The sequence below is a fragment of the Comamonas jiangduensis genome, from assembly GCF_030162955.1.
Taxonomy (GTDB): Bacteria; Pseudomonadota; Gammaproteobacteria; order Burkholderiales; family Burkholderiaceae_C; genus Comamonas; species Comamonas jiangduensis.
In genome coordinates this window covers 1-55,771 of record NZ_JARXOV010000007.1, presented here as the reverse complement: position 1 = coordinate 55,771, position 55,771 = coordinate 1, and the positions used below count along the sequence as shown (strand labels likewise).

Genomic DNA, 55,771 nt, shown 5'->3' with positions numbered 1-55,771 from the left:
GCTTGCAGCTGCAGAGGCGGGCGTGGAGGGCGCTTGCGGGCGTGGTGCTGTGGATGCGGCGGGCCATTCAGGCAGCGGTGTGCTGGAGCACGCAGCCAGAGTCAGCGCAGAAGCCAGCAGCATCCAGCGCGAAGCGTGTGATGAAAGAGCGTGACCTGGGCGTTCCAGATACGGCGCGAAGACAGGGGCGAAGGGCTTTGTCATAGTGCTGTAAACCGTAGATACCAAGGGAGATGATGCCGAGCAACGCTAGAGGCATATCGCTGGAAGCGATCGAGCAAAGTGCGCGAATGGTAGGTCGCGCAGCGGCTCGATGCTGTCAGCGCAAGGCGCTAGCCTTCTGAAAGGTTGTGAAGGCTGCGACCTGTGCGCTGAGGAGGGCTTTAACGGTTGAAGCCGCCGCCGCCACGGCGGTTGCCACCGCCAAATCCGCCGCCGCTACCGCCAGTGTTGCCGCCGCGGAAGCCACCACCGCCGCTGCGGCGTGGACGCTCCACCATCAGGTCGATGCTGGTGCGTGTGGGGTCAGGTTGACCGCCGCTGGTGCTACGAGGTGGGCGCGAAGAGGGGCGATCCAGCTGGGTGCCCAAGTGCGCGTTGGCACGTGGTTGACTGTCGTCAAAGCGGTTGTAGTCATGGTCGAACGACTGGCGCGGTGTGCGGGGCTCACGCTGCTGACGGGGTTCGCGCAATTCGCGCGGCTCGCGAGGTTGGCGTGGCTCGCGCGGTGCTTGGTCACGCTCACCGTGGCTGCTGATTGGGGCGTTGGGGCCACGTGGGTTATCGCGCGAAGGGCGTTGGCGCGAACGGTTAAACCCTTGGCCGCTGCGGCGGGCTTGGCTGTCTGCGTCTGCGCGCTCTTGACGTTCAGGACGCTGGCCACCTTCGCCTTGGCCAAAGTCACGCGACTCCATGGCTTGGGCATTGTCCCGCGGGGCAATGCCTGGGCGTGGGCTGCGACGTGGGCCACGGCGAGGTGCCTGGCCTTGCGGTGCACCTTCTCCCAGTTCGCCAGCAGGTGCTGCTGCACGCGGCGAGCGTTGGCCGCGGCCGCCGCGTTCACCTTGTCCGGTCTTGGTGGTGCGAATGCGCTCCATCATCTCTTGGCGTGCAGCACGTGCAGCCGCTTGCATGACGTCACGGCTTGGTGGTTTGCCTGCACCGCCCCAGATGGTTTGGCGCCCCATGGCAATTGGCTCTGCCTTTTCACCGGGTTCAGGGCCAAACTCAGGCATAGGCACGACGGGAATTTCTTGCTTGGTAAAGCGTTCAATTTCCATCATGAAGCCTTCTTCGTCCATGCAGACCAAGCTGACGGCGTGGCCTTCACGGCCCGCACGGCCTGTACGGCCGATGCGGTGCACGTAGTCTTCGGGGACGTTGGGAATTTCGTAGTTGACGACGTGGGGCAGCTCGTCAATGTCGATGCCACGGGCTGCAATATCGGTGGCCACCAGGGCTCGCAACTCGCCGGTCTTGAAGCCCGCCAAGGCTTGCGTACGTGCGCTTTGGCTCTTGTTGCCATGCAGCGCCATCGCGGTCACACCGTGCTTGGTCAGGTACTCGGCCACATGGTTGGCGCCAAATTTGGTGCGTGTGAACACCAGCACCTGGCTCCAGTTGTTCTCGTTAATGATGTGCAGCAGCACTTCTTTTTTCTTGGTGCGGCCCACAGGGTGGATCACCTGCTTGATGCGCTGCACCGTCGTGTTGCTGGGCGTGACCTGAATGCTCTCTGGGTTTTTGAGCAGGTTGTTGGCCAAGGAGCGGATGTCATCGCTGAAGGTGGCGGAGAACAGCAGGCTTTGCTTGTTGGCAGGCACCAGCGCCAGAATTTTTTTGACGTCGTGGATAAAGCCCATGTCCAGCATGCGGTCGGCTTCGTCCAGTACCAGCACTTCAACGTTGGACAGATCCATGAAACCTTGCTGTTGCAAGTCGAGCAGGCGGCCAGGGGTGGCCACCAGCACGTCCACACCCTTGCGGATGCGGTCAATCTGGGGCTTCATGCCGACGCCACCGAAGATGACCGCAGTGGTCACATCCAGGTATTTCGCATAGGAGCGAATGTTTTCTTCAATTTGCGCCGCCAGTTCACGGGTGGGCGTGAGGATTAGCGCACGGATGCCGCCCGCAGGGGCTTGCGTGCCGCCTTGTGTCAGGCGGTGCAGCATGGGCAGCGAGAACGCGGCCGTCTTGCCGGTGCCGGTTTGGGCGCCTGCTAGCAGGTCTTTGCCTGTCAGCACAGCGGGGATCGCCTGTGCCTGAATGGGAGTAGGGGTTTCGTAGCCCTGCTCCAGCACCGCTTTCACGATGGCGGGTGCCAAGTTCAATTCTTGAAATGTCATTGTTGTCGATACGCCCATCCGGGCGCGGGGTATCAGCCTGTCGCAGCAACCAAAAGGCAGGTTGCAGTGCCAGTCGTAGGCAGATGAGATTCACAGGATTTGGGAGCTGGATTCGCTTGGGTTGGCGAGCCTTTGTCCCCAGCTGAATGCTGATGCCAAGGGGAAACTGGAGCCCCTGACGGTACGTATTGTCGCATGAGGAGATAATCAATGGTTGGGGCGCCCTTGATCTGTGCGCCAAATTTTTATTTTTCTACAAGAATTTGTTGACAAACACATGGCTCAATACGTCTTTTCGATGAACCACCTGACCAAGACGGTGCCTCCCAAGCGCCAGATCTTGAAGGACATTTCGCTGTCGTTTTTCCCCGGCGCCAAGATTGGTGTGCTGGGTCTGAACGGCTCGGGCAAGTCTTCGCTGCTGAAGATCATGGCCGGGGTCGATAAGGAATTTGAAGGCGAAGCGATCCCTATGCCGGGGCTCTCGATTGGCTACCTGCCCCAAGAACCCCAACTGAACCCTGAGCACACCGTGCGCGAAGCGGTGGAAGAGGCGATGGCCGATGTGAATCGTGCCAAGGCTCGTTTGGAAGAGGTGTACGCAGCCTATGCTGAAGAGGACGCCGACTTTGACGCGTTGGCTGCCGAGCAAGGTGAGTTGGAAGCCATCATCGCTGCAGCAGGCACTGACTCTGAGCACCAATTGGAAATTGCAGCTGATGCACTGCGTTTGCCCGCATGGGACGCCAAGGTGGGATTGCTCTCCGGTGGTGAAAAGCGCCGTGTGGCGCTGTGCAAGCTGCTGCTGAGCAAGCCCGACATGCTGCTGCTGGACGAGCCTACCAACCACTTGGACGCTGAGTCTGTGGACTGGCTGGAGCAGTTCCTGCACCGCTTCTCCGGCACTGTGGTGGCGATTACCCACGACCGTTACTTCTTGGACAACGCCGCTGAGTGGATTTTGGAACTGGACCGTGGCCACGGTATCCCCTACAAGGGCAATTACTCCGACTGGCTGATCCAGAAGGGCAACCGCCTGGAAGCCGAACAAAAGGGTGAAGAAGCCCGCGCCAAGGCCTTGAAGAAGGAATTGGAATGGGTGCGCCAAAACTCCAAGGGCCGCCAAGCCAAGTCCAAGGCGCGTATTGCACGCTTTGAGGAATTGAGCGATTACGAATACCAGCGCCGCAACGAAACACAGGAAATCTTCATTCCTGTGGCGGAACGTCTGGGCTCCAAGGTCATTGAGTTTAAGAATGTGTCCAAGGCGTTTGGCGATCGTTTGCTGATCGACAACCTGTCGATGAACATTCCCGCAGGTGCGATCGTCGGCATCATCGGCCCGAACGGCGCCGGTAAGTCGACCCTGTTCAAGCTGATCGCTGGCAAGGAGCAGCCTGACTCCGGTACCGTGGAAATCGGCCAAACCGTGAAGATGGCCTTCGTGGACCAGCACCGCGATGCGTTGGCCGACGACAAGACCGTGTGGGAAGACATCTCCGGTGGTCTGGACATGATCAACGTGGGCAAGTTCACCATGGCTTCGCGTGCTTACGCAGGTCGCTTTAACTTCAACGGCCAAGACCAGCAAAAGAAGGTGGGCATGCTCTCCGGTGGTGAGCGCGGTCGCCTGCACCTGGCCAAGACCTTGATCCAGGGCGGCAACGTGTTGCTGCTGGACGAGCCCTCGAACGACTTGGACGTGGAAACCTTGCGTGCCTTGGAAGACGCGCTGCTGGAATACGCCGGGACCGTGATGGTGATCTCGCACGATCGCTGGTTCCTGGACCGTATCGCCACGCACATCCTGGCCGCCGAAGGCGATTCGCAGTGGGTGTTCTTTGACGGCAACTACCAAGAGTACGAAGCCGACAAGAAGAAGCGCCTGGGCGAAGAGGGCGCAGCCCCCAAGCGCTTCCGCTACAAAGCCCTCAAGTAATTGGGCGCTTGATGCAGCAAAAGGCTCCTTCGGGGGCCTTTTTTGCGTCGGATGGGCAAGTTTTCTCGCAAATTCGCGTGCCTGCGAAGCAGGCCATCGCATTCTGTGTGCGTCAGAGCGGGTTAACCCCCTCGGGCAAACCGAGCTGGGGTTTGTATAAAAGTCTGCTTGATGCCAGTCAAGGCTGCAGCCTTGGCGGGCAACGTGATTCCACCAATCTTCAGGAGACTTTCCGTATGCGCTTTGCTTTTTCGCCTTCTCGTCGTTGGTTTGCCCAGTTGGGCGTTGGGGCGCTGGCCTGTATGACCTTGGGTACGGGCTGGGCGGCTAGTGACTACCCCAGCAAGCCGGTGCGCATTGTGGTGGGCTTTTCAGCAGGCGGCACCACGGACGTGGTGGCACGCATCATGGCCAAGGAGTTGACCGAGTCTCTGGGGCAGTCCTTCGTGGTGGAAAACCGTCCTGGTGGTGGCAGCAACATCGCCACCGAAGCCGTTAAGGCCGCGGCCCCCGATGGCTACACCCTGTTGTTCGTGGCGGTGACCAGTGCCATCAACCAGACCCTGTACCCCAACGTGAAGTTCGATTTGAACCGCGATTTTGAGGCGGTGGCGCTGGGCGCCAAGGTGCCCAATATTTTGGTGGTGCACCCCAGCGTGCCGGCCAACAACGTCAAAGAATTCATTGACTGGGCGCGCTCCAACAACGACAAAATTTCCTACGCCTCATCGGGCAGTGGCACCTCCATCCACATGGCGGGTGAAATGTTCAAGGTGCGCACGGGCCTGAAAACCCAGCACATTCCGTACAAAGGCAGCGCGCCTGCGGTGACGGATTTGATTGGCGGGCAGGTGCAGTTCATGTTCGACAACATGCCCGCCTCGTGGCCGCATGTGCAGTCCGGCAAGCTCAAGGCCCTGGCGGTGACCACCAAAACGCGTTCGCCCTCGGCCCCCGATGTACCCACGCTGGAAGAAAGCGGTGTGGCACCGTTTGATGTGACCTCGTGGTTTGGCCTGATCGCGCCCAAAGGCACTCCCAAAGAGGTGGTCGACAAGCTGAACAAGGCCATGAACGCGGCCTTTGACAAGCCCGAGGTGCAGCAGGCCTATGCCAAGCTGGGGGCCGTGTCGCAAAAGAACACGCAGCAGGACTTCAGCAACTTCATCCGCCAGGAGGTGCAAACCTGGGCGCCGGTGGTCAAGGCCTCGGGCGCGACGGTGGACTGAGACGTTTCTTGAAACTTAAAAAACATAGCTGCCAGCGCAGGTGTATCAAGGGTTTCTGATAGTTTCTTATTGGAAACCAATGATTATCGAGCGCAGGCAGCTATTTTTTATCTGTAGTGGGGGGCGGTGCGTGCAGGCGCTGGCTCAGGCGGAGGCGTGGCGCTGCCAGTCTTGCCAGCTGGGCAGGGGCGCTTGGCCCGGCACGCTGACCGACTGCGCCAGCAGCACCGCCCGCGCGGTGGCAATCGCCACGGCCTCGGCGGCCATGGTGCTCAGTGTCATCATGCCCAGCGTTTTGCCGGTGTGGCCGGTGCCCAGTGCAAACAGGGTGTCGCCATCACTCATGGTGTGCACGGGGTTGATGGTGCGTGCCAGCCCGTCGTGCGCGGTGACGGCTAAACGGTGGGCCTGGGCTTTGCTGAGGATGGCATCGGTAGCCACCACGCCGATGGTGGTGTTGCTGCCCGCCAAAATGGGCTGCGCTTCTTCACCACGCAGCAAGGCGTCGCGCGTATTCAGCAAGGCGGTGCCATCGGCCGTGCGTGCGCCCGCAATCAGTGCGCCGTTGAATGGGTTGTACACATCACCCAGCGCATTGCAGGCCACCAGCGCCCCCACGGTCACGCCATGCACGGTGACGCTGGCTGTGCCAATGCCGCCCTTCATGGCGCGCTGCCAGCCAAATACCTTGCCCACCACCGCGCCGGCACCGGCACCCACGCTGCCCTCGGCGGGGCGGTCACTGCTGGCGGCTTGGCAGGCCGCGTAGCCCGCTGCTGCGTCGGGGCGCACCGTCATATCCCCCAGCATCACATCGAACAGCACGGCGGCAGGCACCAGCGGAATGCGGCCTATGCCAATGGGCAGGCCAGCGCCCTGCGCTTCCAGCCAGCGTACGGCGCCGGTGGCGCTGTCCAGCCCCCAGGCGCTGCCGCCCGCCAGCACGATGCCGTGTACCTCTTGCACCAAATTGCTGGGGTGGAGCAAATCGGTCTCCCGGGTGCCCGGCGCTGCGCCGCGCACATCCACGCCGCCCACAGCCCCTGCGGGGCACAGCACCACGCTGCAGCCTGTGGGGCGGCGCGGGTCGGTGTGATGCCCCACTTGAATTCCTTGCACTTGGGCGATGTGGCCGCAGTGGGCGAGCAATGGTTGATGCATGGCTGACATTCTTTTTGAGGAGGTGCTTATTCGATTTTTAGATAAACAGATGGCGATTTTGTCTTTAGGGTTTGCCCTTGGTGCGGGCATACTGGCAGGCCGATAAACGGTCGCTGAAATCGGTGCCAGCCCTGTCAGCAGGGTATGTGCACAGCCATTTTTGCCCAAGGCCGCTTCACCACACATTGTTAGGGAGTCACCATGTCTGATCGCTTTTCCTCCAAGGCTGGCGCTGGCCGCCGCGCTGTACTGACTGCTGCTGTGCTGGCGCTGGCCGGTGCCTTCACCGTGCCTGCCATGGCCCAAGACGCGGCCAAAAAGCAGTTGCGCATTGGCGCCACTGCTGGCTCCAACTACGACCTGCTGCAAGAAGGTATCGTGCCCCAGCTCAAGGCCAAGGGCTACAGCGTCAAGCTGATCGAGTTCAACGACTACGTGCAGCCCAACCTGGCGCTGGACGATGGCTCGCTGGACGCCAACTTTTTCCAGCACCGCGCTTATTTTGACCAGTTCACCAAAGACCGCAAGCTGGCGCTGAGCGCCATCGTGCAAGGCCCTGTGGCGCCGATGGGCGTGTACTCCAAGAAGTTCAAGAGCATCAACGACCTCAAGAGCGGTGCCCGCGTGGCCCTGCCCAACGACCCCAGCAACCTGGCGCGCGCGCTGCTGGTGCTGCAAAACGCAGGCCTGATCAAAATCAAGGACGGTGTGAACCCCGCCCGCGTATCCGAGCTGGACCTGGCCGAGAACAAGCACAAACTCAAGTTCCTGCCCCTGGATGCGGCCCACCTGCCCCGCGCCCTGGAAGACGCGGACTTTGTGGTGGTCAACGGCAACTTCGCCATGTCTTCGGGCCTGAAGCTGAGCGAAGCCGTGGTGCTGGAGAAAACGCCAGACCAGTACCTGAACGTGGTGGCTGTGAAAGCCGGTAACGAGAACACCCAGTGGGCCAAGGATTTGGCGGAGGCCTACCGCTCACCCGCTTTCAAGCAGGTGGTGGACACCAAGTTTGTGGGCTATATGAAGCCTGCTTTCTTGCAGTAAGCAGCGCCGCTTCAGCGCTTGCCCCATCCCCCAAAGGCTGCCGTGAGGCAGCTTTTTTTGTGCGTGGTTGGCATCCAGCGGCCTTATGCCACTCCGCATCCCCAAGCGTTGTTACCCCGGCTATGCCGCCATGGCCTGCAGTGAAGCAGCCATCCAATGCCTCTCTATATATCAATTAGAAATATGTGATCTATTTTTTATTGGTTTGGGTTTGAAAGATGTTTGCCGATACTGCACTTCATCAGCGCGGCGTACAGCAGGTTTGCCCACATCGCGCGATGCACAACCGACCGGAGGCAAGACACCATGTTTATTTTTCAACCCCAGCGCCGCGTACTGTTGGCCACCACTTTGGCACTGGCCACCTGGGCCGCAGCCCCTGCCATGGCGCAATACGCCAGCAAAAAACAGCTGGTGATTGGCGGCACAGCGGGCTCCAACATTGACCAGCTGCAGGCCGGCATCGTGCCGCTGCTGACTGCCAAGGGCTACAAGGTCAAGCTGGTGGAGTTCAACGACTACGTGCAGCCCAATCTGGCGCTGGCCGATGGTTCGCTGGACGCCAACTTTTTTCAGCACGAGGTGTATTTCAACCAGTTCAAGGGCGACCGCAAGCTGGATCTGAAGGCGCTGGTGCAAGGGCCGATTGCGCCCATGGGTGTGTATTCCAAGCAGCGCAAAAGCTTGGCGGATTTGAAGGAGGGCGACAAGGTGGCGTTGCCCAACGACCCCAGCAATCTGGCACGTGGGCTGCTGTTGCTGCAGCAAGCGGGGCTGGTCAAGCTCAAGGAGGGCGTGAACCCGCTGCGGGTGTCGGAGCTGGATTTGGCCGCCAACCCCAAAAAGATCAAGCTGCTGCCGTTGGATGCAGCGCACCTGCCGCGCTCTCTGGATGACGCGCAGTACGCCATCATCAACGGCAACTTTGCGATTTCTTCGGGCTTGAAGCTCACGGATGCCGTGTTGCTGGAGAAAACCCCGGAGCACTACCTGAACGTGGTGGCCGTGAAAACCAAGGACCAGGGCGCCCAATGGGCCAAGGACTTGGAAGCGGCTTTCCGCTCTGCCGCGTTCAAGCAGGTAGTGGATACCAAGTTTGCGGGTTACGCCAAGCCTGATTTTTTGCAATAAACCAGTGGGTGTGTAGAGGGAACGCATTAGGGGCAGCCTGGGAGGCTGCCCTTTTTTTGTGAGGCAGATGCAGGGGGTCTGGCTAGTTTTGAAGGAAAACAGCTGCCAGCGCTTGCTGCATAAGCGATGGCAGCTATCAAAACCGTGAAAACTGCGGCCTCTCAGCGTGGCAGCGCGCCATCACTTCGGCGTGCAGGTGGGCAAAAGCGCGCCATTCCATGGCTTGTAGCTGTGCCACCTGCTGCGCGGGCAGCGCGTGCGTGAGGGCGGCGGCGCCCAGGTCGCTCAAGATGGCTTCGCCCGTGGTGGGCTGCCACAGAATATTGTGCGCATACAGATCGCCGTGCAGCACGCCCCGTGCGTGCAAATGCTCCACCGCGCTGCGTACACAGGCCAGCAGGCGCTGGGCGGTGGCGGGTGTGAAGCACGTGCCGGGCGCATACACATCGCGCGTGCAGCTGGACAGGCTGGGTGGCCCCGCCAGGTTCTGCCAGCCTGCGGCCAGCAGTGGCAAGGCCATGGCCAGTTGGCCGTGCGGATGGCCGTGTACCTGTGCCAGCGGCGTGAGCAGGTGAGGGTGCTGGCCTGCGGCCATGCCGGCAGCCAGCTCGGACTGCGGTGTGCCGTCACTGGTCCATGCCGCTTTGAACACTTTGAGCGCAATCGCCTGCCCTGTGTCGGTACGTAGGGCGCGGTAAATGTGGCCGCTGGCGCCTTCGCCCAGCAGTTCATGCACTTGCAGGTTTTGATAAGAAATGGTCTTTTGCGCAGATGCACAAAGCGCTTGCAGCTCACTTTTTTGGGTAGCCGGGTTGCCGGCGACTGCAGGCCAGGCCAAGGCGGGCAACTCCAAGAGCTGGCTTGGAATGCGGGTGAACTGGTTGCTGGCCAGGCGCAGCAATTCCAGCTGGGTGCAGTCACGCAGGTCTGGCAAGGCCGTGAGCTGGTTGCACGAGAGCATCAGCTTTTGCAGGCGGGGGCGCTGGCCCAGGCTGGCGGGCAGGGCGGTGAGCTGGTTGTCGGTCAGGATCAGCCAGCGCAGGCGTGCGGGCAGGCTGTTTTCGGGGATGTGGGCAAGCTGACAGGCTTTGAAGCCCACCATTTCCAGCTGCGGGCACTGGCCCAGCACAGCGGGCAGGGTGGTGAAGGGATTGTTGGAGGCAAACAGCACGCGCAACTGCGTAAAGCGCGAGAAGTCGTCCGGCAAGCTGGTGAGCAGGTTGCCGGACAGATCCAGCAGCTCTAGCGTGTCGGCCAGATGGAACAGTTGGCGGGGAAATTCGGTGAGGCCCAGGTGGGTGAGCCGCACGTGGCGCGCGCCAGCCAGTGCGCCGCTATGTAAATCGTCAAGGGTATGCATGCAGGCGCCAGTGTAGGCGCAGCTGCATGCACGGGGCCGCAGGGTGGTGCCGGCGGTTGCTGGCGGGGTTTACTGGGTTACGGCTTCAATGTGCGTAATCAGCAAGTTGCCGCCGCCCGTGTCTTCCACACGGAAAACCACCTTGGTGCCGGGCTGCAGTGTTTGGGCCTGGGCGGGGTCTTTCAGGCCGAACACCATGGTCATGGGTGGCATGCCCAGATTGGCAATTTCACCGTGGCGGATGGTGAGCTTGCCGCTGCGCGCATCCACGCGGGTGATGACACCTTCGGTCAGGGCGGCGCCCGCAGCAACGCTGGCAATTGGGGCCGCATGGCTGCTGTGGTCCGCAGGGTTTTGGGCGGCTGCGGGGTTGGTCGCCAGCAACAGCCCCAAAGCGCTGGTGGCAGCGCGCAAAGTGAACCCACTGGTCATGGTGTGCACTCCTGGTGTTTAGCGGTAGCTGGTGAAGACACGGGCGTTGACGTTGTTGCCCATCAGGTTTTTGCTCACCAGCAGCACGTCGTACGGGTCTTTGCGGCCGCCGTATTCGGGGCCATCCATGCCGGGGCTGCCAATCGGCATGCCGGGCACGGTAATGCCCAGCGCCTTGGGCTTGTCCTTGAGCAGCTTGTGCACGTCGGCGGCGGGCACATGGCCTTCGACCAGGTAGCCGCCGACCAGCGCGGTGTGGCAAGAGCCGTATTGCGCGGGCAAGCCCAGCTTGGCGCGCACGGCGGTGTTGCCCGTGTCATGTACTTTCACGCTGAAGCCGGCTTGCTCCATCAGCACGATCCAGTCCTTGCAGCAGCCGCAGTTGGGGTCTTTCCAGACTTCCATGGGGATTTTGGCGTGCGATGCTGCCAGCGCAGGCAGGGCGGCCATGCCTGCGGCAGCCGCCAGCAGGTGCAGGGCGTGGCGACGGGTGGTTTTCTGGGTGGTCATGGGGAGTTCCTTTCTCTCTGGAGGTGATTTCGTTATTCCGTAACGGTGAAGGTGCCGGTCATGCCAGCTTGGTAGTGGCCCGCGATCAGGCAGGCAAACTCAAAACTGCCGCTGCGGTTGAAGTTCCACACTAGGTCTTCGCTGGTGCCGGGGGCCACGTGGGCCATATAGGGCTCGGCATGCTGCATGCCGGGAAACTTCAGCATCATCTGTGCATGTTCATGCAGGCTGGCCTGCGTGCCCAGCACCACCTCATGCATGATTTGCCCTTGGTTGACCACATGCAAACGCACGGTTTCACCGCGCTTCACGCTGAAGTGGTTGGGGCTAAAGCGCATGTCGTCGGTCATGTTCAAGGTGATGGTGCGCACAGCGCTGCTGGCATCGCCGGCAATCCCCCAGGCTTTTTGTTCTTTGACCATGAGGCTCGCTGGCGCATGGCTTTCATTGCCATGAGAAAAAACAGTGTTAGCGAGTGTCAGTAAAGCGCTGATAGCTATAAATTTCAGAGTTTTCATGGGTGCATTCCTTTAATGCTGGGCGTGGCCGTTGCTGGACTCGGGTTTGCGCACGCTGGGTGCGCCCGGCGATTGGCCTGGTGGGGTTTGCCGGGGCGCGCCGGCCTCCAGCGGCTGGCCCTGCCAGGCGTAGGCCTGGGTGCCCGGGGGCTGCGTGTGCCAGCCGGGGTCGCCGTAGTCGTTGGCACCCAGGTGCTTGCGCACCTTGAAGGTGGTGAACATGCCGCCCATCTCGATGTTCCCGTAGGGGCCTTGGCCCGTCATCATCGGGAAGGTGTTGTCGGGCAGGGGCATTTCCATGGCGCCCATGTCGCCCATGCCCCGCTCGCCCATCAGCATGTAGTCGGGCACGATTTTCTGGATCTTGCCCACCAGGCCGCGGTGGTCCACGCCAATCATGGTGGGCACGTTGTGGCCCATGGCGCCCATGGTGTGGTGGCTCTTGTGGCAGTGCAGGGCCCAGTCGCCGGGCTCGTCGGCGATCAGCTCGATCTGCCGCATCTGGCCCACGGCCACGTCGGTGGTCACCTCGGGCCAGCGGGCGGACTTGGGCACGGGGCCGCCGTCGGTGCCGGTGACCTCGAACTCGTGGCCGTGCAGGTGGATGGGGTGGTTGGTCATGGTCAGGTTGCCCACGCGGATGCGCACCCTGTCGCCTTGCTTGGCCACCAGCGGCGTGATGGACGGAAAGGCCCGGCTGTTGAAGGTCCAGATGTTGAAATCCGTCATCTCGTTGATGCGCGGCGTCATCGCCCCAGGCTCCACGGCATAGGCGGCCAGCAGGAAGGCGTAGTCGCGCTGCACGTCGGCAATCAGCGGGTGGCGGCCCTTGGCCTGCACGTTCGGGTGGGTGATCCACAGGCCCATCATGCCCATGGCCATCTGCACCATCTCGTCCGAGTGCGGGTGGTACATGAAGGTGCCGGGGCGGCGCGCCGTGAACTCGTAGACAAAGGTCTTGCCCGGCGGGATGTGTGGCTGGTTCAGCCCGCCCACACCGTCCATGCCATTGGGCAGGCGCTGGCCGTGCCAGTGGATGGTGGTGGCCTCGGGCAGGCGGTTGGTGACGAAGATGCGCACCTGGTCGCCCTCGACCACCTCGATGGTCGGTCCGGGCGACTGGCCGTTGTAGCCCCACATGTTGACGAAAAAGCCCGGTGCGACCTCGCGCACCACGGGTTCGGCCACCAGGTGGAACTCCTTGACGCCGGCGTTCATGCGCCAGGGCGTGGTCCAGCCGTTCAAGGTGACCACCGGGTGGTAGGGCCGGCCATTGGGCGGCGTCAGCGGCGCGGCCGTGTCGGCGTTGCTTTGCAGGACAGGTTCGGGCAGGGCCGCCATGGCGACCCGGCTGACGGAGGCAGCAGCCACTGCGGTGGCGGCGCCGGTGAAGAAATTGCGGCGGTTCATGCTCAGTGGCCTTGTGCAGGGGATTCGGACGGTGTGGCCGGGCTCGAGAGGCGGGCAGCCCCTGCGCCTGGCGAGGTGCTGTACAGCGCCAGTTGCAGGTCCACATCGGCCAGCCAGAAGTCGCGCTGGGCCTCGGTGGCGGTGGCCACGGCCTGGGTGGTGGCGCGGGCCTGGGCCAGCAGCTGCCAGGTGCTGATGAACATGCCGTTGTAGCGGTAGACGGCCTCCTCCTGCATCTGCTGGGCCAGAGGCAATACCTCGGTGCGCTGCTGCTGGGCCAGGTCCCAGGCCGTGCGGTAGCGCAGCCAGCTGGTGCGCGCCTCGCTGCGCGCCTGCAGGGCCGCGTTGCGCAGCTGGGCACTGCGGTGCTGCAACTGCGCGCGTGCGCCGGCCGCGGCCACGCCACCCCAGTCGAACAGGGGCAGGGGAAGCTCCAGCTCCCAGCCGCGCGTGACCTCGTCGTTGCGTGTGGCGCGGTCGGTGGTGGTGTTGCGGCTGTAGCTGGCGCCGATGTCGCCAAACAGCGCGCCCACGCGGGCGAAGCCGTGGCGATCGGCCGTGGTGTCCAGCTCACGGCGCAGGGCGCGCACGTCCAGGCGCTCGCGCAGAGCGGTGGCCTCGGCATCGGCCCCGGTGTGCAGGGCCTCGCCCTTGGGCAGGGGTGGCAGGCTGTCCGGCAGGGCAAAGTCGGCCTGCTGCCCCCACAGGCCCATCAGGCGGGCCAGTTGCTCGCGCTCCAGGGCCGCGTTCAGGCGGGCGCGGGCCAGTTGGGCGGCGGCGTCGTGCTGCACGCGCAGCTCCTGGGCCTGCTCCCGCTTGCTGAAGTTGCCGACCAGGGCCATGCGCCGGGCCAGCTCGCCACCAGCTGCGGCGGCCTCGTGCATGCGTTCGGCCGCCAGCAGGCTTTGCTGCGCGGCCACGGCCCGCAGCCAGGCGCGGCGGGTGTCGGCGGCGTGCAGCAGCACCTGCTGGGCGGCGGTGAGCGTGGCCTGCTCCAGCTGCCAGCCTTGCCAGCGGCTGCGCCACGGCAGGGTGATGAGCTGGACCAGGTTGAGGCTGAGCTGGCGCTCGATCTCGCGCTCATGGCCGTTGACGAAGCGCCCCAGCGTCAGCGTGGGGTTGAACAGGGTCAGGGCCTGGGCGCGCTGCGCATCCTGGCGGGCCAGCTGTGCCAGCTGGGCTTGCAGGCTGGGGCTGCGCAGCAGGGCGATGCGCACGGCCGTGTCGGCATCGACCGGTTGGCTCAGCCACTGGGCGATCTGTGCCTCGGTGGCTTGCTGTTGCACCGCAGTGGCGCTGGCTTCGGGCGTGGGCAGGCTGCTGCCCGCCGGAAGGCGCGCGGCAGTGTGAGCGTTGACTGCGCTGCGCAGCCCATCGGGGGCCACGCTGGCACAGCCGGCTAACACCAGCGCGCCAATCAGGGTGGAGAGACGGAGCATGCGGCGCTTCATGGCTGGCCTCCGTGCCCATGCTGTGCCGCTGCTGCATCTGGCTGGGCAGCTGGGGCTACGGCTTGCTGCGCGGCTTCCCAGCGCAGCACATCGGCGTGACCCCGTGGAAATTCACCGACTGCTGCATTGGCAGGGCGCCAGTCTTGAGGGGCCGCAATTACCGCGCTGCTGGTAGGCAGCGGCGGGTGAACCAGCGCGCGCTGCGGTGCTATCGCTTCAGCGGCTGCAAGGGTAGAGGTGGGCGGTGTTTGGGCCATGGCCCAAGGGGTGGTGCTGCTGAAAGCGAGCAGCCACAGACAAGCAAGGTGCGCGGTGCGCATGCAGCAATCTCCTGCGACAAGATGAACCAAGCATCGGCAGCGGTGTTTGCATGCAGCAAACGGCAAACTGCGGACGCACTTTGGGTATCAGGTCTCAGGCGATGGGTGGTTTGATGGCTTGCACCAGCGTGGCGCTGAGAAAGCGTGACTGCCCGCTGGCCGGTTGTGCGTGGGCCTGCAAGCTTGAAGGCGGTGCTAATACGGTCGGTGTGGAAAGCACGGAATGGCAGATGCCGCACGCCGCACAGGGGGTGCTGTGGTGGTTGCCACCGCAGGCCGGTGCGCTGTCCGTGGTGGTGGCGCAGTGTGTGCTGCCGTGGTCGGTGCTGGTGTCGTGCAATGAACCGCCGGTATCGGCTGCTTGCGCTGCATGGTGCGCTGCGTGCGCGGGCATATCCAGCGCTACCGTGGTGGCCGCAGGCTGGTGGGGGGGCACATTGGGCATGCTGCCCATGGCCATGGCGTCGCCCAGCAGACCGCGCAAGGTCAGCAGCAACATCATGAACAGGGGCAAGAAGCGGCGCATAGGTAGGAATGATGCCAGAGTGGTGCCAAAGTTCCATGCAGATGGTTTTAGGGCATCAACACGGTTTATCCACCATAGCGACCGGGGCGGTGGTTCATGGACAGCACTTGGTTGAGCGTGAGGGCCGCCAGGATGGACCACAGGGCGCGCTCGGTATCCACAATGAAAAAAGCGCTGAGCAAAATCAGGCAGTCCAACGCCATTTGCACATAGCCCGCGCGCCAGCCGTAGCGCTGCTGCAGGTACAGCGCCGCAATGCCCAGGCCACCCATGGAGCAGCGGTGGCGAAACAGCACCAGCATGCCCACGCCCATGAGCATGCCGCCCACCACTGCTGCATAGGGAGCTTGGATGCTGTCGATATGAAAAAAGCGGGGCTGCAATTCCGTCACCAGCGACAGCAGGCCCACGGTGCAGAACGTTTTGAAGGTGAAGGCCCTGCCCATTTTGCGCAGGGCCAGCCAGTAAAAAGGCAGGTTGAGCAAGAAGAACCACAGGCCAAAGCCGATGTCGGTGGCGTAGTGCAGTGCAAAGCCCAAGCCCGCCATGCCGCCGGTAACCAGCCCCGCCTGCTTGAAAAAAGCCACTCCCACGGACACCAGCAGCACGCCGGTGATGATGGCGGCCACGTCTTCAAGCGTGGTGTGCGGTGGCGGGGCGCTGGGCGCTGAAGCAGGGCGGGACGATGGAGAGGGCTTGCTCATGGTGCGAAGGATCTGTGCGCGGCGTGGTTTTGCGGCGCACAGATTATGCAGTCTGCCTGCTTAAACGGCGGGTTTTTTGTGTGCCGTGCGGCGCAGGCGCAAACCGTTGGCCACCACCAGCAGGCTCACGCCCATATCGGCCAGCACGGCCAGCCACATGCTGGCGTGGCCGCTGACAGCCAGCGCAAAGAACCCGGCTTTGATACCCAGCGCCAGCCCAATGTTTTGCCACAGCACGCGATGGGCGCGCTGCGACAGCGCAATGGTGTCGGGGATGCGACGCAGGTCGTCATGCATGAGCACCACATCGGCTGTCTCCATGGCCATGCCGGTGCTGTGCGCACCGCCCATGGCAAAGCCGATGTTGGCTTGGGCCAGGGCGGGGGCGTCGTTGATGCCATCGCCCACCATGCCCACGGCACCATGGGCTTGCAGTGCATGCAGGCGCTGCAGTTTGTCTTCGGGCAGCAGGCCACCTTCGGCCTGGGTGATGCCCGCCTGGGCGGCCATGGCCCGCACCGCATCGGGGTGGTCGCCGCTGAGCACCACGGGTGCAATGCCCATGGCTTGCAGTTGCTGGACGGCCTGCCGGGCTTGCGGGCGCAGCGTGTCGGCCACGGCAAACAGGGCCAGTACGTGGCTGCTGGTGGCCAGCAAGCTGATGCTGCGGCCCAGGCTGCTGTGGGCGTGCACGGCGGCTTGCAGGTCGGGGCTGGTCAGTCCGTTTTCCTGGGCCCAGCGCAGGTTGACCAGGTAGTAGGTAGCGCCGTGAATGCGCGCCTGCACGCCGCGCCCGGGCAGCGCTTGCAGGTCTTGGACGGGCGAGGCGCTCAGCCCTTCGGCATGCAGACCTTGGGCAATCGCGTGAGAGACGGGGTGGGTAGAACGCGAGGCCATCTGCCACGCCAGCAAGGCCGCATCGGCTTGGGAGGTAGTGGCGTTGTCGAGCACCTCCCAGGCCACCAGCGCAGGCTGGCCGGTGGTGAGGGTGCCGGTTTTGTCCAGCGCGATGGTGCGCAGATGGCGTGCAGACTCCAGCACGCTGCCACCTTTGAGCAGCACGCCATGACGCGCTGCTGCTGTCAAGGCGCTGACCACGGTGACGGGCGTGGACAGCACCAGCGCACATGGGCAGGCAATCACCAGCAGGGCCAAGGCTTGGTACAGCGCATCCAGCCACGCCCAGCCCAGCAGCAGCGGGGCCAGCACGGCCAGCGCCATCGCCAGCACCATCACGATGGGCGTGTAGATGGCGGCAAAGCGGTCAACAAAACGCTGGGTGGGCGCTTTGCGGGCTTGGGCCTGTTCCACGGCTTTGACGATGCGCGCCAGCATGGAGTCGGCGGTGGCGGCCGTGACTTGCACTTGCAACTCGGCCTGCTGGTTGATGCTGCCTGCCCACACGCTGTCGCCCAGGGTTTTGTCCACGGGCACGCTTTCGCCAGTGATGGGGGCCTGGTTGACGCTGCTGTGGCCAGCGGTGATGGTCCCATCCAGCGGAATGCGGGCGCCGGGGGGCACGCGCACGGTGGCACCAGTGGGCACCTTGGCGGTGGGCTGGGTGTGGCTGCTGCCGTCGGGCTGCAGCACTTCGGCGGTGTCGGGTGCCAGGCCCAGCAGGTTGCGAATGGCCAGGCGGGCACGGTCCATGGCCTGGTCTTCAATGCGCTCGGCAGCGGCGTACAGCGCCATCACCATGGCAGCTTCGGGCCACTGGCCAATCAGGAAGGCGCCAGTCACGGCCACGGCCATCAGTGCATGAATGCCCAGTTGCAGGTGAGCCAGGCTTTTGAGCCCCGCTTGGTACACGCCCAAGCCCGACAGGCCAATCGCCACCACGGCCAGCGCCATGCCTGCATATTCGAGCGCGGGGATCTGCGGGGCGAGCCAGTGCGAGGCTTCAGCCAGCAGTGCCATGACCAGTGCAGCGCCGATGCGGGGCCAGCCCGGCAGCACGCCGTGGTCATGGTCGTCTGCGTGGCTGTGCGCTGCATGATCGTGCTTGTGCCCATCATGGTCAGAGTGCGCATGCGCTTTGGAGGCTGCGGGTGAGCAGCAGGGCGAGTGCGTGTGTTTGGTGTCCATGCCATGATTGGAATGTTGAAAGTCACTTGAAGGTCAAGCCCATGACAGCACTGCGCATAGGGGAGGCAGCCAAACGCACGGGCGTGTCGGCGGTCAATATCCGTTACTACGAAAAAGAAGGGCTGCTGGCACCCGCTGCCCGCCACGACAACGACTACCGCTTTTACGGTGAGGCAGATTTGCACCGGCTGCGCTTTATCCGGATGTGCCGGGCGATGGATATGTCGCTGGATGAAGTGCGCACTTTGCTGGCGCTGGACGGTCGCAAGCCCGACGATTGCCACGCGGCGGCGGCCACGATTGAAGCGCACTTGCACCATGTGCGCCAGCGCTTGAAAGAGCTGCGCGCGCTGGAGAAAGAGTTGCAATCCCTCAAAGCGGTGTGCGATGGCCAGCAGCCGCGTTGCAATCTGATTGCCGCCTTGCATGCACAGGCCGATGCCAGCTTGCCGCCCGAGCCCGGCTCGCATGTCAAGCGTCATGTCTAACAGCGTGCTCTAAGGCCCGTGCGCATCGCTTGGGGGCGGGGAGGCTTCACCCATCCGCAGGCAAGGCGATGCAATAAAAAGAGAGCTATCAGCGCTTAGTCAATCAAGCTTTGAAGCATAAAAAAGCTTGAAGTGCTTGTTTTAAAAGCGCTAGCAGCTATATTTTTTTGCGGGTAAGCGTGCGGGTGACATCCTTGCGCTTTTGTGCGGCTTGTCACTGCAAAGTCACCGTTGCGGCAACAATGGCAGCATGCATAGCAAAGATGGAATCTCCAGTTTTGACTGGCGTGGTGTGCGTGCCATGGTGTTTGATATGGACGGCACCTTGCTCAACACCGAATATGTGATCGTGCAAGCGGCCAGCCATGCGCTGGTGCATCTGGGCCACGCGCCGCTGCCAGAGGGCTACCACATGCCCAATATGTTTGGTACGGCCGCAGACTTGATGCTGGATGTGCTGCACGAGCGCGGTGTGCCCGTGCCGCCGGGCGGCCGCGCCGAAGCGGGGGCGCTGTTCGAGCGCTTTTACGCGGCGCAGCCTTCTGGTGCTGCGCCTTTGTATGACGGCGTGCTGGACTGGCTGCAAACCGCCCAGGCGCGCGGCATTAAGCTGGCAGTGTGTACCAACAAACAGCATGCGCTGGCACTCAAGGGGCTGGAGGCCGCGGGCATTTTGCACCTGTTTGAGGTAGTCACCGGGCGCGACAGCTGCGGTGTGGCCAAACCTGCGCCAGAGCCTTTGTTCCACACCCTCTCCTACCTGAAAGTCAGCGCGCAAGATACGGTGTTTTTTGGCGATACGCACGCCGATGCAGGTTGCGCCGAAGCTGCAGGCGTGCGGTTTGTCTGGTTCAAATCGGGCTTTGGCACCGAGCGGGTGCGGGAGTTTGCGCAAGTGCTGTCGTTTACGCAGTACAGCGAACTGGCATTTGCGCCTGCATAAAGCGCAGGCCGCGCAAAGGCGCGTGCGGTGGTGGTGGTGGCAGCATGCCTTCACGCGCCATGCTGCGCCGCAATGTGTTTAAAACTGGAAGGTGGCGCCCACCAGCGGCCCGCCTTGGCTGAAGTCCAGCTGCTTGCCGTGATTGCGGTAATTGACCTGCAAGTGGCGATAGCCCAGCGAAAAGTGAATATTTTCTCGCCACTGGTAATTGATGGTGCCCAGCATCTGCCACGTGGCGTCGGAGCCCACTCCCCATCCCCCGGTATCCACGTAAACCAGCGAAGACCACTGGGGTGCAAAGTCGTAGCGCCAGCGCACCGCAACCACGGGGTCGACAAAAGAAGTGCTGGACTGCACAGCGGCGATGCCAGGTAGGGTGACTGAGGCGTCAATATCCCACAGGCGTGCGCCAGCCAAAAAATCCACACTGGATTGCTTGGCCCACTGCCAGTTGTAGCCCCCAGTCAATGTCACGGAGGTTTGGCGCACCTTGGCGCGGGCAGAAAGGCCCAGAGGCAAGGCCGCAGAGCGGGACGCAGACGCATGGCTGGCATCCCCATGCAACACCCAGCGCCCTTGGCGCGCTGTGCCGGACACAAAGAACGCAGCGTCCAGATTTTCCAGAATATCGGAAAACGATTGCTCCACATGCGCAGCAGGCGCTCCCCGCAAGGGCTTGATGTGCCCATCCAGTCCGGTCATCCAGACATAGGGGGTGAGCTGAAAACGCCATGCCTCAGGTGAAGCTGTTTGCGCAGTGGCTGGGCCATGCAAAGCAAGGACAGCGCCGCAAAGGATGGTGCTTTTGAGCGTCAAGCCAAAGGGATACGGCAGTTTTTTCATGGCAAAAGTCAATAATGTGTCATCGCTATATTACTGATGGCTTGTCATGCGGCGCATCTGGCATTCCCGCTCTATAGATCGGCGATCTGCGCTGTTTCCCTATTTCTCTGCAGGAGGTTGAATGACCCTGAAATTTCCGCATATTCGCCCACAATTGGCGGCACTTTTGCTTATTACAGGGGCCGCAGCAGCCTCCAGTGCTTGGGCCTGCACCAGGCTGGTGTTTCATGGCGCCGATGGGCAGGTTGTGACGGCGCGCTCGATGGACTGGAAGAGCGACATCGTCAGCAATCTGTGGGTGCTGCCGCGAGGCATGGCGCGCACCGGGCAGACCGGCCAGCACACCATCCGCTGGACCTCCAAATACGGCAGCGTCATCACCTCGGGTTACGACATTTCTACGACCGATGGTGTGAATGAGGCGGGCCTCAATGCCAATTTGCTGTGGTTGGTGGAGTCGGAATATCCGGTCTTTGATGCCAACAGCAAGCCGGGGCTGACGATTGCCGCATGGGCGCAGTACGTGCTGGACAACTTTGCCACGGTACAAGAGGCGGTGGATGTACTCAAAACGCAGCCCTTTACCATCGTTTCAGATAACGTGCCGGGCGAAAATCGACTGACTACGCTGCACCTGTCCATGTCGGATGCCAGCGGTGATAGCGCCATCCTGGAATACATTGGTGGCAAGCAGGTGATTCACCACAGCCGTGATTACCAAGTCATGACCAATTCTCCGATTTTTGAGGAGCAGCTTGCACTCAATACCTATTGGCAGCAGATCGGTGGCACCACCATGTTGCCGGGTACCAACCGTGCAGCCGACCGCTTTGCGCGCGCATCGTTTTATGTGAATGCCATTCCCAAAGACCAGAGTCCGAACAAAAATTTGGCCAGCGTATTCAGCGTGATTCGCAATGTCTCGGTGCCTTATGGCATCAGCACGCCCGGGCAGCCAAATATCTCATCGACCCGCTGGCGCACGGTGTTCGATCACCAGCGCAAGCTGTATTTCTTTGAGTCCGCTCTAACGCCCAATACCTTCTGGGTGGATCTGAATGCGCTGGATTTCAGTCCACAAAGTGGCAAGGTGCTGAAACTGGATCTGGGTGCAGATCAAAGCCATACCTACGCAGGCAACGCAACACCCGCCTTCAAGCCTGCTGTGCCCTTTCAATTTTTGGGCATTTAAGTGGTTGCAAGCTTGTGTCGGTGCACCGTGAACCAGCCTTGGTTTCTATAACCTAATGAAAAACATTCAGCCCGCACAAGGCGGGCTGTGGTGAGGAGGGAGCCGCTGGCTGGGCGTTAGCGTGTTACGGGCGGTGCACCGCGAAAACCCAGGGCTTGAGAGATTTCAAAAGCTGTGCTTTGCAGCTTGGGCAGCCAGCCTTCATCCAGACGGTCGGCGGGAGCGGAGATGGACAGGGCGGCTATCAGCTTGGCCTGGTCGTCATAAATACCTGCAGCCATGCAGCGCACGCCCAGTTCCAGCTCTTCGTTGTCGTAGGCAACGCCGGTTTCGCGGGCTTTGCTCAGTTCGCGCTCCAGCATGGGCAACTGGGTCAGGCTGTTGTGGGTGTTGCCTGCCAAACCCGTGCGCATGGCGTAGGCACGCACACGCTGGGGCTCGTCTGCCGCCAGAAACAGCTTGCCGTTCGAAGTGAGGTGCAGGGGCGCATGGCCGCCAATCGCACGTACTACCTGCATACCGGAGCGTTCGCTGTAGGCGCGCTCAACATAGACGATTTCATCGCCTTGGCGCACGCTCAAATTCACGGGTTGCTGGATTTGCTTGTGCAGCAGGCGCATGGCGGGCAAGGCGGTTTCGCGCACGCTCAGGCGGGCTTTGACCAAGTTGCCCAATTCCAGCAGGCGCATGCCAAGGCGGTAGCTGCCAGATTCGGGGCGGTCCACAAAACGGCCTGCGGCCAAGTCGTTCAAAATGCGGTGTGCTGTGGAAGGGTGCAGGCCGGTTTTTTCGCTGATGTCTTTCAAAGACACAGCCTCTTCGCGTGATGCCAGTACGTCGATCAGGACAAACATGCGCTCCAGCACTTGAACACTGGGTTTGGCGGGTACGTCTTGATCATTTTTCTTCATGTGGAATCCCAGTCTCTCAGATGGGCGGATTCTAGCCGCCACTGGTCGGCGTGACACACATCTTTGGTGTGGATAGCCCCCTTCAATCGATCTCTTCAGGTTTTGTCGACGCGATGCCACAAGTTGTCGCGTAAAACCTCATGGGGATGAAATTGCGCCTTGTAGCGCATATTGGGCGACTGCTCGATCCAGTAGCCAAGGTACACATAAGGCAGCCCCATGCTGCGTGCAAATGCAATTTGCCACAGCACATTGAAGGTGCCGTAGCTGGCGCTCGGGTCGGGTTCGTAGAAGGTGTAGACCGCAGACAGGCCGTCTTCCAGACAGTCAATGATGGACACCATGCGCAACGCGTTGTTGGCATGGGGATCGCGAAACTCGACCAAACGTGTCTCCACACGGCTTTGCAGCAGGAACTGGGTGTACTGCTCGACGTTGTCTTGGTCCATGCCGCCGCCGCTGTGGCGTGCGTGCTGGTAGCGCTGGTACAGGTCGTAATGCTCTTGCGAAAAGTGCAGGCGCTGCACGCTGATCTCAAGCTCTGCATGCTGCTTTCGTGCGCGGCGCTGGCTGCGCGTGGGCTGGTATGCCTGCGTGAGCACGCGCAGCGGCTGACAGGCACTGCAGTGGCTGCAATACGGGCGGTAGGTAAATAAACCGCTGCGGCGAAAGCCCTGGCTAACCAAGGCAGAGTACACCTCTGCCCGGATCAAATGACTGGGCGCTGCGACCTGTGAGCGAGCCTCTTGCTGGGGCAGGTAGCTACAGGGGTAGGGCGCAGTGGCATAGAACTGCAGGCTGTAGTGCGGCAGGTCGTTGAGCTGTGTCATGCGGTACGGAACTTCAGAGTCTTCAGCAAAGCGTGTCCCAGTATACGGGGCGGAAATTCCAGTCCATGGCGGGCTGCTGCTGCTGGCGAGCTGCTTCAGTCAGAAAGTCTGCGCGGGACTGTTCACGCGCACCCAGGGAGGCCAAATGGGCGGTGGCTTGCTGGCAGTCGATTTGTGTGGCTCCGTGGTGGCGGCACAGCCCCACCAGCGCCGCCAGCGCGACCTTGGATGCATCGGTTGCATGGGCAAACATGGATTCACCATACACAGCCTGCCCAAGGGCTATGCAATATAAGCCGCCCACCAATTCGTTGTTGACCCACGTCTCCACGCTGTGTGCCAGGCCCTGCGCGTGCAAGTCGCAGTATGCCTCCAGGATCTCAGGCACGATCCAGGTGCCGTTTTGCCCCGCACGGGGTGTGTTGGCGCAGTGGGTAATGACTTGTCGAAAGCTGGTGTCAATACGCACCTCATAGCCGGGCATGCGTATGAACTTGCGCACGGTTTTGCGCAGCGAGGGATGCAGGCGAAAATCGCTGGTCTTGAGCACCATGCGCGGATCGGGTGACCACCATAAATTAGGCTGCCCGGGGCTGAACCACGGAAAAATGCCGCGCTGGTAGGCTGCCTGCAAATGGGGAGCATCCAGCACCCCGCCTGCCGCCAGCAAACCGGGCATGGGGGAGTCTTCCCCCCAGGCAAGGTCTACAGGGGGGAAATCATCATCGGCATCCAGCCAAATCAGGGGTGGTGCTTGCATTGTTGGTATCAAAAAAATATGAATTTGGGTTTGCTCGCAGTGCCTCACCCATCGGCTTGGGCGGTGCGGCCAGTGCCACTCCTACATCCAACACTGTCCTATGGGGACAAATGGTGCGATGGATCATGGCTATGGTTGCATCAGTATCTTCGGCGGCATTATGTGATGCTGGCTCCGGCAGATGCGGATGAAGGAGGTGGAATCATGTTGTCTATGGGTTTTTTTGGTACGGAGCCACGCTACATCCGCCGTGCGCGTGCCTATCTGGAAGAAGCACGCATGGCAATGCTGGAGCATTCCATGGCGGCGGAGCACTACCAGGCTTCCGCAGACATGTACGCTGAGCGCGCGCGTCGCCTGGAGCAAGAGATCGCGACCTGGGAGGCGAAAAAAAATGGTGTGGAAGTCATGGAGCCTGTGCATGAGGCGCCTCCAGCCAAGCATGCGGCGCATGGTCGTCTAGAGCCCTCGCGCAAACAAGCACTGCCTAAAGATAAGACTTCGGTTGGCATTGTGCGCGCTGCATGAGGGCTGCTTGCTGGCAGCGCACAAGAAAAAAGCCAAGCATTTTGCAATGCTTGGCTTTTTATGTGGCTCCCCGACCTGGGCTCGAACCAGGGACCTGCGGATTAACAGTCCGTCGCTCTACCGACTGAGCTATCAGGGAATATTGCGGTATTGCCTTGTTTTTGAAATTGCAAGGCGACAATTTTGGCTCCCCGACCTGGGCTCGAACCAGGGACCTGCGGATTAACAGTCCGTCGCTCTACCGACTGAGCTATCAGGGAATATTGCGGTATTGCCTTGTTTTTTGAAATTGCAAGGCGACAATTTTGGCTCCCCGACCTGGGCTCGAACCAGGGACCTGCGGATTAACAGTCCGTCGCTCTACCGACTGAGCTATCAGGGAATACTCGGTAAGTTTTGCAGCGCAAAACTAAAAATCTTGTTGGCTCCCCGACCTGGGCTCGAACCAGGGACCTGCGGATTAACAGTCCGTCGCTCTACCGACTGAGCTATCAGGGAACAAGACCTAGATTATATACATGGATTTTTGGCGCTTTGGAAAGTTGCCTCAAAAAAGAGAAGCAGGTGGGGCTTATGCAGGTTCGGGCCGCAGCCACAGCCAGAGCAAAACCGCCGCCATGCAACCGCTGGCCATGATGCGTAACCACATGGGGGTGGGGGTGAACCAGAGCACAACCGCGCATACGCCCATCATGGCGGCAGCGCTGCGTTTGGCGCGGCGGCTGACACAGCCCCCTGCATGCCAGTTTTGCAGCATGGGGCCAAACAGGCGGTGGTTCCACAGCCAGGCATGCATGCGCGGTGAACTGCGCATGGCAGCCCAGCCTGCAATCAAGATAAAGACGGTGGTAGGCAAGCCTGGAATAAACACGCCCGCAACGCCCATCAGCAAAGAAAGCGCGGCCAGCCCCCGCAGCAGCCAGCGCGTGTACCAACGGCGCGCCACGGCAGGAATGGGCATGGCGGCATGCGGTGGTGGTACTTCAGGCTTGGCGGGCAAGGACATGGCGTGATTGTGCCCGTAGCGCCCAGGTGCAGACGATGGTTATGGGCAAGCACTTTGAAAAACAGAGCTTTCAGCGCCTGTGATTCATAGCTTTCCAATGGTTTTGGTAGTGAAAGCAATGACTGATGAGCGCTGGCTGCTATTGATATCTTCATAGCAAGATGGCGCTGTGCTTGGGAGGCGGGCAGAAAAAAGGCCTGCAAAGCAGGCCTTACGACAACAGCAGGCAGCACCAGCGTGGATTAATTTCTCGCAGGCGTAGCGCTGGGCTTTTTGTCTGCAGCGGGGCTGCTTTTGCTGATCTTGCCCATAAAGAGCACGGTGAAGTAAATCCACATGGCGATAACGATCAAGATCACAATCAGGCTCATCAGGCCGTAGTCTGTGGAGATCAAATCGGTGAGCATCTTCATAGCAAACATCCTCCGCAATCAGTCATGGGTGAGTAAAAGTACGTCCACTATCAGGGGTGGGGGGCATCTGGCGTTTGCGACACATCAAGGTGCGCGGCTGCGCGGTTTGCGTTAGAGCAAGGGTCTGGCGAGGCGGTTTTTTGCATACCATCGCTGCGTTGCCGATCAGCGGTAGCAAGCTTTTATTTTTGAATGGATAACGACAGATGATCGACCCCTCCAGCGTCACGCACAGTGTGCAATTGGCTGTAGCTCCCGTGTTCTTTTTGACGGCCGTGGCAGGCATGATCAGCGCCGTGGCTGGGCGGCTGGCGCGCATCATTGACCGGGCGCGTGTGATGGAAGACCGTGTACGCGCCAGCACCGATGAGGAGTTCATCCAGCGCGGATTGATGGAGCTGAACTATCTGCGCAAGCGTGGTCGTATTGCCAACTGGTCGATTGGTTTGCTCACGCTGTGCGGGTTCTTGATTGGGCTGACGATTGTGTTTCTGTTCATTGGACAGGCATGGGTGGCCGAGCAAGGGCACCATGTGGCGGTGTTTTCGTTTTTGGCTGGGGTGGTTTCTTTTATTGCCGCGCTGGCCTGCTTTATGTGGGAGACGGTGTTGGCCACGGATTTGCTGAATTTCAATGTGCTGGAGATGGACCGGAAAATGCGGCACTGAACCTGAAGCACACAAGTGCAGTGTGCGCATGGATCAGAAAAAAGGAGGCTGTAGAGCCTCCTTTTTGTATGCGATGCATGCCCCGCCATTCAGTTTTTGGGGTCGATGGGGTCCAGCCACGACTGGGCGGCACCAATCACGCATTGGGTCAGCCGCTCCAGCCCCGTCTGCGCGTTGCGCGCATGGGCCCAGTACAGCGGCACGGAAATGCCGGTGCCTGGCAGCAGCTCCACCAACCGGCCATCTTTGAGATGGTCCTGGATAAGCACGGTGGGGTGCATGCCCCAGGCGATATGGGCTTCGCAGGCGCGAATGAAGGCATGGGCCGAAGGCACCCAGTGGCGCGGTGGCATGTGCCGCGCAGTGACGCCTTGTTGCTGCAGCCACTTGTCTTGCATGGCGTCTTTGCGGCCATAGGTCAGCATCGGCGCTTGTGCGAGGGTATGGGCCGTGATGCCTGCATCGCCAAAGTAGCGCGCTATAAAGGCCGGGCTGGCGGCGGCCACGTAGTGCATATTGGCCAGGGGCCAGATGTTGCAGCCGGTGATGTGACTGGACGATGCGGTGACTGCCGCCATCACTTCGCCTTCTTTGATGCGCTTGGCCGTGTGGTCTTGGTCATCAATGCTGATGTCCAGCAACTCATTGCCGCCCTGGGTGAAGGCGGCCATGGCATCCACAAACCAGCTATTGAGTGAGTCTGCATTGACGGCCAGCTTGAGGGTGGGGCGTGCAACCTGCCCTTCAGGCACCAGCTCGGGGTTGGCGCGGCGCAATTCGTTTTCCAGCAGGGCGACCTGCTCCACATGCAGACACAGGCGCCGTCCCGCTTCGGTGCCGGTGCAGGGCGTGCCGCGCATGACCAGCACTTGCCCCACACGCTCTTCCAGCAGTTTGATGCGCTGTGAAATGGCGGAAGGCGTGACGTGCAGCTTGCGCGCGGCACGGTCAAAGCTGCCTTCGCGCAGCACGGCGGCCAAAGCTTCCAACCCAGCGTAGTCGAGCATGTAGTAAAACTTAATTTGATTGAGATTGTTTAATTTTACTTATGTTCTTCGCCCTTCGACAATTGCGGGCATGTGGACTGCAAACATTACTGCTTCGTGGCTGGCTGGGTTTACCGTGTGCCTGTCGCTCATTATTTCGATTGGTGCGCAAAACCTGTATGTGCTCAAACAGGCGGTGCGCGGCCAGCATGTGCGCGCTTGCGTGGCGTGGTGCGTGGTCTCTGACGCCTTATTGATTGGCCTGGGTGTGGCCGGTATGGCGCAATTGCTCAGCAGCCAGCCCGATGTGGCGCGGTGGCTGGGCTGGGGTGGGGTGCTGTTTTTGTTGGGCTACGGCAGCTTTGCGCTGTGGCGCATGTGGCTGGCACCCGATGCTTCGGTGGTTGCAGACAGCACGCAAGTTGCGCCCCGTGGCTTGCTGGGGGTGCTCAGCGCATTGGCGGTGATTACCTTGTTCAACCCCCATGTGTATCTGGATACGGTGGTTTTGGTCGGCTCAATTGGCGCGCGCCAAGAAGGTCATTTGAAGTGGATGTTTGTGCTGGGTGCTGCCTGCGCCAGCCTGGTGTGGTTTGGTTTGCTCAGTTTTGCAGCACAGCGCATGCGCGGTATTTTTGCCAAGCCTATGGCATGGCGCGTTCTGGATGGCCTGACGGGCGTGATGATGTTGGCTCTGGCCTACTGGGTATGGCAAGGCTTGCCGGAAGCAATTTGAATTTGAGTCTGAGCTTGGGGTGCCGCTATCAAAAAAGCCCGTAGCACATGGCGACGGGCTTTTTGCAAGGTGGAGCCAGCGAAAGCGCTTAGTTCAGGCGTGCCAGCACTTCCAGCAGCTTCCACTGGTTGGCCAGAATTTGGTAGTGCGCGGTTTCGCCCGTTTTTTGACTGACCGCCTCAATGAACACCACATTGCCTTGCGATTGGGCGGGCTTCATGGCGGGTTTGATCTTGTCGTAGTTATAGCGCTCGGCCAGGTCGCCACGGAAATTCAAAACACGGTCACTGCCACTGGACAGGTGTGCAGCAAACAGCTCCAAGGTGCGTGCCAAGGTAACTTCGCTGAGACCGACGGTGATGGCTTTTTCCATGGGGATGGACGCGTTATCGCTCATAAAGATGATCCGGTTAAATAAACAAGGTGCAATGCGTATCTGCTGTGGGCATGCATCATGCCGCAGCAAGGCCAAAATTTGTACATGTAGAAGCAAATTGCTCGGGCTAGGGCTTGCGAACTGTTGTAAACAGTGCTGATACGGGATAAAAAAAGCGCTACCGAAGTAGCGCTTTTTTGTGGAGTGCCGTGCGGGCACAGCACCCGTCATACAGCACGTTGGCAGTTACGTATTAGAAGGCAGGAACGACAGCGCCCTTGTACTTCTCGATGATGAACTTTTTGGTCTCTGGCGAATGCAGGGCCTTCATCAGTTTGGCAATGTCAGCACCATCAGCGCGGTCCTTGCGAGCGGCCACGATGTTGGTGTAGGGCGAATCTGCACCTTCGATGAACAGCGCATCCTTGGTGGGGTTGAGCTTGGCTTCAATCGCGTAGTTGGTGTTGATCAGCGCCAGGTCCACGTCGGCCAGGGCGCGGGGCAGCAAAGGTGCTTCCAGTTCCTTGAACTTCAGCTTCTTTGGGTTCTTGACCACGTCCAGCGCAGTAGCGGTCAGGTTGCTGGGGTCTTTGAGCTCAATCAGACCTTGCTTGGCCAGCAGCAGCAGAGCGCGCCCACCGTTGGAGGGATCGTTGGGGATGGCCACTGTGGCGCCGCTCTTGAGCTCAGCCACGTTTTTGACTTTGTTGGAGTAGGCACCAAAGGGCTCTACGTGCACCTTGCCGTTGGGCACTTGCACCAAGCTGGTCTTGCGGTCTTTGTTGTAGCTGTCTAGGTACGGCTGGTGCTGAAAGAAGTTGGCGTCCAGCTGCTTGTCTTCCACGGCAGCGTTGGGCTGCACGTAGTCGCTGAATTCCTTGACTTGCAAGTCAATGCCGTCCGCCTTGAGCTGGGGCTTGATGAAGTTCAGGATTTCTGCGTGGGGCACGGCAGTGGCAGCCACTTTCAGAACGTCAGCGGCTTGGGCAGACAAAGCCAAAGTGGCAATGGCTACGGCGGTCAGGGTCTTCTTCAACATATTGATTCCGTTCAAATAACAGTTCAGTGCTGTGTTGTCTCAGCCCTGTGCGCACCGATTGCGGCTTCAGGGTGTGGGGCAAGTGTAATCTTGGTGCTGCAGTCCGCTAAGTAATTTTTCATAATTTGGTTATAAAGAAAGTGGTTTTTATGCAATTTATTGCGTTTTGGAGTGTCTGTGCAGCCTGAAGACTTGGAAAAGCTGGTGCGCACCCGCATGCCGTTTGGCAAACACAAAGACATGCTGCTCTGTGATTTGCCCGGTAACTATCTGGCGTGGTTTGCGCGTGAGGGCTTCCCCGCTGGGGAGATCGGCCAGCTGCTGCAGCTGATGCATGAGCTGGATCACAACGGCCTCAAAGACTTGCTGGCGCCTTTGCGCATGCAGCGTTAGCGCGAACGTGGCTGGCGCTGGGGCTGTGCTGGGGCGGTAATGCAAAACGCCCCACGGCGCAAACCTGTGGGGCGTTGGATGCCAGCGCGTGCCGTGTGAATTACATGGCGGCAGCGCGTGCTGCTTCGGCCTTGGCCTTGGCTTCGTCCAGCTTCTTTTGCAGTGCAGCAGCTTCGGCTTCGGCGGCCTTGGCTTCTTCTGCGGCCTTGGCCTTGGCTGCGGCGTCTGCCTTGGCGGCAGCATCGTCACCGCTGAAAGCACCAGCGATGGCGTTGCCAGCCACGGTGCCTACGACGGCGCCCGCAGCGGTAGCTGCCATGGTGCCCATCAGGCCTGAGCCTGCAGGACGTGCGGCTGCCACGGGTGCAGCGGCAGGTGCGGCAGCGGCTGCAGGTGCGGCTGGAGCGGGTGTTGCTGCTGCCGTAGGCGCTGCAGGGGTTGCAGGCTTGGCGGGGGCTTTGTTGATGGCAGCGGGGCGCACCGACTTGCCACCACCCATGCGCTTAGCGTGGGCCAGCGAAGGGGCAGCCAAAGCAGCAACAGTTACGGCGATCACAGAAGCGGTGGTGCGAAAAGATGTTTTCACTGAGGTTCCTGAATAAAGGATTTCAATTGAAGGGTCATGTAAGAACCGCAGCACGCAGCAGTGCGTGCTGTTGGGTGGTACATGGGGGATGAGAGGCAGATTTCAAGCCACAAGTTCCCGTTGATCGGGAATGCGGCGGTGCCTGCAGAGCGCACACCTTGGAATATTGCGTTATGGGTGTGCGCGATAAATTCTAAGGCCTAGGCACGGGGTTGGATAAAAAAATAGCTGCAAGCGCTTGAATACAAAGGTTTTTTGATAGTTATCTATCTCAAAGCCTTTTGCAGTCAGCGCAAGCAGCTACTTTTTCTGATGCGTGCGGTGTGCAGCCGGAGGCTGCAGCAATGGACAGCGGTGGATGGCTGGCTATTGCAGAATTTCCAGCAGGCGATCCAGTCCCCCTTCGTTGATGCAGATGTTGGCCTCTGCGCGCACGCGGGGCTTGGCGTGGTAGGCCACCGACAGGCCAGCGGCTTGCATCATGGGGATGTCGTTGCTGCCATCACCCACGGCAATGCATTGCGATGGTGCAATGCCCAGCAGGCTGGCCACTTCCAGCAACGTGCGGCGCTTTTCGGCGCCATCACAGATATCGCCCCATGTCTGTTCGATCAGGCCGCCGGTCACTACGCCGTCTTGCATCTCCAGCACGTTGGCACGCACAAAGTCGATGCCCAACAGGCCGCGCACATGTTCTGCAAAGTAGGTAAAGCCACCTGAGACCAGCAGCACCTTCAGGCCAGCAGCTTGTGCGGTTTTGACCAGCTTTTCGGCCCCGGGGGTCAGGCGCAGGCGCTCGGCCAGCACGCGGGCCATGTCGGCCTCGGTCACGCCCACCAGTTTGCCCACGCGTTGGCGCAGGCTGTCTTTGAAGTCAGTGATTTCACCGCGCATGGTGGCTTCGGTAATCGCGGCCACTTCGGCTTTTTTGCCCGTCACGTCAGCAATCTCGTCAATGCACTCGATGGTGATGAGCGTGGAGTCCATGTCAAAAGCCATCAACTTGTAGTCGCTGAGCTTTTGCGGGGCGGTGGTGTTCTGGATGGTTAGACCGGGGGCGAATTCGGTGGCAGGCATGGACTCGGATAGCGACAAGGGGGTTGCAAAGCAGCCCCGGCACCGAAGGCGGCGGCCGGGGCTGCGGGAGATTATCGCGGCTCTCGCAGGACTGCGAGGCGCAATCGGTCATTACTGGGGCTGGATGCCCGCGGCTTTGACCAATTCGGCGTGCACGGCAATGTCTGCAGCGATGGTGGCTTTCAAGGCCGCGGGCGTGGAGGGCGCAGGCTCCATACCGCTGCTGGCCAGCTTGGCCTGAATATCGCCTTGCAAGGCTTGGTGCACGGCAGCTTCAGCTGGGCGACGATGTCGGCGGGGGTGTTGGCGGGCGCCAGCAGGCCCTTCAGAATTGGTAGCTACAAGCGTAAGTCTGGCTAAGGGCTCAGCCCTTTTTCCCATATAAATACAAGTCGTCTGACCACGTCGCCAGCCATTCAGGCTTGTAGGCCACAAATACCGCACACATCATGCCGGTGACCACCGCATCTCCCCATGCCATGAGCCAGCGGGCGATGGTGGAGAGGTCTTCATTCACGCCGGGCAGCTCATGCCCCAAGGCTGCAGACAGCATGCCGGACGCAAACAAGCTCAGCACCGTGCCCACAAAGCCTCGGCCAAAAATATAGACAAACACCTTGGTGCCCAGCCAACGGCGCAGCAATGCGCCCCAGAGCATGGCGAACGTAGCAGGCACGATGCCGTGCCATACGGTCAGGCGCAGCGCTTCTTCTGCGCCCAAACCTGGGGAGAGCACGCAGGCCATCGCGCCGACCACGCACAGCGCGGGCACGGCCAGCGGCCAGCCCAGGCACATCATGACCAAACAAGCGCCCGACCATTGCAGCTGCAGCGGCATCTGGTGCAGCGTGGGTAGCGCCCACAGCCATGGCAAGACCACCACGGTGGCCAAGAGCGGGGTCCACAGCGGGCTGCTGTCGCCATGGTCTTGGGTGACCAGGGCTTTGCGGTTGCGCAGCAATTGCCAGGGGCGCAGGGCCAAGGCAGCCATCAGGGCGACGAGAAGGAGAGATGCATCCAGCATGCGGCAATTGTGCGCGCTGGCTGCCCACTGAGTGCGCCCGCTGGTGCGGGGCGGGCTTGAGCTGTATCAAGCCTGCCGCTTGCTGCGCCTACTTCGCACCTCTCCTGCGCGCTGGGCGGGCATTGGCAGTGCGCGCCAGCGTGCTTAAGCCTTGCTGGGCGTGCCCAAGCTGCGCAAGATGTCGCGCACCATCTGGGCGCGCGCCTTGGGGTCAGGCAACTCGCGCTCAATGCGCAGCTTGTCGTTGCCGGCCAGTTTGATGTGCTTGTTCTTCTGAATCAGGCTGATGATCTGCATGGGCTCAACCGGCGGGTTGGGCTTGAAGGTGATGTTGATCACCCCCGGTGCCGCATCCACCTTGACCACGCCATAGGGCTCGCACAGCACGCGCAGGCGGTGGGTGTCGATCAAGGTCTGTGCCTGGGCGGGCAGCTTGCCAAAGCGGTCCACAATTTCTTCCAGCAGGTTGTCGATCTGGTCCGTGGTTTTGGCGGTGGCCAGCTTTTTGTAGAACGACAGGCGCAGGTGCACATCGCCGCAGTAGTCGTTGGGCAGCAGGGCCGGGGCGTGCAGGTTGATCTCGGTGGTAGCCGCCATGGGCGACAGCAGGTCGGGCTCTTTGCCCGCCTTGAGGCTGCGCACGGCCTCGGCCAGCATCTCGTTGTAGAGCTGAAAGCCGATTTCCATCATGTTGCCGCTCTGGTTCTCGCCCAGCACCTCGCCGGCGCCGCGGATTTCCAGGTCGTGCATGGCCAGGTAGAAGCCGCTGCCCAGTTCCTCCATCTGCTGGATGGCGTCCAGGCGCTGCTGGGCCTGCTTGGTCAGGCCTTCAATGTCCGGCACCATCAGGTAGGCATAGGCCTGGTGGTGGCTGCGGCCCACGCGGCCGCGCAGCTGGTGCAGCTGGGCCAGGCCGAACTTGTCGGCACGGCTGATGACGATGGTGTTGGCGCTGGGCACGTCGATACCGGTCTCGATGATGGTCGAGCACAGCAGGATGTTGAAGCGCTGCGCCACGAAGTCGCGCATCACCTTTTCCAGCTCGCGCTCGGGCATCTGGCCGTGGGCCACGGCGATGCGCGCCTCGGGCAGGATTTCCTCCAGCGCCTGGCGGCGGTTCTCGATGGTTTCCACCTCGTTGTGCAGGAAGTAGCACTGGCCACCGCGCTTGAGCTCCCGCAGCACGGCCTCGCGGATCACGCCCTGGCTTTCGCTGCGCACAAAAGTTTTGATAGCAAGGCGCCGTTGCGGCGCGGTCGCGATCACCGATAAATCCCGCAGCCCCTCCAGTGCCATGCCCATGGTGCGCGGGATCGGGGTGGCGGTCAGCGTCAGCACGTCCACCTCGGCGCGCAGGGCCTTCATGGCCTCCTTGTGGCGCACGCCAAAGCGGTGCTCCTCGTCGATGATGAGCAGGCCCAGGTCCTTGAACTTGACCGAGCTGGACAGCAGCTTGTGCGTGCCGACGACGATGTCCACCGACCCCTCGCCCAGGCCTTGCAGCGCCGCGTTGACCTCCTTGGTGGTGCGAAAGCGCGAGACTTCCGCAATCCGCACGGGCCACTTGGCAAAACGGTCGACCAGCGTCTGGTAGTGCTGCTCGGCCAGCAGTGTGGTGGGTGCCAGAAAGGCCACCTGCTTGCCGCCCATGGCGGCCACAAAGGCGGCGCGCAGGGCGACCTCGGTCTTGCCAAAGCCCACGTCGCCGCAGACCAGGCGGTCCATGGGCTGGGGGCTGACCATGTCGTGGATCACGGCGTGGATGGCGGCCTTCTGGTCGGCGGTTTCCTCAAAGCCGAAGTCCTGGGCGAACTGCTCGTAGTCCTGCGCACTCAGGCGGAAGGCGTGGCCCTGGCGCGCCGCGCGCCGGGCATAGATGTTCAGCAGCTCGGCGGCCGCATCGCGCACCTGCTCGGCCGCCTTGCGCTTGGCCTTTTCCCACTGGCCGCTGCCCAGGCTGTGCAGCGGCGCCGATTCGGGCGTGACGCCGGTGTAGCGGCTGATGTGGTGCAGCTGGCTGACGGGCACGTACAGCACCGCGTCCTTGGCGTATTCCAGGTGCAGGAACTCCTGCAGCGCCGGTGTGCCATCGGCGTTCTTCTGGCCCACGTCCATGTTGACCAGGCCGTGGTAGCGGCCGATGCCGTGCTGGCTGTGCACCACCGGGTCGCCGACCTTCAGCTCGGACAGGTCCTTGATCAGCGCGTCCACGTCGCTGACCTGCTCCTGTTTCTTGCGGCGGCGCGTGGTGCCGGTGGTGGCGAACAGCTCGGTCTCGGTGACAAAGTCGATGCCGGCCTCGATCCAGGCAAAGCCGCGCATCAGGTTGGAGGTGGCAATACCCAGCGGTTCGTGGGCTTTGCTTTGGAACTCAAACAACGAATCAAAGGCTGGCGGGCTCAGCTGTGAAGAGCGCAAAAAGTCCAGCAGGCTTTCGCGGCGGCCATCGCTTTCGGCCAAGATCAGCACGCGGCGTTGGGCGCTTTGCACGTGCTGCTGCAGGCGCTGCAGCGGGTCATCGGCGCCGCGCACCACGGAAAGGTCAGGCAGCTTCTGGAAGATGGCGCTGTCTTGCACATCTTCCACGCCGGGGCGCATGGCCAGCTGTGGGTAGGGCTTGGCCGTGGTGTAGAACTGGTCGGCGCTCAAAAACAGCGACTCGGGCGGCAGCGCGGGGCGCTCGGGGTCGCCTTGCACCAGGCGGTAGCGCTCCTTGGTGTCTTGCCAAAAGCGGTGAAAGGCTGGCTCCAGATCGCCGTGCAGCACCAGCGTGGCGTCGTCTCCCAGATAGTCAAAGACGGTGGCGGTGTCGTCAAAGAACAGCGGCAGGTAGTACTCAATACCAGCGGTGGCCACGCCCGCGCCCATGTCTTTGTAGATGCGGCTGCGTGTGGGGTCGCCCTCCAGCAGCTCGCGCCAGCGGCTGCGGAACTTGGCGCGCGCGTCTTCGTCCATGGGGAATTCGCGCCCGGGCAGCAGGCGCACTTCTTGGACTGTGTCCAGGCTGCGCTGGCTGTCCGGGTCAAACACGCGGATGGAGTCGATCTCGTCGTCAAACAGGTCCACGCGGTAAGGCACGTCCGAGCCCATGGGGAACAGGTCAATCAGCCCGCCGCGCACGGCGTATTCACCATGGCTCACCACCTGCGAGACATGCTGGTAGCCCGCCAGCGTCAGCTGCGCCTTGAGCTTGGCTTCATCGAGCTTTTGCCCCTGCTTGAACTCGAAGGTATAGCCAGCCAGGAACGACGGCGGTGCCAGTCGGTACAGCGCCGTGGTCGCGGGCACCAGCACCACATCGGCACCGTGGGCGTGGTCACGCTGGCGGATGCGCCACAGCGTGGCCAAGCGCTCGCTGATCAGGTCCTGGTGCGGCGAGAAGGTGTCGTAGGGCAGCGTTTCCCAGTCCGGGAACAAGGCGGTGCGCAGCTGGGGCGCAAAAAACGCCATCTCATCAATCAGGCGCTGGGCATCGCTGGCGTCAGCGGTGACGATGGCGGTGATGCGGCCCGCCGATTTCTCGCGTGCAGCCAGGCGTGCCAACAGCAGGGCATCGGCGCTGCCTACGGGCGTGGGCCAAGAAAAACGTTTACCGGGCGAGAGTTTGGGCAAATCCATGGGGCCAGAAATCCTGATGCGGCAGGCGCAATGCCTGCAAAAAAGCGCCAATATGTACGGCACGCAGCCATGCTGTGCCATGGCCGACAGGCACGCCATTTCCTGAACGATGCCGGATAGTGGGCGCGCATCCCGCGAACCTGCGGGAAATGCAGCGTGCAGCCGTGGCTGACAAGCAGGCGATTCTAGAATGCTGCGCATGACAGATATGTTTGCTGCCGCGAAAGCGCCTGGTTCCCCGCAGGGTCGTTTCTGGGGGCTGATTCCGTGCGCCGGTGTGGGCGCGCGCGCCATCGCCCCGGGAGCGCCCACGCCCGATCTGCCCAAGCAGTACCACCTGGTAGCCGGGCAGCCCTTGGTGTTGCACACCTTGGCAGCCTTTGCGGGCGTGCAACGCTTGGCGGGCACGCTGGTGGCAGTGGCACCCCGCGATCAGTTTCTGGATGCTTACGCCAGCCCTGCATGGTTTCACCTGCCTTGCGGCGGGGCGACACGTGCGGACACGGTGATCGGCGGCTTGAAAGCCTTGCTGGCACGGGGTGCGGCGCAGCACGACTGGGTGCTGGTGCACGATGCGGCGCGGTGCCTGGTCACCACCACCCAGATTAACCAGCTGATGGACCAGTGTGAGGGTGACAGCGTGGGCGGCCTGCTGGCGCACAAGTTGCCTGACACGTTGAAAACCGCCGTCACCGGCCCCAGCGGGGTGCGCGTGGCAGCCACGGTAGACCGCAGTGACAAATGGCTGGCGCAAACGCCGCAGATGTTCCGCCTGGGCGTGCTGCTGGATGCCTTGAATCGCCTGGGCGCAGCCGCCACCGATGAGGCCAGCGCCATGGAGGCCATGGGCCACCGGCCCAAGCTGGTGCCCGGCGGCGCACAAAACTTTAAAGTCACCTACCCCGACGACTTTGCCCTGGCCGAAGCGGTGATTGCCCAGCGCGGCGGCAGCGCGACGCTGGAGCGCTTCAAAGGCAAACGCTCCAGTCCTGCACCCACGGGCAATCCGTTTTTCTGACGGCGCTGTGAATTAATAACCAAATTGGCCGCTGGCCCGCAAGGGAAAAGCGTGAATAGCTATGAATTTTCGTATTGGTGAAGGCTGGGATACCCACGCGTTGGTGGAAGGCCGCAAGCTCATCATTGGCGGGGTCGAGATTCCCCACGACAAGGGGCTGCTGGGCCACTCCGATGCCGACGTGCTGCTGCATGCCATCACCGACGCCATTTTGGGCGCAGCGGGGCTGGGCGACATTGGCCGCCACTTTCCCGACACTGCGGTTGAATTCAAGGGTGCAGACTCTTGGGTGCTGCTGCAAGAAGCGGCGCGCCGCGTGCGCGCAAAGGGCTGGGAAATTGGCAACATTGACAGCACCGTGATTGCGCAAAAGCCCAAACTGGCCCCCCACATTCCGGCCATGCAGCAGCGCATTGCTGCGGCCTTGGGGGTGGGCGAAGATCAGGTGAATGTCAAAGCCAAAACCGCTGAGAAAATGGGCCCGGTGGGCGAGCTGCTGGCGATGGAGGCGAATGCCGCTGCGTTGATTTATAAGCCGGTGGTGTAAATCAGAAACAGGAGCTGTTAGCGCTTTCTAGATAAGCGCTAGAGGTGTTTTTGATGCATAAAATAAAAAGCCCTGAGGTGGTTGGCCTCAGGGCTTTTTTTGTTCAAACAAGGTTTGAATCTTGTTGGAGCTTTCCGCGGGTCTACGTCGTTGCCTCGGGCGGAAGCTGTCGCTTGACCTGGGGGCGCTGCAGGCGGTGCTTGGGGTCTTGCCCATCGGGCACTTCCGTCACGCGCTTGAGCTGGATGTTGGAGGCCAGGCCGCCCGCATTCGCGTTGGTGATGGAGAAGATGCCGCCCATGCGCTGCACGGTTTTGTCCACAATCGACAGCCCCAGCCCTGCGCCTGCGGCGGCCGTGCGCGCAGAGTCACCGCGAAAGAAGGGCTGAATGAGCTGCGGCAGTTGCTCGGGTGGCACACCCGGGCCGTGGTCGCGCAGGCGCATCAGCACCCAGTTTTCACGGGTTTTGATGGTGATGTCGACATAGGCAGTGTCGGTGTCCACGGTTTTGCCGTAGCGGCGGGCGTTTTCCAGCAAGTTGGAGATGACGCGCGCCAGCTCCACCTCGTCGGCCATCACGTAGATGTCGTCCGGGATGGACATGGTGATTTGCAACTCGCGGTGGTTTTGTACGGCGTACACGCAGGAGGCCACCACCGCATGCAGGTTCACCACGGTGAGTGTGACGTGATCGGGGCGTGCGTAGTCGAGGAATTTGTCGATGGTGGCATCCAGCTGAACGATGTCGGCCACCATGTGACCGCGTGCCACGTCGTCTTGCACGCTCATCTCAGTTTCCAGCCGCAGGCGCGCCAGCGGGGTGCGCAGGTCGTGCGAGATACCGGCCAGCATCACGGCGCGCTCTTGCTCCAGCTTGGCCAGTTTTTGCGCCATGCGGTTAAAGCCGATGTTCACTTCGCGGATTTCGCTGGTCACGGCCTCTTCATCAAGCTGGCTGGCAGCAAAGTCACCATCGCGCACCCGGTTGGCGGCGTAGCTCAGCTGCTTGAGGGGCCGGTTGATCAGGCGCGCGATGACAGCGGCACCGGCCAGGGACAGCAGCCCGGCGGTGCTGAGCCAAATCAGCCACGTGCGGCCGCTGGCCGTGACGTAGCGGGACTGGTCCAGCAGCAGCCAGTTGGGGTCTTCGTCGATGGTGAAGCTCACCCACAGGCCTTCCTCACCGTTGACTTTGCGCGCCAAGATGGTGTCTGGCCCCAGGCGCGAGGTCAGCAGCTCTTCCAGGCGCAGATTAAGTTCGGTGGGCGGCAGCACCTCAAAGGTGTCACCGGGCTCGCGCGGCTGAATGCGCACGCCTTCCTGATCGGCCATGGTCTTGATCAGCGAGACACGGGCGATGGCGTCCGAGTGCTGCAGCGCCGCACGGCTGAGGTTGACCAAGGAGGCGATTTGCTGCGCAGTCTGCAGCGTGCGGGGGTCAAACTCCAGCGCTCTGAGGGTTTGCAGCCACGCCAAAATGCTGCCCAGCAGCAGCAGTGCCAGCAGGAAAAAGGTGCGCCAAAAAAGATTTAGGCCCACGCGCGAGCGTGTACCTGTGTCGTCAGGGGTGCCGGCGGCCTTGTGGCCCCCAGCAAACAGGGAAGGGCGTGACATGAAAAAACGGCGCGCAAGGCGCCTTTGCCTGAGAGGGGAGAAGGCGCGTGGGGCGCTTAATTGGTGCCATCGGGAACGAACACGTAGCCCACCCCCCACACGGTTTGAATGTAGCGGGGTGCGGCTGCGTCTTCTTCAATCAGCTTGCGCAGGCGCGAGACTTGCACGTCCAGACTGCGGTCAAACGGCTCAAACTCGCGGCCACGGGCCAGCAAGGCGAGTTTTTCGCGCGACAGCGGCTGACGGGGGTGGCGCACCAAGGCTTTGAGCATGGCGAATTCGCCGGTGGTCAGGGGCAGCTCTTCGCCGCTCTTTTGCAGCACACGGGTGCCCAGATCGAAAGTGAAGGGGCCAAAAGTGACGGTTTCGTTGTCGCCCGAAGGTGCGCCAGGGGCTTCGACCGGTGGGCGGCGGCGCAACACGGCGTGGATACGTGCCAGCAGTTCTCGGGGGTTGAAGGGCTTGCCCAGGTAGTCATCGGCGCCCACTTCCAGGCCCACGATGCGGTCTACGTCTTCGCCCTTGGCGGTGAGCATGATGATGGGCGTGCGGTCATTGGCAGAGCGCAGGCGGCGGCAGATGGACAAACCATCTTCGCCGGGCATCATCAAATCCAGCACGATCAGATCGACGGTTTCGCGCAGCAAGATGCGATTGAGCGCCTTGCCATCCTCGGCAATCATGACCTCAAAGCCTTCCTGGGTCAGGTAGCGGCGCAGCAAGTCGCGGATACGTGCGTCGTCATCGACGACCAAGATCTTGTCGGTGCGATTGTTGTTGGTTGTGACCATGGATTCACCCCTTGTCCAATTTGTAACAGAGCCGATTCTGACCAGCTTGGCGCCAAAAATTCCCGATTTAGCGCAGGTTTGACACAGTGTTACATGTCTTGCCAAAAAGAGGGGAATGTCTGGCAGGCTGTGTGGGCCTCGTCTGGCATGCTTTACGGGGTTTCTGTAAGTATTTGAGCGCGTTATACCGAGAAAGGGGCTTTGAGATGCAATTTCACCGCAAGAGCGCACATTTTTTGCGTCATTCCTTGGTTGTGGGGGGCTTGGTGGCGGGGGCTGTAGCCAGTGTGGGTACGGCCTATGCCCAAGCGCCTGAGGTGCTGCGCAATGTGGTGCAGCTTTCGGCATCGGGACAGGTAGAGGTCAGCCAAGATTGGCTGCAGATGAACCTGTCGGCTACGCGCGATGGCAATGATGCGGCGGCGGTGCAAAAGCAGTTGCAGCAAGTGGTGGATGCTGCCATGCGCAGTTTGAAGCCCCAAGCCAGCGGTCAGGCCATGCAGGTGCGCAGTGGCAGTTTTGGGGTGTACCCCCGCCACGGCAATGACGGCAAGATCAAAGGCTGGCAAGGCCGTGCAGAGATGGTGGTGGAGGGCAAAGATTTCGCACGCATCAGCGAAGCGGCTGCGCAGGTCAAAGACATGACGGTGTCTAGCATGGGCTTTGGCCTGTCGCGCGAAGGGCGTGAAAAAGTGCAGGAGCAGGCCCAAAGCCAGGCGATTGAGAGTTTTAAGCAGCGTGCCAGTACGCTGGCCAAGCAGTTTGGCTTTCACAGCTATACCTTGCGTGAAGTGAGTGTGAACAGCCAAGACGGTTTTTATGCGCCCCGCATGCAGCAGCGCGCCAATGTGGCGATGGCTGCCACGGCCAAAATGGAAATGGCCGACCCCGTGCCCGTCGAGGCGGGTAAAGAGCAGGTGACGGTGAATGTCTCAGGCTCTGTGCAACTTCAATAAAGCTAGCTGCCAGCGCTTGCTGGTATTGCGCTAGAAGGCAAAAAGCCTCTGAAATTTTCAGAGGCTTTTTGCTGCGATGGCGCCAGTGTTTATTGGGCAGCCCAGCCACCGTCCATGTTCCATGCCACGCCGCGCACATTGTTGGCGGCAGCAGAGCAAAAGAACACCGCCAACTCGCCCAGCTCTTGGGGGGTGGTGAATTGCATGGAAGGTTCTTTTTCGCCCAGCAGCTGTTTGGTGGCAGCTTCGGTGCTGATGCTTTGCGCCGCTGCTCTGGCATCCACTTGCTTTTGCACCAGTGGCGTGAGTACCCAGCCGGGGCAGATCGCGTTGCAGGTAACGCCTGTGGTGGCATTTTCGAGGGCGGTGACTTTGGTGAGGCCCACAATCCCGTGCTTGGCCGCTACATAGGCCGACTTTTGGACCGAGCCTACCAAGCCATGTACGGATGCCACATTGATGATGCGGCCCCAGTTGGCTTGCTGCATGGCAGGCAGTGCCAAGCGGGTGGTGTGGAAGGCGCTGGAGAGGTTGATGGCCAAGATGGCATCCCATTTCTCCACGGGAAAGTCTTCCACCGATGCAACATGCTGAATCCCCGCGTTGTTCACCACGATATCGAGGCGCCCAAAACGCTGTGCCCCAAACGCCATCATGGCTTCAATCTCTGCAGGTTGACTCATGTCTGCGCCGTGGTAGTCCACGGAAATGCCGTGGGCTTGGCCTGCTGCGGCTACCTGGACTTTGGCGGCTTCGCTATCACCAAAGCCGTTGAGCAAAATGTTCGCCCCTTGCGCAGCCAAGGCTTGGGCAATGCCGAGGCCAATACCACTGGTGGAGCCGGTAACTAATGCTGTTTTGCCCTTGAGCATCTGAATGCCTCCGCTGAAATATGAATTAGGATGGAATTGGCCGATTATCAAACGCGAAGATGAGGTTGCGCACCCATGATTGAACCTACGCTGAACTACGTAACGTGCCCGGGAGCAGCCCTGAATGGCGACGCAGTACATCGCATGGCTTACTGGGAGTGGAACCGAACCGGCAATCCTTGGCATCCGCATGTGATGGTGTGTGTGCATGGACTGACGCGGCAGGGGCGAGATTTTGACGTGCTGGCCCAAGCATTGAGTGTGCATGCCCGCGTTATTTGCCCTGATGTGGCGGGGCGCGGTTACAGCGATTGGCTGGCCGAACCTATGCACTACGGGGTGCCGCAGTACACGTCGGATATGGTGGCGCTGCTGCACCAGGTGCACCAAGCCGCTCCCATTCAAGCCCTGGACTGGGTGGGTACCAGCATGGGCGGTTTGATTGGCATGGCAGTCGCAGGCAACCCTGCGCTGCCCCTTCCAGTGCCGGTGCGCAAGCTGCTGCTCAATGACGTGGGGCCTGCGCTGGAGTGGCCGGCTTTGCAGCGCATTGCGGCATATGTGGGAAAGCCCGCGCACTTTGAAACACTGCAGCAAGCTGCCGACGCCTTGCAAGTATTGTCGGCAGGGTTTGGCCCACATAGCACCCAAGCGTGGCTTGCTTTAAGCAAACCCATGGTGCGCCCGGCCCAAGGCGGTGGCTTGCGGCTGCACTATGACCCCGCGATTGCCCTGCCGATGCAGGGCATGACGCAGGAGCAATCGGCGCGCGGAGCGGAGGTTTTGTGGTCGCTGTATGACACGATTCGGGCCCAAACTTTGCTTGTCCGCGGGGCGCAGTCAGATTTGATTACACAAAACACAGCACGAGCCATGCAGCAGCGTGGACCTCTTGCACAATGGGTGGACCTTGAAGGTGTGGGACATGCCCCCACTTTTGTTGCGGATGACCAAGTGGCCATCGCACGGAATTTCTTGTTGGGTGATGAATGAAAAAAAAACATAAGACCCTGTTGCGTAAGCCAAGCGCTGCTTGGCAGCAAGCTTGTGCATGGGGGCTTGTATGCGCAGCGTGACATCCTTACCCCCAACAACTGGTGAAGACGGCGCTGTGCCCTCAGGGTTGAGAACAGCAGGGGGCACCGCGGGAATGCCCCATTTGCTGGCGGCCACAGCGGGCAATATTCCCGATCAGGTGGATGCCTTGCGCCGTGCGCGCGCGTTTGCAGAGCCCTTGCTGGTGGGTGAAGAGCTTTCTTCAGGTGAAAACACCTTGGCCCACGCAGATGCCACTGCTGCCATTTTGCAGGGCATTGGTGGCTCTGAAGCTATGCAGGCGGCGTGTTACTTGGTGTACGCCAGCATGCACTTGAACAAACCTTTGGAAGTGCTGACCAAAGCGTTTGGCCCCAACTTTGCCGAGTTGGCGGTGGAAACCACCAAACTCATGCATTTTCAGCAACAGACGCGCAGCGCAGACGCCAGCGTGCGCGTGGATGACCCGGCCACGCAAACGGAGACCGTGCGCAAGATGCTGCTGGGCTTTTCGCGCGATGTGCGGGTGGTGCTGCTGCGTTTGGCATCGCGCCTGCAAACACTGCGCTGGTATGCCGCAACCAAACGGCCTGTTTCTCCAAGCTTGGCTTATGAAGCCCTGCATGTATTTGCGCCGCTGGCCAATCGGCTGGGCATTTGGCAAATCAAATGGGAGCTGGAGGATTTATCTTTCCGCTTCTTAGAGCCCGATACTTACCGCAACATCGCCAAGCTGCTCGATGAAAAGCGCGCGGAGCGCGAAGTCTATATGGAGCAATTGCGTGCACGCCTGGAATCAGGTTTGCGCGCCTACAGCATCAGTGCCACGGTATCGGGCCGCCCCAAGCATATCTACAGCATTGTGAAAAAAATGCGCGGTAAATCGCTCAATTTTGATCAGCTGTTTGATATTCGGGCATTGCGTGTAGTGGTGCCGAACGTGAAGGATTGCTACACCGCTTTGTCCTGGGTGCATGAAAACTTCGCACCGATTGAGTCAGAGTTTGACGACTACATTGCCAAGCCCAAGCCGAATGGCTATCAGTCGTTGCACACCGTAGTGCGCGACGATCAGGGGCGGGCGATTGAAATCCAGATTCGTACGCAAGCCATGCATGACCATGCTGAAAATGGCGTTGCAGCGCACTGGGCTTACAAAGAAGCTGGCACCAAGGGCTATGCCGGTGTCAGTGCCTCGGGGGAGTACGACTCCAAAATTGCGGTGCTGCGCCAGTTGCTGGCGTGGGGCAAGGATTTGTCGGAGAACCCGTCGCACCGCGGCTTGTTTGATGACCGTATTTATGTGCTGACGCCTGATGCGGCAGTGATTGAGTTGCCGCAAGGCGCCACCCCGGTGGACTTCGCGTATTCGGTGCATACCAATCTGGGCCACCGCTGCCGAGGTGCGCGTGTAGATGGCAACATGGTGCCATTGAATACGCCGCTGCAAAGTGGGCAGACTGTTGAAATCACCACCGTCAAAGAAGGTCGCCCTTCCCGGGATTGGTTAAATCCAGAGTTGGGGTATCTGATCAGCAACCGCGCCAAAGCCAAGGTGCGCGCTTGGTTCAATGCCCAAGCGATGAACGAAACGGTGATGCGCGGGCGCGAGGCGGTCGAAAAACTGTTGCAGCGTGAAGGCAAAACTGCCATCAAGCTGGATGATTTAGCTGTGCAGTTAGGCTTTAAATCCGCAGATGCGCTGTTTGAAGTGGTGGGCAAGGATGAGTATTCGCTGCGCAACATTGAAGTGTTGCTGCGGCCTGCAGAGCCTGCTGAAGCCGAAGAAGACATCCAGTCCATGGTGCGCAAACCGCGTGCCAACAATGCGGCCAGCAAGGGCGGTGTCCTGGTGGTGGGGATTGATTCGTTAATGACCCAGCTTGCCAAGTGCTGCAAACCAGCGCCGCCGGATGACATCGGTGGTTTTGTGACGCGCGGCAAAGGCGTGAGCGTGCATCGCTCTGACTGCAGCAATTTCCGCGAAATGGCTGCACGCAATCAAGAGCGTGTGATTGATGTGACCTGGGGGGTACCCAAGGCGGAGAAGCTATCAGCGGTGTACCCTGTGGACGTATCGGTCGAAGCGACCGACAGGCAAGGGCTGCTTCGTGATATTTCGGACGTGTTTGCCAAAGAAAAAACCAATGTGATCGGCGTGCAAACGCAGTCCGTCAAGGGGACTGCCTGGATGACATTCACCGTGGAAGTTTCGGACTCCGGTCGCCTGAATAAAGTTTTAGGCATTGTGGCGGGCGTGGCAGGCGTGCGCTCTGCGCGCAGACGTTGATTCTTGAAGTTTTTCTCATCCAAGTAAAAAACTAATGCTACAATCGATGCTTCTGATTTTTCAGGCGCGTAGCTCAGTTGGTTAGAGCACCACCTTGACATGGTGGGGGTCGTTGGTTCGAATCCAATCGCGCCTACCAAACATCGCAAGCATTTACCAAGCTTGCAAACGAAGTGCCCACCAACAAGTGGGCATTTTTGTTTCTGCAGTATGAAAAAAGTATGAAAACTGTTCGCGGAAAACGGCGCTCAAACAGATACTTTTACGCACAAACTTGTACTTTTCGTACAACGCTTCCCCGCCATTTTTTGCTCTTCTCCACGCGCTTCGAGCTCTCAGAGGCCGCTTTAGGCTGGTTGCCGTCGTTCACCTCAGAAGTTCTAATGACTGCGTATGCTCAGAGCAGCCATTGAGATAAGGCTTCTCCAGAAGTTTCCGCATGGGCTGAAAGCCGTCTAGGAAAAGCTGATCGATTCACTCTGAGCGTCACGAGCCATCTAGCTTGAGATGACAGTGCTTTCATGAACTTGCTTGTCCAAGATGAAGTTCAAGGCCGTAATGATTTCCTTGAAGTTCATTTGTGAGTCGGTCAGTGCTTGCAAGGCAAGACCCCGCATGGTGCTCATCAGGATGACCGCCAGCGCATGATTACTAGCTTTGCTAGAGCCTTCTCCTGCGCGTGCGATAGAAAGATGCTTAGCGATGAAATCTACATTTTTTTTATTTAATTTATTAATGAAATCTCGGTGAGGACTTTCTGGCAAAGAAGCATCAGAGATTAAAAAAATGAAGGCTTTTGATGCTTGCCAGGATGCAGTATCTCGCTCCAGATAAGTAGAGAACAACGCTTTGATGCTCTCTACGCCATCTGGTACGGGTTTTTGATTTGTCCGTCGCTGATTGAATTTCTCGACAATGGCGTGAAGAACCGCATCTATCAAATTTTCTTTGCTTCCAAAGTGTTGGTGCGGCAAACCGCGGCTGTAGCCAGCATGAATGCCGATCTCTGCCATGGTCAAGTCTTTAACACCGCGTTGAGCGATCAGCTCAATAGCAGCATCCAAGATCTTGCGGACTGCTTCTTCTTTTCTTTGGATTTGCGTTTTTGATGTTTTCGATTCTTCAGCCATGGTTTTTACTTTTTTGCAGCTTTTTGAATAAAAGCTGGATCAAAACCCAGTTCACTCAAAATTTCTTGTGTCTGCTCACCAATATTTGGGCAAGGTTTTTCAATCTTAGACGGTGTTTTGGCAAACAAAGCGGTTGGACGGATAGATACGACGCGCCCTTCTGTGGGGTGATCGTGTTCTTCAAACAGGGTTACGCTCTTGACGTGGCTGTGCTCGTGGATGTTGTCAATGCTGAAAATTTCAGTGACCGGGATGTCTAACTTGCGGCACAACTGCATCAGTTCTTCGCTGGTGAAGTCGGCGGTGACAGAACGCAAATCTGCATACAGTTCATGGATGCGCTTGTTGCGCTCGTGGCGATTGCTCAGGTCATATTTTTCAAACAGATCTTTGCGGCCAAGCGCTGTAAAGAAAGCTTCCCAGTGCTTTTCTGTATAGGGCAATAGCGCCAGGTAGCCATCTTTTGTGGGCGTAGGTTTGCGCCCACCTTTGAGTAAACGTGCATACCCTGCTGGGCCAATTGAGGGGCTAAAACCGTTGCCGCCCATATGTTCGGTCATGGTGAAAGCGACCATAGTTTCAAACATTGGCACTTCCACATATTGCCCTTCCCCGGTACGTGCTTGGTGGACCAATGCACCTAGAACTGCGTTGGCAGTGGCAATGCCCGCCACTTTATCTGCCAGCAGCGTAGGTGGGTACTCTGGCTTATTGCTCTCGCTGCCTACCAGGCTAGCCATCCCGCAAGCGCCTTGAATGACATCATCAAAAGCAGGTTGCCCCGCATAGGCACCGTCTTCACCAAATCCAGTAGCCGCGCAGTAAACGATGTTCGGCTTGATCTGGCTAACTGCTTCATATCCCAAGCCCAGCTTGTTGATGGCTTTAACGCGCATGTTGTGTACCAGCACATCTGCAGTGGCGATGAGCTTTTTGACAGCTTCTAAGCCTTCGGGCGTTTTCAGGTCGACAGCCAAAGAGCGCTTGTTGCGGTTCAGGTTCATAAACGTAGAACTCATACCGCGATTGCGTGACATACCGTTGGCACGCATCAGGTCCCCTTCCACGGGCTCCACCTTGATCACATCTGCACCGTAGTCAGCCAGCACTTGAGTGGCCAGTGGTCCCAGCACTACCGCAGTTAAGTCCACTACCCGAATTCCTTGAAGGGGTCCCATGTTTGCTCCTGTTTTGTTCTAGCTAACGTTTCTACTGAGTTGACAGCAGTTGAAGCAAATATATATATTTGTTTGTCAGCAAGCAAGTTAGGAAAAACATGGACGGATTGCACATCGAGTTGGGAGAGCTACCACCGCAATGCGAGCAATTGCGAAAAGAGGTACGCGAATTCGCAGAGCAAAACATTGCCAAATATTCGAAAGAAAAGCGCGCCTATAACTGGTCGGGTCGCGACCCTGAAATGACCAAGAAGATGGCCGAGCGCGGTTGGATTGGCATGACGTGGCCAAAGAAGTACGGCGGCGCTGAGCGCACCATGCTAGAGCGCTACGTGATGCTGGAAGAAATGCTGGCTGTGGGGGCTCCCATGGGCTGGCACTGGTCGGCTGACCGCCAGATGGGCCCACTGTTAATGCGCTATGCACCAGACACATTGGCACCAAAGATCGTGCCCAAGATTGTCAGTGGCGAATGTTCGTTTTGCATTGGCATGAGTGAGCCTGATTCAGGTTCTGATCTGGCGTCCATCCGTAGCAAGGCCGTGAAAGTGGACGGTGGCTGGGTCCTCAATGGCACCAAGGTCTGGACCTCGGGTGCACACCACGCCAACTATATGGTGGCACTGGTGCGCACACGCGAAAAGTCTGAAGACCGTCACGGCGGCATGACCCAGTTCCTCGTAGAAATGGATCGGGAAGGCTTGCAGGTCAACCCAATCTACTCACAACTTGGCACGCACATCTTTAACGAGGTGGTACTGGACAACGTCTTCGTGCCTGATGAGAACCTCATTGGAGTGGAAGGTGAAGGCTGGAAGCAAGTCACCAGTGAGTTGAAGTACGAACGCTCCGGCCCTGAACGCTTTTTGAGCAGCACTCAAATGCTGATCGAAATGATTGACGCCACGGAGTCCGAGCGCCATGACCAGACTGAAGCGATTGGCCGCTTGATTGCCAAATACGCAGCACTACGCCAAATGTCACAAGGCATTGCTTTGATGATGTCCAAGGGTGAAGACCCAGCGCTTGCTGCTTCGGTGGTGAAAGACCAAGGCGCGCTGATGGAGCAGTCGATGCCCAACATCGCACATGACAAGTTTGGTGAACACATTGGCACCGGCTCAGATCTTGAGAAGGTGATGAACTTCCTATCTATGGCTGCACCATCGTTCTCTATACGTGGAGGCACCAGAGAAATTTTGCGCGGAATTATTGCAAGAGGAATGGGACTGCGATGAGTAACGATTTTATTAACGACGCAGCGCAAAAACTGTTTGCGAACGAAGTCGATAAAGGTCTGATCGAGACCGTAGAAAAAGGCGTGTACCCTCAAGGATTGTGGGAACAGGTGCTGGAATCTGGCTTTACCCAGTTGTTTTGCAAAGAAGCTGATGACGGCATTGAAGCAACTTGGGAAGATGCTTACCCGATCTTCTATCACCTGGGGTACTCGCAAGTGCCACTGCCAGTGGCCGAGACTGCGATTGCGCGCCTGATTTTGTCCGCCTCAGGGCAGACACTGGACACACAACGTCCGATTTGCATTGCTGCGCAAGCGCAAGCCAAGCTCAGCCACGACAGTGCAGGCTTGCTGCAAGGCGAGATCCAAAGTGTTAAATGGGCACAGCACGCACAGTGGTGTTTGGTCACGCTGTCAGCAGAAAAAATCGCCTTGTTCGATTTGTCAGCCTCAGGTGTGCAGGTTCAAGCTGGCACAGACACATCCAACATGCCCAGTGACCGTGTGGTGCTCAACGGTGTACAGCCCCATGCCGTGCTGAATAACCCGTTTAGCAATTTGGAAGATGCAATCCAAACTTGTGGAGCTTGCGCACGTGCTGTGATGATGGTGGGCGCTTTGGAATTTGCATTGGATCAGTCCGTGCAATACGCCAAAGACCGCGTGCAATTTGGCAAACCTATCGGCAAAAACCAAGCCATTCAGCAGCAACTCGCACTCATGGCTGGTGAAGTGGCAGTGGCTCGTGCGGCGGCGTATATGGCTTGCAAAGACATGCCAAACGTCAGCCGTTTGATCTCTGAACAAGCTCAGTTCAGCGTGGCGGCTGCCAAAGTCTGCACTGGCGATGCTGTGACCAATGGCACCTCCATCGCCCACCAAGTGCATGGGGCAATTGGCTTTACCTATGAACATGCACTGAACTTTGCTACCCGACGCCTGTGGGCATGGCGCGGAGACTTTGGCAATGCCACTGAATGGGCACGATTGATTGGCCAAGCGTATGCCAAGCAACCTGGCGCAATGTTCTGGCACCACTTGACCGAGCGTGTGCTCCCTGCATGAGAAATGTGATGACAGACGCCATCTTGAACATCTCTACGCAGGGCCATATCGGCATCGTGGAACTGAACAAACCGCCGCACAACTTTTTTGATCAGCCTTTGATTGCCTCTCTTGCAGATGCGTGGGAAGCGTTTGAAGCGGACAAAAAAATCCGCGTCATTTTGCTGTGTGCCAACGGCAAGTCGTTTTGCGCAGGAGCGGACTTTGCAGACAAATCTACACGCGAAAAAAAACGCAGCGTCAAGCAAACCAATCCCCTGTATGCGGAAGCTGTGCGCTTGTATGGCTGCACCAAACCGGTGGTGGCTGCCATTGAAGGTGCAGCAATTGGCGGTGGGTTAGGTGTTGCGTTGACAGCGGACTTTCGCATCACCTGTCCAGAAGCCAAGTTCTCTGCCAACTTCAACCGTTTGGGCTTTCATCCAGGCTTTGGCTTGTCGTTCACGCTACCGCATCTGATCGGCAAGCAACACGCCGCCAAGCTCCTGTACACCGGCGCTCGCATCGGGGGAGAGCAAGCGCTGCGAATCGGTCTGGTGGATGAAGTAGTTGCACAAAACGAAGTGCGTACGCATGCGCTGGCCTTGGCGCAAGAGATCGCTATTTCTTCACCACGGGCTGTGCAAGCCACACGCACTACTTTGCGTGGTGACTTTATGGATCGGGTGCGCTTGGCCGTAGTACGTGAAAGCGAAGTGCAAGCCGTGCAGATGAATACAACAGATCTGCTGGAGGGTGTGAACGCAGCCAAAGAGCGGCGCAACCCAAACTTTGAGGACTGAGCATTAAGCCAGCCATTTATAAAAAAGGAGACAACATGATTAACCTCAAATTCTCACGCCGAAATTTGTTGGCATTGCTGCCTATGTTGGCCTTGCCTGCCGGTATGGCCATGGCCAATGAAACTTGGCCTAACAAGCCAATCCGCATGATTGTTGGCTTTGCCGCAGGTGGCCCCACAGACTCTGCAGCGCGCTTTGTTGCCGATGGAATTAGCAAAGAGTTAGGGACCTCCGTCATCATCGAGAACAAGCCTGGTGCAAATGGCCAAAACGCTATTGCTGAACTCAAACGCGGCAAAGCCGATGGCTATAACTTGCTGTTTATTACCAGCGGAAGTTTGAGCGTTGCTCCTGCACGCTTTAAAAAACTGCCCTTTGATGTGAACAACGACTTTGACTACATCGGCTCCGTTGCTGCCTATCCATCGGTGCTGGTGACCAACGTCAACTCCAAGTTCAATAACGTACAAGAACTGATCAGTGCTTCCAAACAAGCCAAAGAAGGACTCAGCGCAGGTACAGTGAGCAACACGCAAGAATTAACGCTTGCACTCTTCAAACACAAGACAGGCATCGTTGCGCAAGGCGTGCCCTACCGCGGTGACTCACATGCCATCACAGACATTGCTGGCGGAATTTTGGATTTCGCTTTTTTGTCTCCAAGTGTTGCGATTCCCATGATCGAAAACGGTCGTGTCAAAGCAATTGGTGTGACTGGCGAGCTGTCTGGACCCTACGCGAGCAAGTTTCCTAAACTTGAAATGCTAGATGTCAAAGCATGGAGTGGGATTGTGTCGTTGAAGGGCACGCCCACCGTGGCCACACAAAAAATTGGCAAGGCCATGGAAAAGGTGTTGTCTACACCTGAATTTAAAAAATCACTCGAATCTTCTGGCCAAACCGTTCTTCCATTGACCAACGATGCGTTTCGACGTTTTGTGATTAACGAAAAAGAGATGTGGGAAAAAACCGCCGAATCGGCCGGGTTGGAAAAGCTTTAAATATATCGGCGGGGTGAACGGTCAATTGGTCAACTTGTTCGGAAGAATCACACCGATTGACCTATGTTGCCTAGATAGTTTCCGCCTTATCTAACGGCTTTCTCACCTTTATTGAATGACTGTTGCTTGGCAAAGAGCAGTCATTCACATTACCAGAGTCGACCGGCGGCAATCGCTGCAAAGTGGAAGTAGCTACCACAGCCGGTTTTAGGTTGAGAGTCTCCGATCGTATTACTGCGATTGCAGTAATTAGGAGCGGCCTTGAAGCCGTTGCAGCAGGCACAAATCATGCTCACGGGAGGTGAACGACACGGAAAAGGTGCATATTCTTGGCTTTTCCAACCGATGAGTTATCTATATCAAGTGAAGAAGCAGTTTCACTTGTCAGATGAGCTTGAGCTTGCGGGCAAGCTCAACAATTTTGAGCACGTCGGTTGCTGAGTTGATACCGACCCATTCAACCCAACTGCGTATGGGGCCGCCAAGCTTGCTTTCCTCATAGGCCATGTCGATCACTTCTTTACTTCGTGCTGAGCTAAAACCTATCGAGTGAGTGCAATAACTCTCAACCTCCCATGAGGTGAAGATCCTGTATGCGTTGGCCGCACTCAATGGTGGGCTTATCCACTCGATGAGATCTACTTCATTTCGAGCATGTTCCAATGCCTGCGCCTGCTTTTGTGCTCTTTCGCGGTCCAACTCGTGTTTCAACACAGTCTGCCTGCGATGTACATCATTAAGAGTTCCTTCTGGCTCGGCCAAGTCGGGTAGCAAAACTGGGAGGATCACCCCTATGAGCGAGTCGTACTGGTTATGGCGGGCAAATTTGGACTCTCCTTTCTTGATGGACTCCCAAGCGTACCTTCTGGCTATGCCTAACTTCTGTTCTTGTGTAGCTGTGAGTTGGACGCCGAATCGCTTAATGGCACGTAGCACCAATGGAAAGAATGAGGGTTCTTTGTTGTAGAGATGAAAGACTTGGTCAACGAGCCTGTCTCGCTTCGGTGGGGGTAGCTTTGCCCCCCAAGCCAGCGACATAAGAAGCATCATGGTGCCGTCCAAGTTCCAAAAGAATCGGTCTCCGGCATTGTCGTACCCAGCTCTACGCATTTCCACAGCAAGCTCAGAGGGTACTACGAAGCATTCCTCAGTATTCCCGCGCTTGACTTCGGTTAGGTAATGCACGACGGCATCTTTGAAAATCTCAGGCAGAACTTCGACGGGAGCACTGCTTATCTTTAGCTTGTACTGTGCCTTCGCGCTGGCTATTTCCTGAAGCCGCCTTGCTTCTTGCGCTTGAATTTTGCGTTGATACTCTTGGTGTTTAACCCTTTCTATCTCAACCCTAGCATCATGCTCTTTGATCCGTGCACGTGCTGCATCTAGAGCTGAATCAATGTCTGGGTGATGCTTCCATACTTTTGAGCTGGGGTCGTTGAGTACTAGTTCGCGCAGTTTTTCAATAGAGAGCTGGCCATGCTCCTTGAAACGGGCCACATCGACCTCTAGGCAACGCAGACTCATGGCTTTGATGGTGCTGAGCTTTTGCGCGGAAATTCCGTGGGTGACAAATACTTCTATGGCCAGTGGATAGGTTTTGCTGTTCTCAGCGATGTCGCAGTAGACATCTGGGACCATACCGGGCAAGGCATGTTCTAGCCGCACGTTCTGCAGCGTATGGTGCGCACCGGGAAGTCGCACCACTTCGTCGCGCATGAAATGATGTCCGTATGAAATGTGCTCTACAAAGTCTGGAGTGATGATGTATCCCGCTTGGGCAATGATGTGCTTGATAACTAAGTGCAGCAGGCTTTCTCTTGTGAGTTTGACATCGCCTCCTAGATCTATCGCAGCTTCATCAGAGATCCAGTCAAGCGCATCAATGGCATCGGCCTTGGCTTGCTCGAACGCCTTTTCCTTCAGTTCTTCATCTTCCCAGTGGCGCACCCAGCACGTGTACTGGTCACTGAGTACTACACGTGCGAGGATTTCTTCCATTGTCAGCCCTGCAATTTCGGGATCGTCGCATCTGACACTTATAACGCCATCGAAGTCTGGGCCACTGCTATCCGGATGGCTACTTTCAAGAACAACTAAGATCTCGCGACCGCTTTCCAGAGTAAGACTAGCACGCTGATGGTCAATCCACGCGCTACGGCGCACAAGCAGGCTTTGCTGCCGCCCGCGCACCTCGGATTCGTATACCTTTCCGGATACGCCTACAAAGCGTTGGCTTGAAATCGGAGCTGGAACTTCAATGAGTCCAAACGTCGTAAAGAGCGTCAGCGTTGCGAGCTGTGATGCTTTCTGTAGGCAGGATGTTCGGGAATGGCCTGATGGGTGTCGAAAGAACTGACTCATGGTTCGTCCGGTCCGACTAGCACTCCACACGGGAGTACCAGGAACATTCAGGCGAGCGTTTACAGCTTGAAGTGGCTCTTGGCAACCTGGGCATGTGCATTCACATGCAGAGCCTGTTTTCTCCGGTGGGATGCTGAAGATGTGCGTTGCGATGCCATCGGGACCTAAGGCCCATCGCATCGGGCTATCTTTTTGCGCAACGTTCGCCCCCTTGCTGCCACAAAGGTCCTTGTCGTCCTCAATCATCCCCTTTGTCTCCTTTTTTCAGGAATTTTGGCAGCGTCTCAGGAAAAAAGTACATAGGACGTTGGTATATAGCCTTCAGTAGGCTAATGGAGGGACGCCGGGTTCAAGATGGTCGACTCAGGTCAGGCTTTATTCCAAGTTCTCACTGTCTATTAAGAGCGTCTGTCACACTGAATCGGCCCGCATTTCCTGGATAGTGCCCTTTCCTTGCTTGACGCATGTGACGGCTCATTGGTGAAGAACAGTCCTTCGTGCTGCTTGGTTGATAGGTTGCAAACGCTGCAAAGCAAACAAAAAATGCTCGAAATAAACTACTTCTTAAAATCCATGTCCTTGGTTTTTTTGTCAAAAAATGCCTAGTATTTCATGTGCTTCTCAATTTTTGAGGGGTGCAGCACCGAGGCAATTTTTCGTCCAGTCACAGCGCTGACCATGCTCAGTATCTCCTGTGTGTTGCTGCTTTATTCAGTCAACCCAAGGAGAGACTTATGGCCGCAAAACCCTCATCCCCCAGTTCGGAAGCAGCTTCCGATACCCCGAATCATCCCAACAAGGCTGTTCCCCTCGCAACCACCCACGAAACACCTCCTGAATTCGTTCTCCTCCTTGATCCTCGGGTGATTGACCCAGGCAGTGCCCCCAATCGCACAGCAGAGTCAATGGACGATGAAGCGATGGAAGCACTGTCGCTGAGCATCCTGCTGGGCAAAGGCAATCAGCAGCCCATCCATGTACGCAAGCTCCCTGATGTGCAAGGTAACTATCAATACGAGTTGATTGCAGGGGCACGAAGGCTGCATGCGTGTATGCGTCACACCTTGCCCGTGCGAGCTTTAGTAGTTGATGTTTCAGCCGAGCAAGCTCTGGTCGATCGCTTGATAGAAAACCATCTGCGTGAGGCACTCAGTCCTTGGGAGTTGGGGCAGCAACTTGCGCACATCAAAGCCCAAGCCAGTACAGAGCTGTCGATGCGCAAACTGGCCACTCTGATTGGCATCAATGCCTCCATGGTGCAAAAAGCCATGGACATAGCAGCCTTACCGATGGAAGTGGTGCACG

General features: G+C 59.2%; 54 protein-coding genes and 5 tRNA genes (1 of these 59 cut by a window edge). 22 read left to right on the top strand and 37 right to left on the bottom strand.

All coding sequences use genetic code 11. The features are described 5' to 3' along the window. Together QEP12_RS07560 and QEP12_RS07555 are read right to left on the bottom strand one after the other, a co-directional pair. Positions 1-204 carry the beginning of a M14 family zinc carboxypeptidase gene (locus QEP12_RS07560; RefSeq protein WP_284213862.1) on the bottom strand. The gene continues 1,563 nt to the left of window position 1, outside the view, so 204 of the gene's 1,767 nt are visible here — the first part of the coding sequence; its start codon is at positions 202-204; its stop codon lies beyond the left edge, outside the window. 179 nt (positions 205-383) lie between these two features. After that, positions 384-2,348, bottom strand: coding sequence for a DEAD/DEAH box helicase (locus tag QEP12_RS07555; protein WP_284213861.1), 1,965 nt, complete (start codon positions 2,346-2,348; stop codon positions 384-386). Positions 2,349-2,625: 277 nt separating this feature from the next. On the opposite strand from QEP12_RS07555, the gene ettA reads away from it, so the two are divergent. After that, entirely contained in the window at positions 2,626-4,287 is a 1,662-nt protein-coding gene (ettA, locus tag QEP12_RS07550; RefSeq protein WP_219164232.1) for an energy-dependent translational throttle protein EttA, read from the top strand. A 236-nt stretch (positions 4,288-4,523) separates the two neighbouring features. Then, entirely contained in the window at positions 4,524-5,516 is a 993-nt protein-coding gene (locus QEP12_RS07545) for a Bug family tripartite tricarboxylate transporter substrate binding protein (RefSeq protein ID WP_431308073.1), read from the top strand. Between the two features lie 144 nt (positions 5,517-5,660). On the opposite strand, the gene QEP12_RS07540 is transcribed toward QEP12_RS07545, so the two are convergent. Beyond that, positions 5,661-6,677 (bottom strand): P1 family peptidase, encoded by a 1,017-nt coding sequence (locus QEP12_RS07540; protein WP_431308072.1) that lies wholly within the window; start codon positions 6,675-6,677, stop codon positions 5,661-5,663. 201 nt (positions 6,678-6,878) lie between these two features. On the opposite strand from QEP12_RS07540, the gene QEP12_RS07535 reads away from it, so the two are divergent. Continuing rightward, a complete protein-coding gene (locus QEP12_RS07535; RefSeq protein WP_174863364.1) occupies positions 6,879-7,721 on the top strand; it encodes a MetQ/NlpA family ABC transporter substrate-binding protein in 843 nt (280 codons plus the stop codon). A 306-nt stretch (positions 7,722-8,027) separates the two neighbouring features. Further along, positions 8,028-8,852 (top strand): MetQ/NlpA family ABC transporter substrate-binding protein, encoded by an 825-nt coding sequence (locus QEP12_RS07530; protein ID WP_174863365.1) that lies wholly within the window; start codon positions 8,028-8,030, stop codon positions 8,850-8,852. Positions 8,853-8,988: 136 nt separating this feature from the next. On the opposite strand, the gene QEP12_RS07525 is transcribed toward QEP12_RS07530, so the two are convergent. From QEP12_RS07525 to QEP12_RS07480, 10 genes are all read right to left on the bottom strand, one after another. Beyond that, on the bottom strand, positions 8,989-10,212 hold the full coding sequence (locus tag QEP12_RS07525; protein WP_284213859.1) for a leucine-rich repeat-containing protein kinase family protein: 1,224 nt from the start codon (positions 10,210-10,212) through the stop codon (positions 8,989-8,991). Positions 10,213-10,281: 69 nt separating this feature from the next. Continuing rightward, positions 10,282-10,644: a copper-binding protein gene (locus tag QEP12_RS07520; protein WP_284213858.1), complete on the bottom strand. Its 363-nt coding sequence runs from the start codon at positions 10,642-10,644 to the stop codon at positions 10,282-10,284. Positions 10,645-10,662: 18 nt separating this feature from the next. Beyond that, entirely contained in the window at positions 10,663-11,154 is a 492-nt protein-coding gene (locus tag QEP12_RS07515; protein WP_174863366.1) for a DUF411 domain-containing protein, read from the bottom strand. A 32-nt stretch (positions 11,155-11,186) separates the two neighbouring features. Continuing rightward, positions 11,187-11,672, bottom strand: coding sequence for a cupredoxin domain-containing protein (locus tag QEP12_RS07510; RefSeq protein ID WP_174863367.1), 486 nt, complete (start codon positions 11,670-11,672; stop codon positions 11,187-11,189). Positions 11,673-11,684: 12 nt separating this feature from the next. After that, the gene (locus QEP12_RS07505) at positions 11,685-13,082 is read right to left on the bottom strand and encodes a multicopper oxidase family protein (RefSeq protein WP_284213857.1); all 1,398 of its coding nucleotides are present in this window, start codon (positions 13,080-13,082) and stop codon (positions 11,685-11,687) included. 2 nt (positions 13,083-13,084) lie between these two features. After that, complete coding sequence (locus tag QEP12_RS07500; RefSeq protein WP_284213856.1) at positions 13,085-14,533, bottom strand: TolC family protein; 1,449 nt, start codon at positions 14,531-14,533, stop codon at positions 13,085-13,087. Next, entirely contained in the window at positions 14,530-14,853 is a 324-nt protein-coding gene (locus QEP12_RS07495) for a hypothetical protein (RefSeq protein WP_174862626.1), read from the bottom strand. Before QEP12_RS07495 ends, QEP12_RS07500 begins: the two co-directional genes overlap by 4 nt. A gap of 94 nt (positions 14,854-14,947) precedes the next feature. Further along, entirely contained in the window at positions 14,948-15,379 is a 432-nt protein-coding gene (locus QEP12_RS07490; RefSeq protein WP_284213855.1) for a hypothetical protein, read from the bottom strand. Between the two features lie 65 nt (positions 15,380-15,444). After that, positions 15,445-16,083 (bottom strand): YitT family protein, encoded by a 639-nt coding sequence (locus QEP12_RS07485; RefSeq protein WP_174862628.1) that lies wholly within the window; start codon positions 16,081-16,083, stop codon positions 15,445-15,447. Between the two features lie 60 nt (positions 16,084-16,143). Further along, positions 16,144-18,168, bottom strand: a complete 2,025-nt coding sequence (locus tag QEP12_RS07480) for a heavy metal translocating P-type ATPase (RefSeq protein WP_284213854.1) — start codon at positions 18,166-18,168, stop codon at positions 16,144-16,146. Between the two features lie 41 nt (positions 18,169-18,209). Between QEP12_RS07480 and QEP12_RS07475 the strand changes: the two genes are divergently transcribed. Beyond that, positions 18,210-18,656 carry a MerR family transcriptional regulator gene (locus QEP12_RS07475; protein ID WP_219164247.1) on the top strand — a complete coding sequence of 149 codons (447 nt, stop codon included), beginning with the start codon at positions 18,210-18,212 and terminating at the stop codon, positions 18,654-18,656. A 250-nt stretch (positions 18,657-18,906) separates the two neighbouring features. Then, positions 18,907-19,599, top strand: a complete 693-nt coding sequence (locus QEP12_RS07470; protein ID WP_284213853.1) for an HAD family hydrolase — start codon at positions 18,907-18,909, stop codon at positions 19,597-19,599. 78 nt (positions 19,600-19,677) lie between these two features. Here the strand turns inward: QEP12_RS07470 and QEP12_RS07465 are convergent, their stop codons facing one another. After that, positions 19,678-20,442: a hypothetical protein gene (locus QEP12_RS07465; RefSeq protein ID WP_284213852.1), complete on the bottom strand. Its 765-nt coding sequence runs from the start codon at positions 20,440-20,442 to the stop codon at positions 19,678-19,680. A gap of 121 nt (positions 20,443-20,563) precedes the next feature. Here QEP12_RS07465 and QEP12_RS07460 point away from each other — a divergent pair, with 121 nt between their 5' ends. Next, positions 20,564-21,634, top strand: a complete 1,071-nt coding sequence (locus QEP12_RS07460; protein WP_174862709.1) for a linear amide C-N hydrolase — start codon at positions 20,564-20,566, stop codon at positions 21,632-21,634. A 116-nt stretch (positions 21,635-21,750) separates the two neighbouring features. Here QEP12_RS07460 and QEP12_RS07455 read toward each other — a convergent pair whose 3' ends face one another. From QEP12_RS07455 to aat, 3 genes are all read right to left on the bottom strand, one after another. Beyond that, positions 21,751-22,545 (bottom strand): IclR family transcriptional regulator, encoded by a 795-nt coding sequence (locus QEP12_RS07455; protein ID WP_174862708.1) that lies wholly within the window; start codon positions 22,543-22,545, stop codon positions 21,751-21,753. A gap of 95 nt (positions 22,546-22,640) precedes the next feature. Further along, on the bottom strand, positions 22,641-23,375 hold the full coding sequence (locus QEP12_RS07450) for an arginyltransferase (RefSeq protein WP_174862707.1): 735 nt from the start codon (positions 23,373-23,375) through the stop codon (positions 22,641-22,643). A gap of 22 nt (positions 23,376-23,397) precedes the next feature. Further along, a complete protein-coding gene (gene aat, locus QEP12_RS07445) occupies positions 23,398-24,135 on the bottom strand; it encodes a leucyl/phenylalanyl-tRNA--protein transferase (RefSeq protein ID WP_174862706.1) in 738 nt (245 codons plus the stop codon). A gap of 204 nt (positions 24,136-24,339) precedes the next feature. On the opposite strand from aat, the gene QEP12_RS07440 reads away from it, so the two are divergent. Then, complete coding sequence (locus tag QEP12_RS07440) at positions 24,340-24,663, top strand: hypothetical protein (protein ID WP_284213851.1); 324 nt, start codon at positions 24,340-24,342, stop codon at positions 24,661-24,663. A 63-nt stretch (positions 24,664-24,726) separates the two neighbouring features. Here QEP12_RS07440 and QEP12_RS07435 read toward each other — a convergent pair. The 6 genes from QEP12_RS07435 to QEP12_RS07410 all read right to left on the bottom strand — a co-directional run bounded on the left by QEP12_RS07435 (position 24,727) and on the right by QEP12_RS07410 (position 26,082). Further along, positions 24,727-24,802: transfer RNA gene (locus QEP12_RS07435), tRNA-Asn, on the bottom strand. A 45-nt stretch (positions 24,803-24,847) separates the two neighbouring features. Next, positions 24,848-24,923 (bottom strand) — tRNA-Asn (locus tag QEP12_RS07430). Positions 24,924-24,969: 46 nt separating this feature from the next. Beyond that, positions 24,970-25,045 (bottom strand) — tRNA-Asn (locus QEP12_RS07425). A 40-nt stretch (positions 25,046-25,085) separates the two neighbouring features. Continuing rightward, a tRNA-Asn gene (locus QEP12_RS07420) sits at positions 25,086-25,161 on the bottom strand. Positions 25,162-25,234: 73 nt separating this feature from the next. Next, a complete protein-coding gene (locus QEP12_RS07415) occupies positions 25,235-25,669 on the bottom strand; it encodes a YbaN family protein (RefSeq protein ID WP_174862704.1) in 435 nt (144 codons plus the stop codon). Between the two features lie 242 nt (positions 25,670-25,911). After that, entirely contained in the window at positions 25,912-26,082 is a 171-nt protein-coding gene (locus QEP12_RS07410) for a DUF3149 domain-containing protein (RefSeq protein WP_174862703.1), read from the bottom strand. 206 nt (positions 26,083-26,288) lie between these two features. On the opposite strand from QEP12_RS07410, the gene QEP12_RS07405 reads away from it, so the two are divergent. Continuing rightward, positions 26,289-26,750 carry a DUF2721 domain-containing protein gene (locus QEP12_RS07405; protein WP_284213850.1) on the top strand — a complete coding sequence of 154 codons (462 nt, stop codon included), beginning with the start codon at positions 26,289-26,291 and terminating at the stop codon, positions 26,748-26,750. Positions 26,751-26,839: 89 nt separating this feature from the next. On the opposite strand, the gene QEP12_RS07400 is transcribed toward QEP12_RS07405, so the two are convergent. Next, the gene (locus QEP12_RS07400; protein WP_284213849.1) at positions 26,840-27,757 is read right to left on the bottom strand and encodes an HTH-type transcriptional regulator ArgP; all 918 of its coding nucleotides are present in this window, start codon (positions 27,755-27,757) and stop codon (positions 26,840-26,842) included. Between the two features lie 70 nt (positions 27,758-27,827). Between QEP12_RS07400 and QEP12_RS07395 the strand changes: the two genes are divergently transcribed. After that, entirely contained in the window at positions 27,828-28,472 is a 645-nt protein-coding gene (locus tag QEP12_RS07395; protein WP_174862701.1) for a LysE/ArgO family amino acid transporter, read from the top strand. An 88-nt stretch (positions 28,473-28,560) separates the two neighbouring features. On the opposite strand, the gene QEP12_RS07390 is transcribed toward QEP12_RS07395, so the two are convergent. Further along, entirely contained in the window at positions 28,561-28,869 is a 309-nt protein-coding gene (locus QEP12_RS07390) for a hypothetical protein (protein WP_174862700.1), read from the bottom strand. A 232-nt stretch (positions 28,870-29,101) separates the two neighbouring features. After that, a complete protein-coding gene (locus tag QEP12_RS07385) occupies positions 29,102-29,887 on the bottom strand; it encodes a MetQ/NlpA family ABC transporter substrate-binding protein (protein WP_284213848.1) in 786 nt (261 codons plus the stop codon). 177 nt (positions 29,888-30,064) lie between these two features. On the opposite strand from QEP12_RS07385, the gene QEP12_RS07380 reads away from it, so the two are divergent. Then, positions 30,065-30,280, top strand: coding sequence for a DUF3820 family protein (locus QEP12_RS07380; protein WP_174862702.1), 216 nt, complete (start codon positions 30,065-30,067; stop codon positions 30,278-30,280). 100 nt (positions 30,281-30,380) lie between these two features. Here the strand turns inward: QEP12_RS07380 and QEP12_RS07375 are convergent, their stop codons facing one another. The 5 genes from QEP12_RS07375 to mfd all read right to left on the bottom strand — a co-directional run bounded on the left by QEP12_RS07375 (position 30,381) and on the right by mfd (position 36,585). Further along, positions 30,381-30,866: an ABC transporter substrate-binding protein gene (locus QEP12_RS07375; RefSeq protein ID WP_284213847.1), complete on the bottom strand. Its 486-nt coding sequence runs from the start codon at positions 30,864-30,866 to the stop codon at positions 30,381-30,383. A gap of 366 nt (positions 30,867-31,232) precedes the next feature. Next, entirely contained in the window at positions 31,233-31,943 is a 711-nt protein-coding gene (gene serB, locus QEP12_RS07370; RefSeq protein WP_284213846.1) for a phosphoserine phosphatase SerB, read from the bottom strand. A gap of 111 nt (positions 31,944-32,054) precedes the next feature. Continuing rightward, entirely contained in the window at positions 32,055-32,210 is a 156-nt protein-coding gene (locus QEP12_RS07365; protein ID WP_284213845.1) for a hypothetical protein, read from the bottom strand. A gap of 97 nt (positions 32,211-32,307) precedes the next feature. After that, the gene (locus QEP12_RS07360; protein WP_284213844.1) at positions 32,308-32,967 is read right to left on the bottom strand and encodes a hypothetical protein; all 660 of its coding nucleotides are present in this window, start codon (positions 32,965-32,967) and stop codon (positions 32,308-32,310) included. 144 nt (positions 32,968-33,111) lie between these two features. Then, positions 33,112-36,585 (bottom strand): transcription-repair coupling factor, encoded by a 3,474-nt coding sequence (gene mfd / locus QEP12_RS07355; protein WP_284213843.1) that lies wholly within the window; start codon positions 36,583-36,585, stop codon positions 33,112-33,114. Positions 36,586-36,784: 199 nt separating this feature from the next. On the opposite strand from mfd, the gene ispD reads away from it, so the two are divergent. Together ispD and ispF are read left to right on the top strand one after the other, a co-directional pair. Then, positions 36,785-37,603, top strand: a complete 819-nt coding sequence (ispD, locus tag QEP12_RS07350) for a 2-C-methyl-D-erythritol 4-phosphate cytidylyltransferase (RefSeq protein ID WP_174862695.1) — start codon at positions 36,785-36,787, stop codon at positions 37,601-37,603. 61 nt (positions 37,604-37,664) lie between these two features. Continuing rightward, positions 37,665-38,150 (top strand): 2-C-methyl-D-erythritol 2,4-cyclodiphosphate synthase, encoded by a 486-nt coding sequence (gene ispF, locus QEP12_RS07345; protein WP_284213842.1) that lies wholly within the window; start codon positions 37,665-37,667, stop codon positions 38,148-38,150. Positions 38,151-38,292: 142 nt separating this feature from the next. Here the strand turns inward: ispF and QEP12_RS07340 are convergent, their stop codons facing one another. Both QEP12_RS07340 and ompR read right to left on the bottom strand, forming a co-directional pair. Continuing rightward, the gene (locus QEP12_RS07340; protein ID WP_284213841.1) at positions 38,293-39,765 is read right to left on the bottom strand and encodes a sensor histidine kinase; all 1,473 of its coding nucleotides are present in this window, start codon (positions 39,763-39,765) and stop codon (positions 38,293-38,295) included. Positions 39,766-39,821: 56 nt separating this feature from the next. Continuing rightward, positions 39,822-40,556, bottom strand: coding sequence for an osmolarity response regulator transcription factor OmpR (gene ompR / locus QEP12_RS07335; RefSeq protein ID WP_284213839.1), 735 nt, complete (start codon positions 40,554-40,556; stop codon positions 39,822-39,824). A 206-nt stretch (positions 40,557-40,762) separates the two neighbouring features. Between ompR and QEP12_RS07330 the strand changes: the two genes are divergently transcribed. Beyond that, on the top strand, positions 40,763-41,512 hold the full coding sequence (locus QEP12_RS07330; protein ID WP_284213838.1) for an SIMPL domain-containing protein: 750 nt from the start codon (positions 40,763-40,765) through the stop codon (positions 41,510-41,512). Positions 41,513-41,601: 89 nt separating this feature from the next. On the opposite strand, the gene QEP12_RS07325 is transcribed toward QEP12_RS07330, so the two are convergent. Further along, positions 41,602-42,384 carry a 3-hydroxybutyrate dehydrogenase gene (locus tag QEP12_RS07325; RefSeq protein WP_284213837.1) on the bottom strand — a complete coding sequence of 261 codons (783 nt, stop codon included), beginning with the start codon at positions 42,382-42,384 and terminating at the stop codon, positions 41,602-41,604. Positions 42,385-42,459: 75 nt separating this feature from the next. Here QEP12_RS07325 and QEP12_RS07320 point away from each other — a divergent pair, with 75 nt between their 5' ends. From QEP12_RS07320 to QEP12_RS07310, 3 genes are all read left to right on the top strand, one after another. Further along, positions 42,460-43,377, top strand: coding sequence for an alpha/beta fold hydrolase (locus tag QEP12_RS07320; protein ID WP_284213836.1), 918 nt, complete (start codon positions 42,460-42,462; stop codon positions 43,375-43,377). Positions 43,378-43,534: 157 nt separating this feature from the next. Then, complete coding sequence (locus QEP12_RS07315) at positions 43,535-45,709, top strand: RelA/SpoT family protein (protein ID WP_219164267.1); 2,175 nt, start codon at positions 43,535-43,537, stop codon at positions 45,707-45,709. A gap of 62 nt (positions 45,710-45,771) precedes the next feature. After that, positions 45,772-45,848: transfer RNA gene (locus QEP12_RS07310), tRNA-Val, on the top strand. A gap of 358 nt (positions 45,849-46,206) precedes the next feature. Here the strand turns inward: QEP12_RS07310 and QEP12_RS07305 are convergent. Continuing rightward, positions 46,207-46,839: a TetR/AcrR family transcriptional regulator gene (locus QEP12_RS07305; protein ID WP_284213835.1), complete on the bottom strand. Its 633-nt coding sequence runs from the start codon at positions 46,837-46,839 to the stop codon at positions 46,207-46,209. A 5-nt stretch (positions 46,840-46,844) separates the two neighbouring features. Next, entirely contained in the window at positions 46,845-48,017 is a 1,173-nt protein-coding gene (locus QEP12_RS07300) for a CaiB/BaiF CoA transferase family protein (protein ID WP_284213834.1), read from the bottom strand. A 98-nt stretch (positions 48,018-48,115) separates the two neighbouring features. Between QEP12_RS07300 and QEP12_RS07295 the strand changes: the two genes are divergently transcribed. Genes QEP12_RS07295 through QEP12_RS07280 form a run of 4 tightly spaced genes read left to right on the top strand, consistent with a single transcriptional unit; the run spans position 48,116 to position 52,105 of the window. Next, positions 48,116-49,255 carry an acyl-CoA dehydrogenase family protein gene (locus tag QEP12_RS07295; RefSeq protein WP_174863798.1) on the top strand — a complete coding sequence of 380 codons (1,140 nt, stop codon included), beginning with the start codon at positions 48,116-48,118 and terminating at the stop codon, positions 49,253-49,255. Further along, the gene (locus QEP12_RS07290) at positions 49,252-50,322 is read left to right on the top strand and encodes an acyl-CoA dehydrogenase family protein (protein ID WP_284213833.1); all 1,071 of its coding nucleotides are present in this window, start codon (positions 49,252-49,254) and stop codon (positions 50,320-50,322) included. Before QEP12_RS07295 ends, QEP12_RS07290 begins: the two co-directional genes overlap by 4 nt. A gap of 8 nt (positions 50,323-50,330) precedes the next feature. Continuing rightward, on the top strand, positions 50,331-51,104 hold the full coding sequence (locus QEP12_RS07285) for an enoyl-CoA hydratase/isomerase family protein (RefSeq protein ID WP_284213832.1): 774 nt from the start codon (positions 50,331-50,333) through the stop codon (positions 51,102-51,104). Positions 51,105-51,139: 35 nt separating this feature from the next. Further along, complete coding sequence (locus QEP12_RS07280; protein ID WP_174863794.1) at positions 51,140-52,105, top strand: Bug family tripartite tricarboxylate transporter substrate binding protein; 966 nt, start codon at positions 51,140-51,142, stop codon at positions 52,103-52,105. A 384-nt stretch (positions 52,106-52,489) separates the two neighbouring features. Here the strand turns inward: QEP12_RS07280 and QEP12_RS07275 are convergent, their stop codons facing one another. Then, positions 52,490-54,466 (bottom strand): hypothetical protein, encoded by a 1,977-nt coding sequence (locus tag QEP12_RS07275; RefSeq protein WP_174863792.1) that lies wholly within the window; start codon positions 54,464-54,466, stop codon positions 52,490-52,492. 734 nt (positions 54,467-55,200) lie between these two features. Here QEP12_RS07275 and QEP12_RS07270 point away from each other — a divergent pair. Next, on the top strand, positions 55,201-55,771 hold a 571-nt coding region (locus QEP12_RS07270), incomplete at its 3' end, for a ParB/RepB/Spo0J family partition protein (RefSeq protein ID WP_284213831.1).

Coding starts and splice junctions, on each gene's coding strand:
- ispF (WP_284213842.1), top strand. CDS start 37,665: ATGAATTTTCGTATTGGTGAAGGCTGGGATACCCACGCGTTGGTGGAA.
- QEP12_RS07415 (WP_174862704.1), bottom strand. CDS start 25,669: ATGTCCTTGCCCGCCAAGCCTGAAGTACCACCACCGCATGCCGCCATG.
- QEP12_RS07410 (WP_174862703.1), bottom strand. CDS start 26,082: ATGAAGATGCTCACCGATTTGATCTCCACAGACTACGGCCTGATGAGC.
- QEP12_RS07385 (WP_284213848.1), bottom strand. CDS start 29,887: ATGTTGAAGAAGACCCTGACCGCCGTAGCCATTGCCACTTTGGCTTTG.
- QEP12_RS07540 (WP_431308072.1), bottom strand. CDS start 6,677: ATGCATCAACCATTGCTCGCCCACTGCGGCCACATCGCCCAAGTGCAA.
- QEP12_RS07400 (WP_284213849.1), bottom strand. CDS start 27,757: ATGCTCGACTACGCTGGGTTGGAAGCTTTGGCCGCCGTGCTGCGCGAA.
- QEP12_RS07455 (WP_174862708.1), bottom strand. CDS start 22,545: ATGAAGAAAAATGATCAAGACGTACCCGCCAAACCCAGTGTTCAAGTG.
- QEP12_RS07515 (WP_174863366.1), bottom strand. CDS start 11,154: ATGACCACCCAGAAAACCACCCGTCGCCACGCCCTGCACCTGCTGGCG.
- QEP12_RS07510 (WP_174863367.1), bottom strand. CDS start 11,672: ATGAAAACTCTGAAATTTATAGCTATCAGCGCTTTACTGACACTCGCT.
- QEP12_RS07280 (WP_174863794.1), top strand. CDS start 51,140: ATGATTAACCTCAAATTCTCACGCCGAAATTTGTTGGCATTGCTGCCT.
- QEP12_RS07395 (WP_174862701.1), top strand. CDS start 27,828: ATGTGGACTGCAAACATTACTGCTTCGTGGCTGGCTGGGTTTACCGTG.
- QEP12_RS07320 (WP_284213836.1), top strand. CDS start 42,460: ATGATTGAACCTACGCTGAACTACGTAACGTGCCCGGGAGCAGCCCTG.
- QEP12_RS07530 (WP_174863365.1), top strand. CDS start 8,028: ATGTTTATTTTTCAACCCCAGCGCCGCGTACTGTTGGCCACCACTTTG.
- QEP12_RS07390 (WP_174862700.1), bottom strand. CDS start 28,869: ATGAGCGATAACGCGTCCATCCCCATGGAAAAAGCCATCACCGTCGGT.
- aat (WP_174862706.1), bottom strand. CDS start 24,135: ATGCAAGCACCACCCCTGATTTGGCTGGATGCCGATGATGATTTCCCC.
- QEP12_RS07440 (WP_284213851.1), top strand. CDS start 24,340: ATGTTGTCTATGGGTTTTTTTGGTACGGAGCCACGCTACATCCGCCGT.
- ispD (WP_174862695.1), top strand. CDS start 36,785: ATGACAGATATGTTTGCTGCCGCGAAAGCGCCTGGTTCCCCGCAGGGT.
- QEP12_RS07275 (WP_174863792.1), bottom strand. CDS start 54,466: ATGAGTCAGTTCTTTCGACACCCATCAGGCCATTCCCGAACATCCTGC.
- QEP12_RS07315 (WP_219164267.1), top strand. CDS start 43,535: ATGCCCCATTTGCTGGCGGCCACAGCGGGCAATATTCCCGATCAGGTG.
- QEP12_RS07290 (WP_284213833.1), top strand. CDS start 49,252: ATGAGTAACGATTTTATTAACGACGCAGCGCAAAAACTGTTTGCGAAC.
- QEP12_RS07505 (WP_284213857.1), bottom strand. CDS start 13,082: ATGAACCGCCGCAATTTCTTCACCGGCGCCGCCACCGCAGTGGCTGCT.
- QEP12_RS07525 (WP_284213859.1), bottom strand. CDS start 10,212: ATGCATACCCTTGACGATTTACATAGCGGCGCACTGGCTGGCGCGCGC.
- QEP12_RS07460 (WP_174862709.1), top strand. CDS start 20,564: ATGACCCTGAAATTTCCGCATATTCGCCCACAATTGGCGGCACTTTTG.
- QEP12_RS07490 (WP_284213855.1), bottom strand. CDS start 15,379: ATGCGCCGCTTCTTGCCCCTGTTCATGATGTTGCTGCTGACCTTGCGC.
- QEP12_RS07465 (WP_284213852.1), bottom strand. CDS start 20,442: ATGAAAAAACTGCCGTATCCCTTTGGCTTGACGCTCAAAAGCACCATC.
- QEP12_RS07300 (WP_284213834.1), bottom strand. CDS start 48,017: ATGGGACCCCTTCAAGGAATTCGGGTAGTGGACTTAACTGCGGTAGTG.
- QEP12_RS07360 (WP_284213844.1), bottom strand. CDS start 32,967: ATGCTGGATGCATCTCTCCTTCTCGTCGCCCTGATGGCTGCCTTGGCC.
- QEP12_RS07330 (WP_284213838.1), top strand. CDS start 40,763: ATGCAATTTCACCGCAAGAGCGCACATTTTTTGCGTCATTCCTTGGTT.
- QEP12_RS07555 (WP_284213861.1), bottom strand. CDS start 2,348: ATGACATTTCAAGAATTGAACTTGGCACCCGCCATCGTGAAAGCGGTG.
- QEP12_RS07535 (WP_174863364.1), top strand. CDS start 6,879: ATGTCTGATCGCTTTTCCTCCAAGGCTGGCGCTGGCCGCCGCGCTGTA.
- QEP12_RS07480 (WP_284213854.1), bottom strand. CDS start 18,168: ATGGACACCAAACACACGCACTCGCCCTGCTGCTCACCCGCAGCCTCC.
- QEP12_RS07305 (WP_284213835.1), bottom strand. CDS start 46,839: ATGGCTGAAGAATCGAAAACATCAAAAACGCAAATCCAAAGAAAAGAA.
- ettA (WP_219164232.1), top strand. CDS start 2,626: ATGGCTCAATACGTCTTTTCGATGAACCACCTGACCAAGACGGTGCCT.
- QEP12_RS07475 (WP_219164247.1), top strand. CDS start 18,210: ATGACAGCACTGCGCATAGGGGAGGCAGCCAAACGCACGGGCGTGTCG.
- QEP12_RS07340 (WP_284213841.1), bottom strand. CDS start 39,765: ATGTCACGCCCTTCCCTGTTTGCTGGGGGCCACAAGGCCGCCGGCACC.
- serB (WP_284213846.1), bottom strand. CDS start 31,943: ATGCCTGCCACCGAATTCGCCCCCGGTCTAACCATCCAGAACACCACC.
- QEP12_RS07495 (WP_174862626.1), bottom strand. CDS start 14,853: ATGCGCACCGCGCACCTTGCTTGTCTGTGGCTGCTCGCTTTCAGCAGC.
- QEP12_RS07295 (WP_174863798.1), top strand. CDS start 48,116: ATGGACGGATTGCACATCGAGTTGGGAGAGCTACCACCGCAATGCGAG.
- QEP12_RS07520 (WP_284213858.1), bottom strand. CDS start 10,644: ATGACCAGTGGGTTCACTTTGCGCGCTGCCACCAGCGCTTTGGGGCTG.
- ompR (WP_284213839.1), bottom strand. CDS start 40,556: ATGGTCACAACCAACAACAATCGCACCGACAAGATCTTGGTCGTCGAT.
- QEP12_RS07545 (WP_431308073.1), top strand. CDS start 4,524: ATGCGCTTTGCTTTTTCGCCTTCTCGTCGTTGGTTTGCCCAGTTGGGC.
- QEP12_RS07470 (WP_284213853.1), top strand. CDS start 18,907: ATGCATAGCAAAGATGGAATCTCCAGTTTTGACTGGCGTGGTGTGCGT.
- QEP12_RS07450 (WP_174862707.1), bottom strand. CDS start 23,375: ATGACACAGCTCAACGACCTGCCGCACTACAGCCTGCAGTTCTATGCC.
- QEP12_RS07485 (WP_174862628.1), bottom strand. CDS start 16,083: ATGAGCAAGCCCTCTCCATCGTCCCGCCCTGCTTCAGCGCCCAGCGCC.
- mfd (WP_284213843.1), bottom strand. CDS start 36,585: ATGGATTTGCCCAAACTCTCGCCCGGTAAACGTTTTTCTTGGCCCACG.
- QEP12_RS07325 (WP_284213837.1), bottom strand. CDS start 42,384: ATGCTCAAGGGCAAAACAGCATTAGTTACCGGCTCCACCAGTGGTATT.
- QEP12_RS07405 (WP_284213850.1), top strand. CDS start 26,289: ATGATCGACCCCTCCAGCGTCACGCACAGTGTGCAATTGGCTGTAGCT.
- QEP12_RS07500 (WP_284213856.1), bottom strand. CDS start 14,533: ATGAAGCGCCGCATGCTCCGTCTCTCCACCCTGATTGGCGCGCTGGTG.
- QEP12_RS07285 (WP_284213832.1), top strand. CDS start 50,331: ATGACAGACGCCATCTTGAACATCTCTACGCAGGGCCATATCGGCATC.